The sequence below is a fragment of the Pantoea sp. UBA7232 genome, from assembly GCF_002473195.1.
GTDB classification, from domain to species: Bacteria; Pseudomonadota; Gammaproteobacteria; order Enterobacterales; family Enterobacteriaceae; genus Pantoea; species Pantoea eucrina.
In genome coordinates this window covers 401157-458827 of the sequence record NZ_DKTK01000006.1, presented here as the reverse complement: position 1 = coordinate 458827, position 57671 = coordinate 401157, and the positions used below count along the sequence as shown (strand labels likewise).

The 57671-nt window shown below is 56.9% G+C and carries 45 protein-coding genes (1 of these 45 only partly in view); 16 read left to right on the top strand and 29 right to left on the bottom strand.

What is annotated here, in order from left to right; translation table 11 throughout:
* A protein-coding gene (rlmKL, locus tag B4056_RS05470; RefSeq protein WP_094111463.1) for a bifunctional 23S rRNA (guanine(2069)-N(7))-methyltransferase RlmK/23S rRNA (guanine(2445)-N(2))-methyltransferase RlmL crosses the window boundary here: on the bottom strand, positions 1-1597 show its 5' portion. 521 nt of this gene lie to the left of the window's left edge; only the first 1597 of its 2118 coding nucleotides appear in the window; the start codon lies at positions 1595-1597; its stop codon lies beyond the left edge, outside the window.
* 96 nt (positions 1598-1693) lie between these two features.
* Between rlmKL and B4056_RS05465 the strand changes: the two genes are divergently transcribed.
* Complete coding sequence (locus tag B4056_RS05465) at positions 1694-2803, top strand: YcbX family protein (RefSeq protein WP_094111464.1); 1110 nt, start codon at positions 1694-1696, stop codon at positions 2801-2803.
* Between the two features lie 3 nt (positions 2804-2806).
* Here the strand turns inward: B4056_RS05465 and B4056_RS05460 are convergent, their stop codons facing one another.
* The 4 genes from B4056_RS05460 to B4056_RS05445 form a co-directional block, all read right to left on the bottom strand.
* Positions 2807-3343, bottom strand: coding sequence for a cell division protein ZapC (locus B4056_RS05460; RefSeq protein WP_039383627.1), 537 nt, complete (start codon positions 3341-3343; stop codon positions 2807-2809).
* 151 nt (positions 3344-3494) lie between these two features.
* A complete protein-coding gene (gene pyrD, locus B4056_RS05455) occupies positions 3495-4505 on the bottom strand; it encodes a quinone-dependent dihydroorotate dehydrogenase (protein WP_108569213.1) in 1011 nt (336 codons plus the stop codon).
* Between the two features lie 120 nt (positions 4506-4625).
* Positions 4626-5624, bottom strand: a complete 999-nt coding sequence (locus tag B4056_RS05450) for a glycosyltransferase family 2 protein (protein WP_039383623.1) — start codon at positions 5622-5624, stop codon at positions 4626-4628.
* A 2-nt stretch (positions 5625-5626) separates the two neighbouring features.
* Positions 5627-7147, bottom strand: a complete 1521-nt coding sequence (locus tag B4056_RS05445; RefSeq protein WP_150017267.1) for a lipopolysaccharide biosynthesis protein — start codon at positions 7145-7147, stop codon at positions 5627-5629.
* 357 nt (positions 7148-7504) lie between these two features.
* Here B4056_RS05445 and ssuE point away from each other — a divergent pair, with 357 nt between their 5' ends.
* From ssuE to ssuB, 5 genes are read left to right on the top strand one after another with little or no spacing between them, the layout of a single operon-like run.
* On the top strand, positions 7505-8056 hold the full coding sequence (ssuE, locus tag B4056_RS05440) for an NADPH-dependent FMN reductase (RefSeq protein ID WP_150034549.1): 552 nt from the start codon (positions 7505-7507) through the stop codon (positions 8054-8056).
* Between the two features lie 12 nt (positions 8057-8068).
* On the top strand, positions 8069-9019 hold the full coding sequence (locus tag B4056_RS05435) for a sulfonate ABC transporter substrate-binding protein (protein WP_113655661.1): 951 nt from the start codon (positions 8069-8071) through the stop codon (positions 9017-9019).
* 14 nt (positions 9020-9033) lie between these two features.
* Entirely contained in the window at positions 9034-10179 is a 1146-nt protein-coding gene (gene ssuD, locus B4056_RS05430) for an FMNH2-dependent alkanesulfonate monooxygenase (protein WP_288654055.1), read from the top strand.
* Between the two features lie 9 nt (positions 10180-10188).
* Entirely contained in the window at positions 10189-10980 is a 792-nt protein-coding gene (ssuC, locus tag B4056_RS05425; protein WP_094111471.1) for an aliphatic sulfonate ABC transporter permease SsuC, read from the top strand.
* Complete coding sequence (gene ssuB, locus B4056_RS05420; RefSeq protein WP_150034547.1) at positions 10977-11768, top strand: aliphatic sulfonates ABC transporter ATP-binding protein; 792 nt, start codon at positions 10977-10979, stop codon at positions 11766-11768. Before ssuC ends, ssuB begins: the two co-directional genes overlap by 4 nt.
* Positions 11769-11811: 43 nt before the next feature.
* Here ssuB and zinT read toward each other — a convergent pair whose 3' ends face one another.
* Positions 11812-12453, bottom strand: coding sequence for a metal-binding protein ZinT (gene zinT, locus B4056_RS05415; protein WP_288654053.1), 642 nt, complete (start codon positions 12451-12453; stop codon positions 11812-11814).
* Positions 12454-12634: 181 nt separating this feature from the next.
* Positions 12635-15250 carry an aminopeptidase N gene (gene pepN / locus B4056_RS05410; RefSeq protein WP_113655663.1) on the bottom strand — a complete coding sequence of 872 codons (2616 nt, stop codon included), beginning with the start codon at positions 15248-15250 and terminating at the stop codon, positions 12635-12637.
* Positions 15251-15520: 270 nt separating this feature from the next.
* Between pepN and pncB the strand changes: the two genes are divergently transcribed.
* The 4 genes from pncB to B4056_RS05390 all read left to right on the top strand — a co-directional run bounded on the left by pncB (position 15521) and on the right by B4056_RS05390 (position 21137).
* Complete coding sequence (gene pncB / locus B4056_RS05405) at positions 15521-16726, top strand: nicotinate phosphoribosyltransferase (protein ID WP_039385774.1); 1206 nt, start codon at positions 15521-15523, stop codon at positions 16724-16726.
* 212 nt (positions 16727-16938) lie between these two features.
* Positions 16939-18339, top strand: a complete 1401-nt coding sequence (asnS, locus tag B4056_RS05400) for an asparagine--tRNA ligase (protein WP_104084732.1) — start codon at positions 16939-16941, stop codon at positions 18337-18339.
* Between the two features lie 300 nt (positions 18340-18639).
* Positions 18640-19746 carry a porin OmpC gene (gene ompC / locus B4056_RS05395; RefSeq protein WP_113655664.1) on the top strand — a complete coding sequence of 369 codons (1107 nt, stop codon included), beginning with the start codon at positions 18640-18642 and terminating at the stop codon, positions 19744-19746.
* Positions 19747-19946: 200 nt separating this feature from the next.
* Positions 19947-21137 (top strand): amino acid aminotransferase, encoded by a 1191-nt coding sequence (locus B4056_RS05390; protein WP_094111475.1) that lies wholly within the window; start codon positions 19947-19949, stop codon positions 21135-21137.
* Positions 21138-21192: 55 nt separating this feature from the next.
* Here the strand turns inward: B4056_RS05390 and B4056_RS05385 are convergent, their stop codons facing one another.
* From B4056_RS05385 to cmoM, 7 genes are all read right to left on the bottom strand, one after another.
* Entirely contained in the window at positions 21193-21822 is a 630-nt protein-coding gene (locus B4056_RS05385) for an MBL fold metallo-hydrolase (protein WP_039383592.1), read from the bottom strand.
* Between the two features lie 36 nt (positions 21823-21858).
* A complete protein-coding gene (locus B4056_RS05380; protein ID WP_039383591.1) occupies positions 21859-22410 on the bottom strand; it encodes a YcbK family protein in 552 nt (183 codons plus the stop codon).
* Between the two features lie 187 nt (positions 22411-22597).
* Entirely contained in the window at positions 22598-24376 is a 1779-nt protein-coding gene (gene ldtD, locus B4056_RS05375; RefSeq protein WP_376780638.1) for a L,D-transpeptidase, read from the bottom strand.
* A 187-nt stretch (positions 24377-24563) separates the two neighbouring features.
* Entirely contained in the window at positions 24564-29030 is a 4467-nt protein-coding gene (gene mukB, locus B4056_RS05370) for a chromosome partition protein MukB (RefSeq protein ID WP_288654049.1), read from the bottom strand.
* The gene (gene mukE / locus B4056_RS05365; protein WP_039383583.1) at positions 29027-29767 is read right to left on the bottom strand and encodes a chromosome partition protein MukE; all 741 of its coding nucleotides are present in this window, start codon (positions 29765-29767) and stop codon (positions 29027-29029) included. The genes mukB and mukE overlap by 4 nt, the downstream gene beginning before the upstream one ends.
* Positions 29748-31070: a chromosome partition protein MukF gene (mukF, locus tag B4056_RS05360; RefSeq protein WP_113655667.1), complete on the bottom strand. Its 1323-nt coding sequence runs from the start codon at positions 31068-31070 to the stop codon at positions 29748-29750. The genes mukE and mukF overlap by 20 nt, the downstream gene beginning before the upstream one ends.
* Before the next feature lie 11 nt (positions 31071-31081).
* Positions 31082-31852, bottom strand: coding sequence for a tRNA uridine 5-oxyacetic acid(34) methyltransferase CmoM (cmoM, locus tag B4056_RS05355; protein ID WP_039383578.1), 771 nt, complete (start codon positions 31850-31852; stop codon positions 31082-31084).
* A 124-nt stretch (positions 31853-31976) separates the two neighbouring features.
* On the opposite strand from cmoM, the gene elyC reads away from it, so the two are divergent.
* Complete coding sequence (gene elyC / locus B4056_RS05350) at positions 31977-32762, top strand: envelope biogenesis factor ElyC (protein ID WP_094111478.1); 786 nt, start codon at positions 31977-31979, stop codon at positions 32760-32762.
* A 64-nt stretch (positions 32763-32826) separates the two neighbouring features.
* Here the strand turns inward: elyC and kdsB are convergent, their stop codons facing one another.
* The 10 genes from kdsB to serC all read right to left on the bottom strand — a co-directional run bounded on the left by kdsB (position 32827) and on the right by serC (position 44548).
* Entirely contained in the window at positions 32827-33576 is a 750-nt protein-coding gene (gene kdsB, locus B4056_RS05345; RefSeq protein WP_094111479.1) for a 3-deoxy-manno-octulosonate cytidylyltransferase, read from the bottom strand.
* Positions 33573-33755, bottom strand: a complete 183-nt coding sequence (locus B4056_RS05340; protein ID WP_039383570.1) for a Trm112 family protein — start codon at positions 33753-33755, stop codon at positions 33573-33575. The genes kdsB and B4056_RS05340 overlap by 4 nt, the downstream gene beginning before the upstream one ends.
* A 62-nt stretch (positions 33756-33817) precedes the next feature.
* Positions 33818-34801, bottom strand: coding sequence for a tetraacyldisaccharide 4'-kinase (gene lpxK / locus B4056_RS05335; protein ID WP_039383567.1), 984 nt, complete (start codon positions 34799-34801; stop codon positions 33818-33820).
* A complete protein-coding gene (msbA, locus tag B4056_RS05330) occupies positions 34798-36546 on the bottom strand; it encodes a lipid A ABC transporter ATP-binding protein/permease MsbA (RefSeq protein ID WP_039383565.1) in 1749 nt (582 codons plus the stop codon). The genes lpxK and msbA overlap by 4 nt, the downstream gene beginning before the upstream one ends.
* 34 nt (positions 36547-36580) lie before the next feature.
* Complete coding sequence (locus tag B4056_RS05325; protein ID WP_199560444.1) at positions 36581-38839, bottom strand: DNA internalization-related competence protein ComEC/Rec2; 2259 nt, start codon at positions 38837-38839, stop codon at positions 36581-36583.
* A gap of 202 nt (positions 38840-39041) precedes the next feature.
* The gene (gene ihfB, locus B4056_RS05320) at positions 39042-39326 is read right to left on the bottom strand and encodes an integration host factor subunit beta (protein WP_010618275.1); all 285 of its coding nucleotides are present in this window, start codon (positions 39324-39326) and stop codon (positions 39042-39044) included.
* A gap of 88 nt (positions 39327-39414) precedes the next feature.
* Positions 39415-41088 (bottom strand): 30S ribosomal protein S1, encoded by a 1674-nt coding sequence (gene rpsA / locus B4056_RS05315; protein WP_052246478.1) that lies wholly within the window; start codon positions 41086-41088, stop codon positions 39415-39417.
* Between the two features lie 129 nt (positions 41089-41217).
* The gene (gene cmk, locus B4056_RS05310) at positions 41218-41898 is read right to left on the bottom strand and encodes a (d)CMP kinase (RefSeq protein ID WP_071668700.1); all 681 of its coding nucleotides are present in this window, start codon (positions 41896-41898) and stop codon (positions 41218-41220) included.
* 198 nt (positions 41899-42096) lie between these two features.
* Positions 42097-43383: a 3-phosphoshikimate 1-carboxyvinyltransferase gene (gene aroA, locus B4056_RS05305; protein ID WP_113655670.1), complete on the bottom strand. Its 1287-nt coding sequence runs from the start codon at positions 43381-43383 to the stop codon at positions 42097-42099.
* A gap of 79 nt (positions 43384-43462) precedes the next feature.
* Complete coding sequence (gene serC / locus B4056_RS05300; protein ID WP_039383552.1) at positions 43463-44548, bottom strand: 3-phosphoserine/phosphohydroxythreonine transaminase; 1086 nt, start codon at positions 44546-44548, stop codon at positions 43463-43465.
* 313 nt (positions 44549-44861) lie between these two features.
* Between serC and ycaO the strand changes: the two genes are divergently transcribed.
* The 4 genes from ycaO to pflA all read left to right on the top strand — a co-directional run bounded on the left by ycaO (position 44862) and on the right by pflA (position 50975).
* Positions 44862-46625 carry a 30S ribosomal protein S12 methylthiotransferase accessory factor YcaO gene (gene ycaO / locus B4056_RS05295; RefSeq protein ID WP_094111483.1) on the top strand — a complete coding sequence of 588 codons (1764 nt, stop codon included), beginning with the start codon at positions 44862-44864 and terminating at the stop codon, positions 46623-46625.
* Between the two features lie 257 nt (positions 46626-46882).
* A complete protein-coding gene (gene focA / locus B4056_RS05290; RefSeq protein ID WP_094111484.1) occupies positions 46883-47743 on the top strand; it encodes a formate transporter FocA in 861 nt (286 codons plus the stop codon).
* Positions 47744-47804: 61 nt separating this feature from the next.
* Entirely contained in the window at positions 47805-50087 is a 2283-nt protein-coding gene (pflB, locus tag B4056_RS05285; RefSeq protein WP_150034543.1) for a formate C-acetyltransferase, read from the top strand.
* Positions 50088-50234: 147 nt separating this feature from the next.
* Positions 50235-50975, top strand: coding sequence for a pyruvate formate lyase 1-activating protein (gene pflA, locus B4056_RS05280; RefSeq protein ID WP_039383546.1), 741 nt, complete (start codon positions 50235-50237; stop codon positions 50973-50975).
* 39 nt (positions 50976-51014) lie between these two features.
* Here pflA and B4056_RS05275 read toward each other — a convergent pair whose 3' ends face one another.
* Positions 51015-52166 carry an MFS transporter gene (locus B4056_RS05275; protein ID WP_039383545.1) on the bottom strand — a complete coding sequence of 384 codons (1152 nt, stop codon included), beginning with the start codon at positions 52164-52166 and terminating at the stop codon, positions 51015-51017.
* 13 nt (positions 52167-52179) lie between these two features.
* On the opposite strand from B4056_RS05275, the gene B4056_RS05270 reads away from it, so the two are divergent.
* Entirely contained in the window at positions 52180-52326 is a 147-nt protein-coding gene (locus B4056_RS05270; RefSeq protein WP_158530719.1) for a hypothetical protein, read from the top strand.
* A gap of 158 nt (positions 52327-52484) precedes the next feature.
* Here B4056_RS05270 and serS read toward each other — a convergent pair whose 3' ends face one another.
* The 4 genes from serS to B4056_RS05250 all read right to left on the bottom strand — a co-directional run.
* Entirely contained in the window at positions 52485-53777 is a 1293-nt protein-coding gene (gene serS / locus B4056_RS05265) for a serine--tRNA ligase (protein ID WP_094111486.1), read from the bottom strand.
* 96 nt (positions 53778-53873) lie between these two features.
* Positions 53874-55220: a replication-associated recombination protein A gene (locus B4056_RS05260; protein WP_113655673.1), complete on the bottom strand. Its 1347-nt coding sequence runs from the start codon at positions 55218-55220 to the stop codon at positions 53874-53876.
* Positions 55221-55227: 7 nt separating this feature from the next.
* Entirely contained in the window at positions 55228-55839 is a 612-nt protein-coding gene (lolA, locus tag B4056_RS05255) for an outer membrane lipoprotein chaperone LolA (RefSeq protein ID WP_039383538.1), read from the bottom strand.
* A gap of 178 nt (positions 55840-56017) precedes the next feature.
* Positions 56018-57671, bottom strand: a 1654-nt coding sequence (locus tag B4056_RS05250) for a DNA translocase FtsK (protein ID WP_288654035.1), incomplete at its 5' end; no start/stop codon positions are given.

Sequence of the window (57671 nt, the reverse complement as noted above, 5' to 3'; positions counted from 1 at the left end):
GCATCTGCCGCGCGATACGGTGATCGAGGAACAGGCCGGTATCAAGGTAGTCAGTAAGATTAACCAGCAGCCGGGCATTGAACTCCTGTACTTCAAAGAATTCGCCCTTTTCTCCCAGTTTTTGATACTGATTTTTGCCCTTTTGCCGCTCGCGGGTTTTCAACACCAGCCTGTTAGCCGGGATCTCCAGCACGCTGAGCGTGGCGCTGATGACATCAAACAGCCGCTGGCGCGCTTTGGCCGCGTCGATGGTTTTTGGTGGCGCGTACTCCTGCACCACCACCCAGTCGGCGTAGCGATCCACTGCAACATTGTATTCCGGCAGATCGGCATCATAAAGGCGGTAGCACTCAATGCCCGACTGACGCGCCCATTTCTCCAGCTTCTTCAGGTTCTTGCGCAGGCGGTTTGCGAAATCTTCCGCAATCTGCGCGCTGCCAGCCGCACCGGACGCCGCCAGCTGATAATTTTTCTGCACGCACTCCAGCGGGCCATTTTTCGCTTTAAACTGGCGCTCCGCGCGCAGCTGCAGGCAGCTCAGCAGATCGGGTGAGGCGCTGAACAGCGACAGATTCCAGCCGCCAAACTGCTGCTTCATAATGCGGCCCAGCTGGCTGTGCAGCGCAATCAGCGCCGGCTCGCTCTCCAGACGCTCACCATAAGGCGGGTTACTCAGTACCGTTCCGGTCACGCTTTTATCGTCAAGCGGATTACTCAGCTTCAGCACATCCTGCTGCGCAAAGGTGAAAAGCTCGAAGACGCCGGCACGACGCGCGTTAGCGCGCGCCCACTCCAGCACGCGGCCATCGTTATCATAACCAAAGAAGCGTGCCTGGGCGGCTGCGGTGCCAGCCCGCGCGCGCTGCAGCGCTTCGCTGCGCAGCTCCTGCCACAGCGCTGCGTTATGCTGCTTCCAGCGGCTAAAGCCCCAGTGGCTGCGCAGCAGACCCGGCGCGCGATCGCAGGCAATTAAGGCCGCCTCAATCAGCAGCGTGCCGGAACCGCACATGGGATCCAGCAGCGGCGTTTCCGGCTGCCAGCCGGAACGCATAACAATGGCAGCCGCCAGATTCTCTTTCAGCGGCGCCTGACCGGTCTGCTGACGATAGCCGCGCTGATGCAGCGCGGTGCCGCTGAGATCCAGTGCGATGCTGACGCGATCTTTATTCAGCCAGGCGTTAATGCGAATACCGGGCTGCTCGCGATCCACGCTGGGGCGCGGCAGATCCTGACGGGTAAAGCAGTCAACGATCGCATCTTTAATTCGCAGCGCGCCAAACTGGCTGTTGCGGATAACGTCGTTGGTGCCGCTGAAATGGATGGCAAAGGTGGTTTCGCTGTCAAACAGCTCAGCCCAGGGGATACTCTGCGCGCCGACATAGAGATCGAGGTCACTCCAGACACCGAATTCTCCCAGCGGCAGCAAAATACGTGAAGCCAGACGGCTCCACAGCAGGCTTTGATACATTACGCGATCGTCGGCACGGAAGTGGACGCCGCCCTGCACCACCTGCAAATCCTGCGCGCCCAGCGCGTCCAGCTCAGTTTTCAACAGCTCTTCGAGCCCACGCGCCGTACTGGCAAACAGAGAATTCATATCGTCACTTATACTCTTGCTAAAATTGCTGCGCATTATAGCGAATCAGCGTCCTATGTCATAAAGTTAGCTTCTTTTTGTCTGCATGGAGCGATGATGATTACCTTATCCCGTCTTTATATTCACCCGGTCAAATCGATGCGCGGCCTGCAGCAGTCGCATGCACAGGTGCTGCAGAGCGGTCTGGCGTTTGATCGCATCTTTATGATCACCGAGCCTGACGGGACGTTCATCACCGCCCGGCAGTTTCCGCAGCTGGTGCGTTTTACGCCGGTTGTGCTGCCGGATGGCCTGCTGATTAACGCGCCGGACGGTCAGCAGGCGCTGATCCGCTATGCCGACTTTGCAGCAGAAGAGAGCGAAACCGTTGTCTGGGGCAACACCTTTACTGCCCGCATCGCGCCGGAAGCGATTAACCGCTGGCTGAGCGACTATTTTCCGCGCCCGGTACAGCTGCGCTGGACAGGTGAGACGCCGACGCGGCGCGTAAAGCGCTTTGACGCCGTGCCGCTCGGCTTTGCCGACGGCTATCCGTTTCTGCTGGTCAATATGGCGTCGATGCAGGATCTGCAGCAGCGCTGCCCGGCTGGCGTACGCGTGGAGCAGTTTCGCCCTAACCTGGTGGTCAGCGGTGCCCCCGCCTGGGATGAAGATAGCTGGAAGCGGCTGCAAATCGGTGACGTTGAGTTTGTCGTGCCGAAACCGTGCAGCCGCTGCATATTTACCACTATCGGGACGGAGAACGGAGAGAAACATCCGGCGGGTGAGCCGCTGACTACGCTGCAGGGCTTTCGCAGCGCGCAGGATGGCAGCGGTGATATCGATTTTGGCCTCAATCTGATAGCCCTGAACAGCGGGCTGATCCGCAGCGGCGACAGCGTGACGATTCTGGAACGCCATACCCCGCGCGTCTATGGTGCCGGCAAAACAGAAGCTTCGCTGACAGCAGAGCCAGGTGCGCCTGCCAGCGTCACCATTACCTGTCAGGGCCGGCGTTTTGAGGGAGATAATCAGCAGGTATTACTGGAGCAGCTGGAGATGGCCGGGTTTCGTATTCCCTACTCCTGCCGGGCCGGGCTGTGCGGCAGCTGTAAAGTCACGCTGGTCGCCGGCACCGTCAGGCCGTTAAAGCAGAGCGCCGTACGTGCTGACGGCACTATTCTGAGCTGCAGCTGTATTCCGGACAGTGATATTGAGCTGGGATAAAATCTAAACCGCGCGCGCGTACCAGGTCGCCAGCTGCAGCGGCTGCAGGCGATCGTTCATGATTTTGATCGCATCGCCAAGCTGCATGCTTTTTCCCGCCATGCTCAGTGCCGGCTGCGCCACCAGACAGAGCGCCGCGTTTTCACTGCTTTCTACTACCAGCAGCTGTGCCTGCTCACCGCTCTCAGCCAGCGTAGCCGTGACCATATCGCCCGCGACCGGCTGCCAGCTATGTTTGTGGCTGATGAAGTGCCAGCTTTTTGGCATCAGCGGCTTGAGGAAGCGGCTTGCCACCAGCGCATTCAGGATCAGCTCGGCACGCTGATGAGCGGATAATTCACTCTCACGACAGCGGTCATCGAAACTAAAATAGAGTGCGGCATCATCGACGCAAAATCCGCTGCTGTTAAAAGCGTCGGGCGTCAGCATTTTGCGGGAGAAGCGGGAGCGGAAGAGTGTGCCATCAGCCAAATCAAGCATCATACGGTCATGCTCGGCGTCATAATACCAGCGCCAGTTGTCATCGGGTTTGATTTTCATGATGTGCCTTGTGGGATTCTGCTGCGCTAAATGGCGCCTAAAAAATAAAATATCGCTTTAAGCAAAAAGCTGAAAAATAGAACAACAGGGGAAAATATAAACGAGCCAGAGGGAGAAATAAACCCCCTGGCCGGGGAAAGTGAGATATGTCTTAGAGGTGGGTCACGATATCTTTAATTAAAGCCGGTCCCTGATAAATAAATCCGGAGTATATCTGCACCAGGGTGGCGCCCGCGGCAATTTTTTCCCGTGCGGCGATGAGTGAATCTATTCCACCGGCACCAATAACAGGTAAGCGCCCCTGCAGCTCCTGCGCCAGCCGGCGGATTACCTCTGTGCTGCGCGTCTGTACCGGGCGTCCGCTCAGGCCGCCCGCTTCATCTGCATGTTTAAGTCCGCTGACCAGCGTACGATCCAGCGTGGTATTGGTTGCAATCACACCATCAATCTGGTGACGCACCAGGCTGTCAGCAACCTGGATTAATTCCTCCTCAGACAGATCCGGCGCAATCTTTACGGCCACCGGAACATATTTAAGGTGTCGCTGCTGTAGTTCCTGCTGTTTTAATTTAATCGCCGCCAGCAAATCGTCCAGCGCATCGCCATATTGCAGCGTACGCAGACCCGGCGTGTTAGGTGAAGAGATATTTATCGCAATATAACCCGCATGGGCGTAGACCTTCTCCATGCAGATCAGGTAATCCTCTTTCCCCTGCTCAACCGGGGTATCTTTATTCTTGCCAATATTGATCCCCAGTACGCCTTTAAATCGCGCTTTTTTGACGTTCTCTACCAGATGATCAACCCCGTGGTTATTAAATCCCATGCGGTTAATGATGCCGCCCGCCTCAACCAGACGGAACATACGCGGTTTATCATTTCCGGGCTGCGCACGCGGCGTTACCGTACCGACTTCAATAAAACCAAACCCCATCGCGCCAAACGCATCAATGCACTCCGCGTTTTTATCCAGCCCGGCCGCCAGACCCAGCGGGTTGGGAAACGTCAGGCCCATACAGCTTACCGGACGCGCCGGCAGCGACTGCCGAATCAGCCCCTCCAGCGGCGTACCGCTGATAAAACGCAGCTGCTGGAAAGTGAGTTCATGCGCGCGCTCGGGATCGAGTTTAAACAGGGCGGGCCGGACGATGGGATATAACATGCACTCTCCTGAATGGCAGTAAAGGAAGAAACAGCGGGTGCACGGGAAGACGTGCGCCAGAATGGTAAGGTGCTCTGGCGCAAAAGTAAATTAGTGACGAACCTCAGAACAGGATCGCGATCAACGGCGGGATGAATAACGACTCAGGCGATTACGGCACGCCTGCAGACCGTGATAGAGCGGCGGACAATACCAGAGCAGTTTCAGCCGGGTATTATGCCGTAATACGCGCCGCACCAGACTGTTTACCCGCGGCTGCCACTCGGCAGGTACTTTAATGCGGTGTTTACGGATCTGTGCCAGGCAGCCATGCATAATGGTCTGATAGTAGTCATCCAGTAATGCCTCATCCTGCGGCAGCTGATGCTCTCGCAAAAACGCTTCGCTGCTGTCGCGGGCGATAAAGTAGTTTTTTATCCAGGAGAAGTCGCGGGTGCTTTGCGACAGCGAACTCTGCATAAAGCGCTTGTAGTAGTAGCTCTCGCCGGTGCAGTAGAAACTGTGCGCCTGCATATAGAGCGCGAACATAAAAGGCGCATCTTCATGATTCTGAATCGGCAGGAAACTCAGCCCCAGCCGCTCAATCAGCTGCCGGGAAATGATGCTGCTCCAGATCACCCGGTGCGCCGACTGATGCTGGATCAGCGTGCGCAGACTTTCGCTGCCGCCGGAGAAAAGGCCGCTGACGTGACGCTGATGAATCGTCTGATAGTGGCGCTGCGGTTCCGGGACGTCGAAAAACATTTTTGCGCCGAAGCAGAACAGCTCAAGTCCGGTATGCTGCGCCTGCGCGCGCCGGAAATCGGCAAACAGAGTGGCGGAGATAAAGTCATCGGCATCCATAAAATAGAGGAAATCGCCGGTGGCGACCGCCAGCCCTTTCATCCGCGCTGCGCTGACGCCGCCGCGGTTGCCGCTCAGCAAAGTGACCTGCGGATGCGCCTCAGCGAACGCCGTAAGCCAGCTCACGCTCTCATCCGTTGAGCCGTCGTCAATGATAATAATCTCATCTGCCGGCGACGTCTGCTGCAGCAGCGACTGCATCGTCTCCGGCAGCCACGGGGCGCAGTTCCAGTTCGGAATAATGACCGATATAGTCGGGACGGAGCGCGACGTCATACTTATCCTCTTTCTTCAGCATTAACAACGGGTGTACGGCGCAGGCGCTTCAGCACCAGGCTATGCAGCAGACAGCAGACGCCGAGATTCACGGCACCAATCAATGCCAGCCAGAGCAGATTAATCCAGCGATTCTGATTCCACTCAATAGGCAGCAACGTGCTCAGGCCGGCAATCAGGCCCGATACCGCCCAGATCAGCGCCACGTCGCGCGTTAGCCAGCTGAAGTGGATACCCGGCGCAAAACGACGGTGTACCAGCCATGCCCAGCCAACCAGGTAGAAAATGTTCTGCGCCAGCCACAGCCAGCCGGTTCCCAGCGCGCCGTAGTGAATCGCACACCAGATGTTAAGCGGCACCAGCAGAATGGCAAACAGGGTAAAGCCCTGCATATGGAGTTTTAGGTTGCCATTCACGTACTGCAGGTGATAGAGCAAGCCACAGATCGCCTGAATTCCGCTGCCTAAGGCGTAAAGCGTCAGGACAAAAGCCATCTCATCGACAATCTGCGTTTTTTGCGTCCACGCCCAGAGCAGCGGACCAGAATAGCAGGCGATAGTGATACTGAGCGGGGCCATAAAAATGGCGACTGCCTGCGTGGTGTAACGGTAGAGACGCAGAGATTCCGCATCGCCCTGCTGCCGGGTTTTCATGCCGGTCATGCGCGGCACAATCGCCTGCATAATCGGGCTGCTGAGCAGCAGAATACCGGTCGCCGCCGTTGCCACGACGGTAAAGGATCCGTACTCGCTCAGCGGCAGGGTTTTAGACAGCACCAGACGGTCAATCTGCGAGATAAACGTCCAGATTGCGCTGGAGAACGCGGCGCTCAGCGCAAAGCGAATAAAAGGCCTCAGCACCTCTTTCAGGTCGCTTCTCTTCTCTTTGCGCGCGGCGCGCGGGATAAGCTGATACGCCTTCCAGATGCAGCAGCCCGCCTCAGCGATGGAGACCAGCAGCTGCCAGATAAAGAATGTCAGCACGGCGTTGGCGAAGAGCTGGATCACCAGCACCGCACCAAAGGTGCGCAGCGTGGTAATAGTCAGGTTAACGCCATTCAGCCAGACCTGATGTTCAAAGCCGATGATCACGCTGCGATAGGGACTGGTGCGCCAGCGAATGGCCGCGGTGATCACCATAATCGCCACGGCGATAACCACATCGCCGGCCGGCAGATGACGCGCATCCAGCCAGTGTGTCGCTATCCAGGGCGTTGCCAGCCAGCCCAGCACCACCAGCACCAGCGTTGAAAAAAGGAAAAAGCGCGTCAGGGTAGTAAACAGCGCCGGAAACCAGACAAATTCTGCCTGATTAGCGCGGTAGCGCGCCGCTTCACGCATCAGCGTGGTGGAGACGCCCGCATCCAGCAGCTGCAGCCAGGTCAGTAATATAGAAAAGAAGCCGACCAGGCCATACGCTTCCATCCCCAGATTCTGAATATAGAGCGGCACCACTAAAATACCTGACAGCGTCAGGTAGATCTGCCCGACATAGTTGGCAATCGCATTACGTTTGATAGACATAAAAGTATGGGGGTCTGGGTATTTTTCTCAATGTCTTCAAGCGTGACACAAAAATGTGACAGCGCCCACAGGAGTAATTCTTAAAAACCACCTGGCATTCACGCCGCAGCTTTTTCTTAAATTCATCAATAAAAAACAGAGATTGGGCCGTTTTATCCGCCGCCGCTCTGTGGGCCCGGCTGGCAGCGCAGGCAGTAGCGTTGCGCAGGCAGCAGATCGGCAGCGGGATCCGTTTGCCGTTTTAAAGCTTTTGATTGCCGGATAAATCATTTACCCCTTTTCCGGCGCTCTGGCAGGATTAAGACAATCAGTTCTCAATTAAACGTTATCGATAACTTTTTGTTATAAGGAGCAGGTATGCGGATCCTAACGCTGGCGGGCAGCCCCCGTTTCCCTTCACGTTCGACGGCGCTGCTGACGCTTTGCCAGCGTCAGCTGGAAGCCCGGGGCGCCGAAGTTATTGCGTGGAATATTCACAATTTTCCGCCGGAAGATTTGATCCATGCCCGTTTCGACTCCCCTGCCCTGAATGCGTTTAAAGCTGACATCGCCAGCGCGACCGGCGTCATCATTTCTACTCCTGTCTATAAAGCGTCATTTGCAGGTGCGCTAAAAACTGTCCTGGATCTGCTGCCGGAGCGGGCGCTGGAAGAAAAAGTCGTACTGCCGCTGGCAAGTGGCGGCAGCGTGGCACATATGCTGGCGCTTGATTACGGGCTTAAACCGGTACTGAGCACGCTGAAAGCGCAGGAGGTGTTACAGGGAGTATTTGCGCAGGATCTGCAGATTACGCATTACGACCGCCAGCCGGAATTTGCCAGCGATCTCACTTCCCGTATTGATGATGCGCTGGAGAACTTCTGGCTTGCGCTGCAGCGCCGTCATCTGCCTTTTGCCCGGGCTGTCTGAGGAGAGACTATCGTGAAACGACTTATAACGGCTCTGCTGCTCCCGGCGCTGGCTGCCCTGTTTACCCTGACGGCCAGCGCAGCGGACGCGCCTTCTCAGATCCGTATCGGCTACCAGAAAGGCTCGGTCAGCATGGTGCTGGCAAAATCGCACCGGCTGCTGGAGCAGCGTTTTCCGGCGATGGCAATTAAGTGGATTGAGTTTCCTGCCGGCCCGCAGATGCTGGAAGCGCTTAACATCGGCAGTATCGATTTAGGCAGCACCGGGGATATTCCTCCGCTCTTTGCGCAGGCCGCCGGGGCCGATCTGCTTTATGTCGGATCGGAACCCGCGAAACCTAAAGCAGAAGTGATCCTGGTACCGCAGAACAGCCCCATCCACAGCGTGGCCGATCTGAAAGGCCGCAAAGTTGCCTTTCAGAAAGGCTCCAGCTCGCACAATCTGCTGCTGCGCGCGCTGCAGCAGGCGGGTCTGAGCTTCAATGATATTCAGCCGGTCTATCTGACGCCAGCCGATGCCCGCGCGGCGTTTCAGCAGGGTAACGTTGACGCCTGGGCGATCTGGGATCCTTATTACTCAGCCGCTCTGCAGCAGGGCAATGTGCGCGTCCTCACTGACGGCAGCACGCTGAACCTGACCGGCTCTTTCTATCTGGCGACCCGACAGTTTGCTGAAGCCAGTCCCGACACCCTCAGCCAGGTGCTGTCCACCTTCAGCGAGGCGGATGCGCTGACGCAGAGCCAGCGAACGCAGAGTATCGACCTGCTGGCGCAGGCGATGGGCCTGCCAAAACCGGTCCTGGCGAGCTATCTCGACCATCGTCCGCCCACCACGATTACCCCCGTCAGTGCACGCACCGCCGCCGCGCAGCAGCACACTGCCGATCTGTTTTACGCCAGCCATCTGTTGCCGGTAAAACTCACCATCGCTGACCGCATCTGGCAACCCCGGACGGCCCATTAATAAGGAACAACACAATGAGCATATCTGTTTTCTGGTTTCTTCCCACGCACGGCGATGGTCACTATCTGGGAACCGCCGAAGGCGCCCGTCCGGTGGATCACGGTTATCTGCAGCAGATAGCACAGGCCGCTGACCGGCTGGGCTTTGGCGGCGTGCTGATCCCGACCGGCCGCTCCTGCGAAGATGCCTGGCTGGTCGCTGCCTCACTGATCCCGGTAACGCAGCGCCTGCGCTTTCTGGTGGCACTGCGTCCCGGCGTGATCTCGCCGACCCAGGCAGCGCGTCAGGCGGCAACGCTGGATCGCCTCTCTAACGGTCGTGCGCTGTTTAACCTGGTGACCGGTGGCGATCCGGAAGAGCTGGCGGGCGATGGCGTTTTTCTCGACCATCGCGAGCGCTATGCAGAATCGGCGGAATTTACCCGCATCTGGCGACGTGTTTCTGAAGGCGAAACGGTGGACTATGAGGGCAAACACGTCAAAGTGCGCGGTGCGCGCCTGATGTTCCGTTCGGTACAGCAGCCGCGTCCGCCACTCTGGTTCGGCGGCTCTTCTGATGCTGCGCAGGATCTGGCTGCTGAACAGGTTGACGTCTATCTCACCTGGGGAGAGCCGCCCGCGCTGGTTAAAGAAAAGATTGAGCAGGTACGCGCCAAAGCCGCAGCGCAGGGGCGCACGGTGCGCTTCGGTATTCGTCTGCACGTGATTGTGCGCGAAACGAACGAAGAGGCGTGGCAGGCCGCGGATCGGCTTATTTCACATCTGGATGACGCCACGATTGCCAAAGCACAGGCGGCGTTTGCGCGCACGGATTCGGTCGGACAGCAGCGGATGGTTGCCCTGCACGGCGGCCAGCGCGATAAGCTGGAGATCAGTCCGAACCTCTGGGCTGGGGTTGGCCTGGTACGCGGCGGAGCCGGTACTGCGCTGGTCGGCGACGGGCCAACTGTCGCAGAACGCATGCGCGAATATCAGGCTCTGGGGATTGAGACCTTTATCCTTTCTGGCTATCCGCATCTGGAAGAAGCGTACCGCGTTGGCGAGCTGCTGTTTCCCCATCTTGACCTGGCCGTGCCGGAAGTGCCTGCACCGCGCATCGTGCAGGCGCATGGCGAAGCCGTGGCCAATGATTTCACGCCACAGAAAGTTGCGCAAAGCTAAGGAGTTTGGATGTCTGAGCAGATAAAAACGCTGCGCAATGCGCTGCTGCCCTGGCTGCTGCCGGTGGGAATAGTGGCGATATGGCAGCTCGCTTCGTCGCAGGGCTGGCTCTCCACGCGTATTTTACCGGCGCCGGAGAAAATTGTGACCGCCTTCTGGCAGCTGACCGCCAGCGGTGAACTGTGGCAGCACCTGGCCATCAGCAGCTGGCGCGCACTAATCGGTTTTGCTATCGGCGGCACGATCGGGCTGGCGCTCGGACTCATCACCGGTACATCGCGCACCGGTGAGCGTCTGCTGGATACCTCGCTACAGATGCTGCGCAACGTGCCGCATCTGGCGCTGATCCCGCTGGTGATCCTCTGGTTTGGCATTGATGAATCGGCCAAAATTTTCCTGGTCGCACTCGGTACGCTGTTTCCGATCTACCTCAATACCTATCACGGGATCCGCAATATCGATCGCGGGCTGATAGAGATGGCGCGCAGCTATGGCCTCTCCGGCTGGTCGCTGTTTGCGCAGGTTATCCTGCCTGGCGCCCTGCCCGGCATCATGGTCGGGGTGCGCTTTGCGCTGGGTCTGATGTGGCTGACGCTGATTGTGGCTGAAACCATCTCGGCCAACTCCGGTATCGGCTATCTGGCGATGAACGCGCGCGAATTTTTGCAAACTGACGTGGTGGTGGTGGCCATTATTCTTTATGCCCTGCTGGGCAAACTGGCAGACGTGGCGGCACAGCTGCTGGAGCGTATCTGGCTGCGCTGGCACCCGGCCTGGCAACTGAAGGAGAGCAACGCATGAGTAATGCCGTACAGAATCCGGCGCGCCTGATCAGCGGCACCCCGGTCGCCATCAGTAACCTCTCTAAGCACTATGGCAATCGTACTATTCTTGACCAGGTCAGCCTGCATATTCCGGCCGGGCAGTTTGTTGCCGTGGTCGGGCGCAGCGGCTGCGGTAAAAGCACCCTGCTGCGGCTGCTGGCCGGACTGGAAGTCGCCAGTCAGGGTGAGCTGCTGGCAGGTAACGCGCCGCTGGCCGCGGCGCGCGACGATACGCGACTGATGTTCCAGGATGCGCGTCTGCTGCCGTGGAAAAAAGTGATCGATAACGTCGGACTCGGCTTACGCGGCCGCGAATGGCGCAGCGCCGCGCTGGAGGCACTGGAGGCCGTAGGGCTTGCCGATCGCGCAAATGAGTGGCCTGCTGCCCTCTCAGGTGGACAGAAGCAGCGCGTGGCGCTGGCGCGGGCGCTGATCCACCGTCCTGGCTTACTGCTGCTGGATGAACCGCTGGGCGCGCTGGATGCCTTAACCCGCATTGAGATGCAGAGGCTGATCGAATCACTCTGGCAGCAGCACAATTTTACGGTACTGCTGGTGACGCATGATGTCAGCGAGGCGGTGGCGCTGGCCGATCGGGTGTTACTGATTGAAGAGGGTAAAATCGGGCTCGACCTGTCAATCGATTTGCCGCGTCCGCGCCGCAAAGGCTCGGCTCGGCTGGCGGAGCTGGAAGCGAGCGTACTGGATCGGGTGATGACGCGCAGCGCCGCTGAGCAACCGCTGCGCTTTGCCCGGCAGCGTTAACTGCCCTGCCCGCTGGCGGGTCTGTCCGCCAGCGGGCTGTGCATCAGTGATGCAGCAGGTCATCCACCACCTGCGCTTTACTCAGCTGGTAAGGGAAGAACGTGGGCCAGTTTTCCAGTTCATCAAACAGCGCAGCCTGCGAGACATTACCCGTAAAGATATGAAAGTGGGATGACTTACGCGGGCTGATAATGTGATCGCTGAACTGTACAAAGTGCGGCGCTTTACTGGCTTTATCAGTGCATTCAAACAGATAACGCACCCCTCTTTTACCGGAAACGTAGTTGAGCACCTTGTAACCTTTATAGGCATATTTACAGCTGCTGACCGCGCCTTTTTCGGTAAATTCCATCACGTCGTTTTCAATGCCGATGTCAGTAATATCGCTGGCATAGCCGATGAGATAGTACTGTTTAATGTCGCTGAACGAGCGCGTTTTATCGGCTGCCGCTTTTTTTTGAAATACCGGATCCAGTGAGCCATCTCTGGCATAGGAATAAACGGACTGCCATACCCCTTCCCAGTCGGAAAGCGGCCGATCTTTCACATCGCCATCGGCAAAGATGCCGCTGGCCGCGCGCACCTCTTTTTCACTCAGTGGAGCACCGTGCGAATGACCGCCGTGTGCAAATACCGTTGAACTGCAGGCCAGCCCCAGAAATAGTGTCCAGTACGCTACTTTCATCCTAATATACTCACGCTTTGTTTTATTGATGTTATAACATAACATATAAGTCAGCGTAACGCACCCTGCCGGATTAGCGGCCAAAGTAGTGATTTATGAGAAGGTTTGGCGCGCCATACTGTAGTGCCCGCATGGCCGCAAAAGAGCAGCCGCAACCGGTGACGGTTGCGGCTGCGGAGGATTACGCGTTCAGCGCTTTGGTGATTTTCTCATAGAGATCGCCGGAAAGATTATCCAGCCCCTTTAGCTGCTGCAGTGCCTGACGCATTAACGCCTGACGTCCTGCATCATAGCGCTTCAGGCGGATCAGGGGTTCAATCATGCGCGCGGCCACCTGCGGGTTACGCGTGTTGAGATCGGTCAGCATTTCAACCAGGAACTGATAACCGCTGCCATCCTGCGCGTGAAACGCCGCCGGGTTGCCCGCCGCGAATGCGCCAATCAGCGCCCGGATGCGGTTGGGGTTACCCATGGTGAAGGAGCGATGGTTCAGCAGCGCACGCACGTTGCGTAACACTTCTGGTGCCGGGCTGGTCGCCTGCAGCATAAACCATTTATCCATGACCAGACCGTCCTGATGCCAGCGCTCATCCCAGGCGGCCAGCAGCGCGTCGCGGCACGGCAGCTGTGCCATCACCGCTGCCGAGAGCGCCGCCAGCGCATCAGTCATATTCGTGGCGTGCGCATACTGCGCCTGAACCAGACGATCGGCCTGCGTCGTATCCCCCAGAGCCAGATAGCTCAGACAGACATTCTTCAGCGCGCGCCGGCCAATTTCCGCATGATCAACGCGATATTCGCTGCTCTGGCTGGCCAGATAGAGCGCATAGCACTCGTCGTTCAGCTCGTTTGCCAGCGTGCGCATCAGCGCATGGCGTACGGCGGCAATCGCCTGTGGATCGATGATGTCGAACAGCTCTGCTATCTCATTTTCTGATGGCAGGGTCAGGATCAGCGCCATCAGCGCCGGATCGCCCTGCTCATCCAGCAGCACCGCCCGGAAAGCGTCAGCAACGTGCAGAGGCAGCGACAGCGGCTGGCCCTGCTGGTAGCGCGCGACGTTGAGACGAATATAGGTTGCGAGCAGACTCTGCGCCGCATCCCAGCGGGAAAACTCATTGCTCGCGTGACGCATCAGGAAGGTGAGCTGTGCGTCGCTCCACTTATAATCGAGTTTTACCGGTGCAGAGAATTCACGCAACAGTGACGGCACCGGCTGAAAATAGACGTTATCAAAGACAAACGTCTGGAACGCCTGCGTCACGTTCAGCACGTGATGTACCGGCTGGCCGTTATGCTGCAGCGGGATCACTTTGCCTTCGTTATCGTAGAGTTCGATATCCAGCGGAATGTGCAGCGGCAGCTTCTCCTGACCATCTGCGGTTGGCGGCGTATGCTGGGTCACGTGCAGGGTATACTGCTCCAGCTCCGGATTATAGTCATCGCGCACGCTCAAGACCGGCGTGCCTGACTGGCTGTACCAGCGACGGAACTGGGTTAAATCGACGCCAGAGGCATCTTCCATCGCCTGGACAAAATCGTCGCAGGTTGCCGCACTGCCGTCGTGACGTTCGAAGTAGCACTGCATGCCCTGCTGAAACTTCTCTTCACCCAGCAGCGTGTGCATCATGCGGATCACTTCCGATCCCTTCTCATACACCGTCAGGGTATAGAAGTTATTCATCTCTATAACCTGATCCGGCCGGATCGGGTGCGCCATCGGGCTGGCATCTTCGGCAAACTGCGCACCGCGCATCACCCGCACGTTATCAATACGATTCACCGCGCGGGAGCCGAGATCGGAGCTGAATTCCTGATCGCGGAATACCGTCAGACCCTCTTTCAGGCTGAGCTGGAACCAGTCGCGACAGGTGACGCGGTTACCGGTCCAGTTATGGAAATACTCATGGCCGATCACCGCCTCGATGCCGAGATAATCTTTATCCGTCGCGGTTTCCGCTTTTGCCAGCACATATTTGGAGTTAAAGACGTTGAGGCCTTTGTTCTCCATCGCGCCCATATTGAAGAAATCCACGGCGACAATCATAAAGATATCGAGGTCATATTCGAGACCAAAACGCTCTTCATCCCACTTCATGCTGGCTTTCAGCGAGGTCATTGCCCAGTCGGCACGATCGAGATTACCGCGGTCAACAAAGATCTCCAGCGCGACGTCGCGCCCTGAACGGGTGGTAAAACTGTCGCGCAGCACATCAAAATCACCTGCCACCAGCGCAAACAGATAGCAGGGTTTCGGGAACGGATCCTGCCACGTCACCCAGTGACGCCCGTCGTCCAGCTCGCCGCTCTTTAGCTTGTTACCGTTGGAGAGCAGATACGGGTAGCGCACCGGGTCGGCCCGGAGCGTGGTGGTAAAGCGCGCCAGAACGTCAGGACGATCCAGGTACCAGGTGATGTGCCGGAAACCCTCCGCCTCACACTGGGTGCAGAGCGCCTCGCCCGACTGATACAGCCCTTCCAGCGCGCTGTTTTTAGCCGGATGGATCAGGTTTACAATGCGCAGCGTGAAGTTGTCAGGCAGCTGACTGAGGATCAGCGCCCCCGCCTCTTCGCGATAGTGCGGCCAGGGCGCGCCATCTACCGTCAGCTCAACCAGCGTTAACGCTTCACCATCAAGATGCAGATCGGCGTCTGCTGCGCCGAGACGTTTGACCTGACTGATGGCTGTTACGCGTGTTTCTGTTGCATCCAGATCAAACGTCAGGTCGATATCCGTAATGGTGTAATCAGGCGCCCGGTAGTCGTGGCGATATTTAATGTGCGGCTGTTGCGTCATATATCCTTCTCGCATCGTTGTTATGTTGAGGCCATCCTGTTGCGGTGGCGCAAATATCTCAAAGTCTAAGCGGCCTGACGGCGAGTTGCCATGCGCAATGCGCGCTGGCGCAGAAAAGGCTACAATTCAGTAACAATGGCACAATTGACCCTCGACCCGCCACCTGCAAATGTGGTGTGATCGAAGAGATTACTGTTTTATACTCCTGCGTCTTTAGGATTTTGTTAAACACCGGGCTCTGCTCCGCGGAAGAGGATGCTGAAACGCACCATGACTGGACACGCTTCCCCGATTTTGACCACGCTGCTTGATACCGATGCGTACAAGCTTCATATGCAGCAGGCCGTATATCATCGTTACTACGATGTCCCGGTTACCGCAGAATTTCGCTGTCGCAGCGATGAACAGCTTGGCCGGTATGCCAGCGAGATTCGCGCGCAAATTGATACTCTGCAAGATCTGACCCTGAGCGACGATGAGTTTGCCTGGCTCAGTAACCTGCCTTTTTTCCAGCACGACTATCTGACCTGGCTACGCGCCTTTCGCTTCAATCCGGCGCAGGTTGAGGTACGGGACGAGCGGGGCCAGCTGCGCATCCAGATCCGCGGCCCGTGGCGTGAGGTCATTCTGTGGGAAGTGCCGCTGCTGGCGCTGATCAGTGAAGTGGTACATCGCCACCGCACGCCGCAGATCGCCGCAGAGCAGGCGGTCGCGCATCTGCAGCAAAAACTTTCAGCCTTTCAGACGCAGGTTGCCGATCTCGATATGTCGCGCTTTCAGCTGATGGATTTCGGCACGCGCCGCCGCTATTCACAGGAGGTGCAGGAAGCGATTGTCAGTACGCTGAAAGCGGAGTTTCCGTGGCTGGTGGGCACCAGTAATTACGATCTGGCGCGTCGTCTGCAGCTGACGCCGGTCGGCACCCAGGCCCATGAGTGGTTTCAGGCGCATCAGCAGATCAGCCCGGTGCTGGCCAACAGCCAGCGCGCGGCGCTGCAGTCGTGGCTGGATGAGTATGATAACCAGCTGGGCATTGCGCTCACGGACTGCATCACCATGGACGCCTTTTTGCGCGATTTTGGTCCCGGCTTTGCCCATCGTTATCAGGGACTGCGCCACGACTCCGGCGATCCGGTTGAGTGGGGCGAGAAAGCCGTTGCGCACTATGAGCGGCTCGGTATCGATCCGCGCAGCAAAACGCTGGTGTTCTCTGACAATCTCAACCTGGATAAAGCGCTGGCGCTCTATCGTCACTTTGGTCAGCGTGCCAACGTGGTGTTTGGTATTGGCACGCGCCTGACCTGCGACATTCCGGGCGTAACGCCGCTTAACATCGTGATCAAACTGGTCAGCTGCAATGGCAAACCGGTCGCCAAACTCTCTGACAGCCCGGGTAAAACGATTTGTCAGGATAAAGCCTTTGTGCGTGCGCTGCGCAAAGCATTTGACCTGCCGCTGGTTAAACGCGCCAGCTGACCTGCCACGGGCAGGGTTCACTCCCCTGCCCGCCGCCATTAAAATCACTCACTTCCCGCAATTTTGCTTGTTTCCTGATGGCTCGCAAGTAACATAGCAACACCCCTGAACGTGGGAGAATTGGCTGTTTCTGTCAGCACCGTACGTCACCTGTGACGATAGCCGGGTGCGGCGGGACACCCGTTATTTCATCTATATATAGAGAGATTTTTATGAGCGTAGTGCCTGTAGCGGATGTACTGCACGGCCGGGTCGCGGTTGACAGTGAAGTCACCGTACGCGGCTGGGTGCGTACCCGAAGAGATTCCAAAGCCGGTCTTTCCTTTATCGCCGTTTATGACGGCTCCTGCTTTAATCCCGTTCAGGCTGTCGTCAATAATTCTCTGAATAATTATCAGGATGAAGTGCTGCGTCTGACCACCGGCTGCTCGGTCATTGTTACCGGCACCGTAGTGGAATCACCGGGCCAGGGCCAGGCATTTGAGCTGCAGGCCACCCGTGTTGAAGTGACCGGCTGGGTTGACGATCCTGACACTTACCCGATGGCTGCCAAACGTCACAGCATCGAGTATCTGCGCGAAGTGGCTCATCTGCGCCCGCGTACTAACCTGGTTGGCGCCGTCGCGCGCGTGCGTCATACCCTGGCGCAGGCGCTGCATCGCTTTTTCCATGAGAACGGCTATTTCTGGGTTTCCACGCCGCTGATCACCGCATCAGATACGGAAGGCGCAGGCGAAATGTTCCGCGTATCGACGCTGGATATGGAAAACCTGCCGCGCGATCCGCAGGGTAAAGTGGATTATGACAAAGATTTCTTCGGTAAAGAGGCGTTCCTGACCGTATCAGGCCAGCTGAATGCTGAAACGTATGCCTGTGCGTTGTCAAAAGTCTACACCTTTGGCCCAACGTTCCGTGCGGAAAACTCCAACACCAGCCGTCACCTGGCGGAATTCTGGATGCTGGAGCCGGAAGTGGCGTTTGCCACGCTGGATGACGCCGCAGCGCTGGCTGAAGCGATGCTGAAATATGTCTTCAAAGCTGTACTGAATGAACGTGCTGATGACATGGCGTTCTTCGCCGAGCGCGTGGATAAAGATGCCGTTGCGCGCCTTGAGCGTTTTGTTACCACCGATTTTGCACAGGTAGACTATACCGACGCAGTTGACATATTGCTGAAGAGCGGCCAGAGCTTTGAAAACCCGGTTGCATGGGGTGTGGATCTCTCTTCTGAACATGAGCGCTATCTGGCCGAAAAACACTTCAAGGCGCCGGTGGTGGTGAAGAACTACCCGAAAGATATTAAAGCGTTCTACATGCGTATGAATGATGACGGTAAAACCGTAGCGGCAATGGACGTGCTGGCACCGGGCATTGGTGAAATCATTGGTGGATCGCAGCGTGAAGAGCGGCTGGATGTGCTGGATGCCCGTCTGGCAGAGATGGGGCTGAATAAAGAGGATTACTGGTGGTATCGCGACCTGCGTCGTTACGGCACCGTACCGCACGCCGGCTTTGGTTTAGGGTTTGAACGTTTGATCGCCTATGTCACCGGCGTACAAAATGTAAGGGACGTTATCCCCTTCCCGCGTACCCCGCGCAACGCGAATTTCTGATTTCTGCAATTAAATATAAGAAATTCATATATATACCGAGGTCGGCACTGCCGGCCTTTTTTTATTTTTGTAAATCTTGAGATATCTCACAAAGTTCCGTAATTATTACAAATTGTCACACAATTTTTCTTTTTGATACTCAATTAGGAGATTTGAATCATTTTCGGGCTAGAAATAGCAACTGCGGAGTGAAAAGATGCGTGCAGACATATGAGACACCAAACTTCTTTCAGGGTTCCTGTAAAGTTTTCCTGACGGCAGTGGCAGGTGTCCAGATAACTCCAATGAGGGTAATAAATAATGATGAAGCGCAACATTCTTGCAGTGGTTATCCCTGCTCTGTTAGCTGCCGGTGCAGCAAATGCAGCAGAAATCTATAACAAAGATGGCAACAAACTGGACCTCTACGGAAAAGTTGACGCACGCCACACATTCTCTGACGACGCTGGCAACGATGGCGACGCCTCTTATGTGCGCTTTGGTTTCAAGGGTGAAACGCAGATTACCGACCAGCTGACCGGTTACGGCCAGTGGGAATACAACATCCAGGCAAACGTTGCTGAATCTCAGGGTACTGAAGGTTCCAAAACCCGTCTGGGCTTTGCCGGTCTGAAATTTGGCGACTACGGCTCATTCGACTACGGTCGTAACTACGGCGTAGGCTACGATCCACTGGCGTGGACCGACGTTCTGCCAGTATTCGGCGGCGACTCTGGCCGTTCTGACAACTTTATGCTGGGTCGTTCTAACGGTCTGGCGACCTACCGCAACAGCAACTTCTTTGGTCTGGTTGATGGCCTGGCGTTCGCTGCTCAGTATCAGGGCAAAAACGAAGAGTCCGCCAATGGCCGTAGCGCAGATCGCGCAAACGGCGACGGCTGGGGTACTTCTTTAACCTATACCTCTGAGATCGGCGTAGGTGTTTCTGCGGCATACTCCTCTTCTGACCGTACCAACGGCCAGCAGGGCGCTTTCTATGGCAACGGCAGCGAGAAAGCTGACGCCTGGTCAACCGCGCTGAAATATGATGCGAACAACGTATACCTGGCTGCGATGTACGGTGAGAGCCGTAACTCAACCTGGATTACAACTAACGCTGATACTCCTGCAGAACTCAACGGTGCAGTAAACAAAGAGCAGAAGTTTGAAGTTGTAGCTCAGTACCAGTTCGACTTCGGTCTGCGCCCATCCCTGGCTTACGTCCAGTCTAAAGGCAAGGATATCGAGACCTGGGGCGATCAGGACCTGTATAAGTACGTTTCAGTGGGTACTTACTACTACTTCAACAAAAACATGTCTACCTATGTTGACTACCAGATCAACCTGATGGATGACAACGACTTTACCCGCGCAGCTGGCATCACTACTGATGACACCGTTGGCGTAGGCCTGGTTTACCAGTTCTGATTCTGCGAATCAGCACGGTTTAACCACGTAAAACGGAGCCTGATGGCTCCGTTTTTCTTTTCAGTGATCTACCTCGCAATTAGCAGTGCTTATATCCGCCACCGGCACAATTCTTTTTGAGATGGCCGGTTGGCAAGCCTCGCGTCTGACGTTAACCTGATAGCTCATTTCGCTAAAGTTCACCCAAACGGAACTGACTCATGTTTGAATCTATCTCTGCCGCACCTGCCGACCCTATTCTGGGGCTGGCCGATCTGTTTCGCGCTGATGACCGTCCGCATAAAATTAATCTGGGCATTGGCGTATACAAAGATGAAACCGGAAAAACGCCGGTGCTGACCAGCGTGAAAAAAGCTGAGCAGTACCTGCTGGAAAATGAGACGACCAAAAACTATCTGAGCATTGACGGCCTGCCCGATTTTGCCCGCTGCACTCAGGCGCTGCTGTTTGGCAACGACAGCCCGCTTATCGCCGCAGGCCGCGCCTGCACGGCGCAGACGCCAGGCGGCACCGGCGCCCTGCGCGTGGCGGCGGATTTTCTCGCCACGCAGACCAGCGTTAAACGCGTCTGGGTAAGCAATCCAAGCTGGCCAAACCATAAAAACGTGTTTAACGCTGCCGGCCTCGAGGTGTGTGAATATCAGTACTACGACGCCGCAAACCACACGCTCGATTTCGACGGCATGCTGGCAGCGCTGCAGCAGGCGCAGGCGGGCGACGTGGTGCTGTTCCACGGCTGCTGCCATAACCCGACCGGCATCGACCCGACGCGCGAGCAGTGGCAACAGCTCGCAACGCTGTCACAGGAAAAGGGCTGGCTGCCGCTGTTTGACTTCGCCTATCAGGGTTTTGCACGCGGTCTGGACGAAGATGCTGAAGGCCTGCGCATTTTTGCCGCAGCCCACCAGGAGCTGCTGGTTGCCAGCTCCTACTCTAAGAACTTTGGTCTCTATAACGAGCGCGTCGGCGCCCTGACGCTGGTAGCGGCCAGCAGCGACGCGGCTAAAACCGCGTTCAGCCAGGTGAAATACAGCATCCGTGCCAACTACTCCAATCCGCCGTCGCACGGCGCTGCCGTTGTCGCCACTATCCTCAGCAATGAGGCGCTGCGGACTATCTGGGTACAGGAGCTGACTGATATGCGTCAGCGTATTCAGCGTATGCGTCAGCTGTTTGTGAACACGCTGGCAGAAAAAGGCGCGCGCCAGGATTTCAGCTTCATCATCAAACAGAACGGCATGTTCTCATTCAGCGGCCTGACCAAAGATCAGGTCGTGCGTCTGCGTGATGAATTCGGCGTGTACGCGGTAAACTCAGGTCGCGTTAACGTGGCAGGCATGACGCCGGATAATATGTCGGCGCTGTGTGAAGCGATAGTCGCAGTACTCTAAGCGAAATGCGTGAACAGGCGGCGGGTGAGGCTCTCACCCGCCGCTTTTTTTATGGCTACTGCAGGAAAGGATTGGTCAGACGCTCACGTCCCAGCGTGGATACCGGCCCATGCCCGGGTACAAACGCAATGTCGTCGCCCAGCGGCAGCAGTTTGGTTTTGATGGCGTTGATCAGATCGCTGTGGCTGCCCTGCGGGAAGTCGGTGCGCCCGACGCCGCCGCTAAAGATCACGTCTCCTGAGATAAGCAGCTTTCCGGCGCGATCGAAAAAGACAATGTGCCCCGGGGTATGACCCGGACAGTGCAGCACCTCCAGCGCCACGTTGCCCAGCTCTACCACATCACCCTCTTCCAGCCAGCGATCCGGCGTCAGCGGTGCACACTCCGGCAGCCCAAACATCCGGCTCTGCGTGGGCAGATTATCGAGCCAGACTTTGTCCAGCTGATGCGGGCCGGTCACCGGTATCTGGAAATGGGCCGCCAGCTCAGCCGCCGCGCCGGCATGGTCGAGGTGACCGTGCGTCAGCAAAATCTGCGACGGCTTCAGGCCGCGCTCCGCCAGCGCCGCTTTGATGGTTTCCGCATCGCCGCCAGGATCGACCAGGGCTGCAATGCCCGTCTCTTCATCCCAGATAGCTGAACAGTTTTGCGAAAAGGCGGTAACCGGAATAATGTGATAATTCATAACGCTCCATGACCGGCACACGCAGCGCTGCCGGCATCAGGACCAGTGCCTTGCAGGCCCGGTATCTATGTGTACGAAGTTGCTGCGTGGATAATATCCTACACCACCCGCGCGCATAGATAACGCCGCTTTACGCACGTTACTCAGGGCAATGCCCTCAATATGGAAATCCATCGCCTGGCCTTTGGTGTGATAGCTATGCTTCGCCACGCCAGGGCCCGATTCGCGCAGCATGTTGTTGGTCGACAGCGTACGATAACCTGAGATGAGCTGTACCGGTTTACGGGTATCCAGCAGCGCCTGCAGGCGGTAGAGCTGATCAAACAGATGGGGATCGATGCTTTTCACTTTATTTGCGCGGTAGTCGCGGAAAAAGTGATTAAGACGCGCCAGTTCGTCGCGATCGTAGCTTTTACCGTTGAAAAACTCAGTTTTGAGGGTTTCACCGGTATGCATGTTGCTGAGCGTCAGAATACGCGGACGTGAGGTCGACACAGAGGCCAGCGCTGAGCCGGGGAGCAGGGAGAGGCCTGCTGCTGCGCCGCCAAGCAGCAGTAAGCGGCGGCGCTGAGAATCGATATTAGCCATGAAACGAGGTTACCTGAATAAAACACATTGAATGTGTAAAAAGTACACAAGGCCGCACAGTAACGGCAGCATGGATATCAGTCAACCCGGAATCTGTCTCAGAATGTGCAAAACCCGACCAGAAGCAAATTTCTGGCCGGGTTTCAGGGGCGTTTCGCTTATCAACAATCTGGCGAAAATCAGCACGCTACAGCAGGAGCTGTCCTGCCCGGGCCAGCACCTGGCTGCCGGAGCGCGCCGTATTATCATAATTGTAAATATCTGTACGATATTGCGCCTGCCCGTCATCGCTGACCCAGGCGGTCAGATAGTACAGATTGACCGGGATACGATGCCGAATCGGCACATAGCGCGTGTCACCCTGCTTCAGCGTGCTGGAAATACGGCTGTCGTTCCAGCCAGCATCCTGCAGCAGCAGGTTAGCCAGATCGGAGGCTTTATTTACGCGTACGCAGCCGGAGCTGAGTGCGCGAATATCGCGCTGAAACAGGCCGTGGTTTGGCGTATCGTGCAGATAGATGGCGTCTGAACTGGGCATATTAAACTTATAACGTCCCAGTGAATTGGTGGCGCCCGGTGCCTGACGGATGCGATACGGGAAGCTGGCAGCAGAAACCATCTGCCAGTTGATCATCGTCGGGTCGATCACTTCAGCGTCAGCGCTCCAGCCTGACAGCAGCGTATAGCCGTGCCGGTAGAGATAACCAGGATCCTGTTTCACCTTCGGCACAATATCCTGACGCACCAGCGTGGTTGGCACGTTCCACGGCGGATTGAGCACCACGTTGTTCAGCGCACTGCGCATAAGCGGCGTTTTGCGATCGGGCCGTCCGACAATAACCCGCGATGAGAGCACCGTGCTGCCGTTGTTATAGTAGGTCAGCGAATAGTTGGGAATATTCACCATTATCCCGTTATGCATATCATCCGGCAGCAGCCGCAGACGCTGAATGTTCAGCGCCAGCAGTGAGGCGCGCATCTGCGGTGAGACATTGAGCCACTCGCGGGTGCGCGGGCCAATTGCGCCGTCATCCGCCAGCCCCTGCCAGTGCTGAAAGCGCTTCACGCCCTCAACCAGCGCAGTGTCATAGATATTGCCGGCTGCAGAAGGCGATCCGGCCAGTATATTTCCTGCCGGCTGCGGCGTCGGGGCCGGAAGATCGGTGACGTTGGTGGCGGAAGGACTTACTGCCACCGGCTGGCTTTCAGCAACCGGCACGGCGCCCGCCGGCTCTGCATCTTCATCAGGTGCAGGCGTAGTGGCGTGGTCAGATGCGGTCAGCATACCGGTGCGCTGAAGAATTTCCCGCAGCGCCGGCACATCATCGCTGACCTGCCCCGGACGCAGCGTTGCTTTGTCACGCAGCTGCGGCCAGGGACGATTATCCGTCAGCAGCGTCTTCAGCGCCGCATGCATCGGCTGATACTGCGGATGCTGCGGCTGCAGTGAGGCCACAAACGCGCGGCTGCCGCCAGCGTTGACCGCGTTCTGCCACTGATTGATCGCTGACAGCGACGGCATGGTAAGCCTGTAAGGCACATTGCTGTAAAGCCAGGTTTCACCCTGCGCCGGTACGCCCGCCACAAACTGCAGGTAACCCAGCATGGCATCGCTCAGCACCACGTCGCGCGCAAAGCCTTTAATGTCCGGATCGGTCAGCCGCTCAACCCAGCGGCTGAACTGTGGCTGCACGCCTGAAAGCGCGACCTCAGCCAGCTGCTGCTGAAACGCCTGCACCGTATCGCGGTCCTGCCAGAGCGGCGCCATTCCGCGCGCGGCATAAAGACCCGCCAGACCCGGCAGGTAAAAAGGGCGATCGCTGGCGCTGAATGCCTGCAGGATCTGCTGCTGGCTGGCCGCCACTGACGTGGTGCCGTGCCCGCCGGCTGTCATGCTGGCGGTTTGTGCAGCCTGCCCCGCGGCCAGTGGCAAGCCTGCCAGCACGACACTAAACACCAGCGCCATGCGATTAAATCTGAACGTTTTACTCAGCAACATCCCTGCCCCCTGTTACCTGAGACGCAGCCTGCCCTGTGCGCTGCGTATAACCTGACTTTCATGATGAGTATATAAAGAAAAAACGGCATTCGCCTCTCAGGGCCAATGCCGTTTACAGATTAACGCTGGTTGCGCGGTTTAACCAGTCAGGCGCTTAGCTATTTTGCGTTTCCAGCCCCTGCTCGCTTTGCGCCGTTTTTACCGGTGCCGGATCGGCGGAAAAACCACGCAGGCCCACTACGTGCACATGCTCCGTATTGTTAAATACTTTACGAACCAGTTTATAAGTGGTGCCTTTTTCCGGACTGATATTTTCCGGCGCGGCGATCACCAGCTGCATCTCCAGACGCTCGCAGAGTTCAAACAGCGTCGCGATTGAACGGGCATCCAGACGCGCCGCTTCATCAAGGAACAGCAGACGGCACGGTGAGATATCTTTGCCGCGCAGACGACGCGACTCCTCTTCCCAGCTCTGCACCACCATCACCAGAATTGACATCCCGGTACCAATCGCCTCGCCGGTTGAGAGCGCCCCGCTTTCCGCGCGCAGCCAGCCGTCGGAGCCGCGATTTACTTCAACTTCCATTTCCAGATAGTTGCGATAATCCAGCAGCTCCTCACCGATGGTCTGCGGCGTACGCTGGCCCATATCAATCTGCGGGTTAAGACGCTGATAAAGTTTGGCCAGCGCTTCCGAGAATGTCAGCCGGTTACTGGTAAAGAGATCCTGATGCTGTTCGTGCTCTTCGGAGAGCGTATCCAGCAGCGTGGCGTGTGTCTCACGCACGTTGACGTTAAGCCGTACGCTCTTCACCTGACCAAAACTCACCGTCTGCAGCCCCTGGTTCAGCTGCCGGATGCGGTTCTGTTCGCGCTGAATAGTCTTGCGAATAATATTGGCCGCACTGCGTGAGCTGATCGCCAGCGTCTGCTCACGCGCCGTCAGCTCTTCAGTCAGACGGTTCAGCTCAATCTCCATCTGCTCAATCGCCTCGACCGGATCGTCAGTGCGGATAATATCCTGACGGATACGCTCGCGCAGATGCTGATAAACGGCGATAAAGAACTGAATTTTACGCTCCGGACGCTTGGGATCTTCCGACATGCGCAGAACATCACGCAGATGTTCATTATCCGCCACCGCAAGACGCAGCGCGCCCAGGGCTTTATCGGACATTGAGCGCAGCTCGTCACCGCTCATATAGGCCAGCTCGCGCCGGTGCAGCCGTCGTTCCACGCCGTTGTCTTTCACCAGACGCAGTACGGAGCACCAGCCCGCCTTGGCACTGACCACCTGCTCACGCAGGATGCGATAATCGCGCTCCAGCTTACGCAGCTTTTTCTGCAGGCTGTCCATTTCTGCTTCGCAGAACGTCAGCTGTTTCTCCAGCTGGTTACGCCGCGCCCGGTTATGGCTGAGCGCGGTATAGAGTTCATCGCGCCGGATACGCGCCCGCTCTTCCGCGCTGGCATCGGCGTGAACGCCGATATCCTGCATCTCCTGCTGCAGCTCTTTCAGCATGTCGCGTTTGGCATCGTGCGAACTGCGCAGCGAGGCCAGCACCTGCGAGTACTGCGTCAGCTGCGCCTGATGTTCACGCAGGCGTTCACGGGCGCGGCTGCGCTCGCCTTCAGCCTGCTCCAGGCGCTGCCGTAGCTTATCAGAGAGATCGCTGTTACCGGTCAGCATCCCGGCTGAATCGCCATAGCTGAAGTGGGCGCGGCGCTGTACCACCTCCGTCAGCGCAAATGCCTGCTGGCGCGCGCTGAGCTGCTGCGCCTGCGCCTGCTGGTAGTCGCGCTGCAGCTGATCGTGCTGCTGCGGATCGTTCTGCAGCACCGCCACCAGCGACTCCAGCTTGCTGAGTTTGCTGCCGTGCTGGTGCAGGAAGCGCGCCGCCTCCTGCGCCTCTTCCACCCGCTCACGGATCTCTTCGCAGCGATCCGGCAGGGTGTCATCCAGCAGCAGGTTAACGCGAGGCAGCAGGCGGTTAAGCTGGGCGACGCCGTCGCGCGCCTGTTCAAACTGTGCACGCTGCTGCTGATTATTACTCTCATGCTGCGCCAGACCGCGCTCCAGCTCACTGCGCCGGCCGTTAAGCTGGCGGATTTGCGCTTCCGGATCCTCATCAAACGCTACCGCCAGATGACTGCCGATAAAGCGGCTGAAAGACTGATGCAGACGCTGCGTTTTCTGTACGTCAAATGAGAGCGTCGCATAACGTTCTGCCAGCCTGTCACGTTCAATACCCAGCAATTCAAGCTGATTTTCACGTGCGGCGCGGCCAAACAGCGGCACCTTAGGAAAACGCGAATAGCGCCACTGACGCTCTGCGACTTTGACCACGACAGCTTTATCCAGCTCATCTACGCTGAAGACGCTGTCATCAAAGGATTGCGGATCGCCCTCAATCAGATAGAGATCTTCTGGGCACTCTTCCAGCCCTTCGAGCTGTTCGCGTATCAGCGCCAGATCCGGCACCACGATGGCGTGGCGCGAAGGTCCATAGAGCGCAGAAAAATAGGGGGCATCGTCCAGCGTGACATCATCATAAATTTCGGAGAGCAGCACGCCGCCAAAGCGCTCTGCCAGCTGCGTGAGGCGCGCATCTTCTGCGCCGCCTGGCTGGCTGAGGCGTTCAATCTGCTGCTCAACGTCGCGTTTACGCGCCGCAATTTCATCTCGCTCTACGGTGGTTTCACGCTCGCGCTCCAGCAGCTGCTGCATAAAGGCGGTCACCTGCTGACTGCTGCTCAGCTGCTCACCTGTCTGTTCGCTAAGCTGCGTCAGAATCTCCTGAGCGGCCAGCCAGTGCGGGGCGCGTGCCGTCAGCGTTGCGATACGTTCGCGCAGCTGTTCCAGCTCCTGACGCATCTGCATGCGCTGTTCACCGGCATCGGCAACGCTGGCGCTGAGCTGCTCAATCTGCGCTTCCAGCTCGCGCTGCAGCCCTTCCAGCGCGTCTGCTTCATAGTGCTGGCCCTGACGTTTGCAGAACTCTGCCAGCAGGCGTTCAGCCTCATGCTGCTCGCGCAGGCGACCTTCTGATTCGTTAAGACGCAGCCGCAGTGACGCCAGCTGATCGGCATAATGACGCTGATTCGCGGCGTCGCGCAGCAGCTGACGACCCACCTGCCAGGCGTCCTGACGGCTGACCTCACCGGCAATGCTGGTTACCAGCGCCAGCGCCTGCTCAAACTGGCTGTGTGCGGCTTCCGCCATACTCAGTTTCTGCTCCAGCCGCAGCAGCTGGCTGGTCGCCTCTTCGTCGCGTGCCTGGAACGTCTCCAGCCAGTCAGCGGCGTTATCAATCGTCAGGTCCGGCAGCTGGCAGCGCGTACGGGCTTTCTCCAGTGCCTGCAGCGCCTGCTGATACTGAATAGAGCGCGTCTGCTGAACATCCAGCGCCTGCTGGAAATCGGCCAGCTGACTTTTCAGCTCATCCACTTCAATTTCAGCGGCTTCGGCGCGCGCCTCATTCTCTTCCTGGATCTCACGCGCTTCAGCTACAAACTCATTCTGCTCTTCCAGCCGGTAGCTCAGCTCTTCAAGATCGGCATCATAACGCGCGATTTTCTCCTGCTGGCGCATTGCGGTCTGCACCAGATTAAGATGATCGCTGGCCGCCTGATAATCGATCTCCAGATCGCTTTCAGCGGCGCTATGCTCAGCCAGCTCACGCGCCATTTCCACGTGACGATACTGCTCCGACACCAGCTGGTTGCGGCTGCTGAACAGCTCATTGCGCAGCTGAAGCGCCCCGTCCAGATGTACCCGCCGTTCGTTCGCATGACGCATATAGTCAGCTGAGACGTAGCTGGTCGCCTCAGAGATCAGATGCTTGAACAGATCGCGATCGGACTGCGTCACGCGAATCGCTTCCAGCGTCATGCGGTTCTCACGCAGTGCCGCTTCCATATCCTGAAACGCTTTACGCACGCCGCCGTTTTCCGGCAGCAGATAGTCGCGCAGCGAACGGGTGATGGCGCTGGAGATACCGCCGTAGAGCGACGCCTCAATCAGCCGGTAGAATTTACTGCGATCGCTGGCTGAACGCAGGCGACGCGGCACCACGCCGAGTTCAAACAGCATGGCGTGATAGTCAGTAATGGAGCTGTACTGGCGGAACTGCACGCCTTCCTGTGCTTCAACGCGATCTTTAACCTCTGTCAGCGGCAGTACACGCGCCTGACGGCTGTTAAGGATCTCGGTCAGCAAGTCAGTGGGCAGCGCATCCGCGGGCAGGCCATGAATACTGAACGGTTTAATATCCACTTTCTTATCGCGCCCGGCCACCTGCTGCAGACGCACCCCGACCACAACGCGCTGATGGCGTGAGTTGACGACATCCAGCACTGAATAGCAGACGCCAGCGCGCAGTTTACCGTGCAGACCCTTATCGCGGGAGCCTGACGTGGCGCCTGCTTCCGTGGTATTACGGAAGTGCAGCAGGGTTAAATCGGGGATCATCGCCGTAACAAACGCGGCCATGGTGGTGGATTTGCCGGCACCGTTACCGCCTGAAAGCGTGGTAACCAGTTCATCGAGATCAAAGGTGCGGGCAAAAAAGCCATTCCAGTTGATCAGTGTCAGCGAACGAAACTTACCGCGTTCAATCATACCTGCTTCTCCTCCGCGTTATCAGTCGCATCACTGCTCTCCGCATGTTCACTCTCCTGCTCCGCCTCATCGGCTGTTGCAGAAACGGCAGCCTCTTCGGGTGTCATCGCTTCACCCACGCGGATCAGACGCAGCTGCGCCTCACGCGGATCGTCGCCGCTGCGCACGTCAGCACCAAAGCGAAAGACTGATTCCATAATGCGAAATTTGCTGCTGTCATTACCCATAAACCACACCATTCCCAGGCGGCGCAGACGGCTCAGTGAGGCGCGCATCTTCTCCTGCAGGCGGGTGCGATCGAGATCGGAACCGGTTGAGCGCTGATTGACCAGCTTAAGCAGCTTGTGTTCATCCGCCAGCGACAGCAGCTCATCATAGAGCTCCTGCTGGGTAAAAATACCCTCGTTTGCCAGACGCTCCGGGCTCAGATAGAGGTAGCAGAGAATTTTGCCTACCATCATATCCAGCTCAGAGAGCACCGAGCGTGGGATCAGCGTGGTTGAGCGCGGCCGCAGGTAGAAAAAGCCTTCTGGCGCGCGGATCAGCTCCACGTTATAGCGGGCATAAAACTCTTCAAGATAGGTTTGGTAGTCCATCAGAAAAGCGTGATTGTCCAGCTCTTCGATACCGATATGCCGGCCCGCGCGCAGCTGACTGTCGAGCGCCGGAAAAAGGGGATTGGCCAGCGCCAGTGCCAGTTTAACCGGCATCACTTGTTCAATATTTGTCGATGACATGCGCCTGCACCTTGGCTCCGTAATCATTAATGGTCTGCCATTCTGCTGGCAAACCGGCTAAATCTGCTTCAGCAACGCCCAGCCGCACCGCCTGATCGATCACGATACGCGCCAGATCGAAATGGCGCGCGCGCGGATATTGCGCCAGGTATTCGCGCATGACGGTGGCAAGGTGCAGCGGTTTTTGCTCGCGAAGATACACAGCCAGCGCCTCTTCAATCATGGCGGCCAGCTGCTCGCGGATCTCGTTAAACTCTTCATACTCCATTTCCGGCGGAAGCTCGCCCATGACCTCATCGTTACGCAGCGTCATCTCTTCATCGCGCATATCGAGCAGGCGGTCAGCGCTGGCGTAAGTCAGCATCCACGGCTGATCAAAATAGTTCTGTACCGACTGACGCAGCCGCTGTGCAAAGACCCGGTTCTTATCCATATCAATCGCGGTACGGATAAACTTATGTACGTGACGGTCATAGCCGATCCACAGATCAATCGCCTGCTGGCCCCAGCTGATAATACGATCGAGTTTGTTCTGCAGGTCATAAACCAGTTTGTCGACGAAACCGAGATCGGGACTGCTTAGCGTGGCATCCTGGATGCGCAACAGGTTTGCCTGCAGCTTATCGCCCGCCGCTTCCAGCGTATCCTGCAGTTCACGCAGCGTGCCGGAGGTCTCAGAGAGCAGCAGTTCACAGCTGGAGATCGCGGCGCGCCAGTCTTTGTTGAGCAGCGCGGCGATATCATTTTTTACCGTCTGCTGCTGCTCATCCATCAGGCGCTGCGTCATATCGATGCTGTCAAAAATCTCAGCAACCGAATATTTCAGCGGAGCAAATACGTTGCGGTGCCAGTGAAACTCATCGCCATCTTCTTCAGCGGCGTCAGCAGCGCGCTTCAGCTCCTGACCCACAATTGAGAGCTGCATTGAGAGGCGCAGCGTGGAGAATTCGCGCTGGCGGATATAGTAGTCGGTGATGCCAATTCCCAGCGGCGTCAGGCGATAGATAGCGTGCCCTTCAGACACCTCGCTGGTAAACCGGTTAAGCAGTCGCTGCCGTACCAGGTCGTTAATCGCATTGTTCGCACGCACCTGTACGGTTTCATGCGTCTGTTCAAACGCTTTGCTGACGTGACGAAAGGCGTCGGTCAGCTCACCTTCACTCATTTCACCGTCCATGCGCTCACCGTTAAGGGTGGCGATGGCCAGCAAAAAGGCCAGACGTTCTACCGGCAGCGCAAGCGAGAAATCGTTTTTGCGTGCCCAGGCCACCAGTTCTGGCACCGTCTGGGAAAAATCGCTCATAGTTGATCCTTTTACCTGGGTTTGCGCGCCGTCACATGGATATAACGCCCTAAGCTTAAAAAGGGCTCCTGACGACAGTAGCGCCGCTCCATTTCAATAATCTCTTCCACGCTCTTACCTGCACCGGGCTGCGGTTTCATGTAATCACTGAACACGCGAACACCGGTGCGCTGCTCAATCACAAAACCGCACTGCGTGAGCCATTGATAGACGTCCTGCGGCTCGCGCGGAAAATCGGGCGACAGGGTACGCTTTTTGCGTTTGGTCATATTGGCGCGCAGGTAGCCGAAATTACCCAGCGTAAGCGTGCGAAACGTCAGCCCGTGTGCGTTGTAAAACATCAGCGACAGCACACCGCCTGGTTTCAGCGTCTGCCACAGCGCCTGCAGCACGGCCAGCGGATCGGCCACCCACTCCAGCACCGCGTGAAACAATACCAGATCGACTGGCGTATCCAAATGCTCGCCTACCTGCTGAGCGCTGACTTGCCGGAACTGCATATTGTGGCTGACGCCGGTTTCCCGTGCGTGGTCCGCCGCCAGTTTCAGCATTTCACCGGAGAGATCGCAGAGCGTGACCTGATGCCCGCGGGCAGCGAGTCCGCTGGAGATTTGCCCCACGCCGCCGCCAGCATCCAGCACAGATAGCGGTCCGGCAGGCAGTGACGGCAGCAGCGCCTCCAGCTCATCCCACAGAATGGCCTGACGCACCAGCCCTTTGCGGGTGCCGTAAATGTTTTGCGAGAATTTATCCGCCAGATCGTCGAAATTACGATCCTGCATGGTGTGCGCTCCGGTTTGCGGCAGTTAACTTGTGCTATTTTGTCACAGGCTCACCAGGAATGAACCTTTCACGCTGCAGTAACTGTCTGGCTGCTGTTTTTTCAGACAAAAGGAGTAAAAAAGGATGTTATTTGCCTTAAAAAAAGTCATTGGCGGCTTGCTTCTGCCTTTGCCGCTGCTGTTACTGCTGATGGCAGCCGGACTTTTGCTGCTCTGGCTGACGCGCTGGCAAAAAAGCGCCAAAGTTTTACTCTCCGTCAGCTGGCTGCTGCTGCTGCTGCTGAGCCTGCAGCCGGTGGCCGACCGCCTGCTGCTGCCGCTGGAAAACCGCTACCCGACGTGGAACGGTACAACGCCGGTGGCCTGGATTGTGGTGCTGGGCGGCGGTTATACCTGGAACCCGGACTGGGCGCCCGGCTCTAACCTGATTGGTAACAGCCTGCCGCGCGTGACGGAGGGCGTAAGGCAGTGGCGACGCAACCCGCAGGCCAAAATGATTTTTACCGGTGCGGCGGCAGGCCAGAATCCGCGCAGCAACGCAGCGGTTGCCGCCGACGTCGCGATGAGCCTTGGCGTACCGCCTAGCGCCATCATTACGCTTGATTCGCCGAAAGATACCGCTGAAGAGGCGCAGGCGGTAAAACAGATGACGGGCAATAGCGCATTTCTGCTGGTCACCTCCGCCAATCATCTGCCGCGTGCGATGGCTTTTTTTCACCACGCCGGACTGGCACCGATCCCCGCGCCCGCCAATCAGATGGCGATCGTCTCGCCGCTTAACGGCTGGGAGCGTGCGCTGCCCTCGCCACTCTGGCTGAGCCACAGTGAACGGGCTATCTATGAGACGCTGGGACAGATCTGGCAGCATTTGCGCGGTCAGTCGGGCAGCCGTGACGACGCTGCGCCCTGATGTCAGAAAGAGAAAGTGTCAGACAGAGCCAGCGGCGTTGCGCCTGCTGGCCTGACAGAGAGAGTTAACGCTGCATCGCCGCGCGTACGCGCGCCAGATCTTCTGGTGTATCCACGCCCACGCTCGGGATAGTTGTGGCAACCGCCACATGAATTTTTTCGCCATACCAGAGCACGCGCAGCTGCTCCAGTAGCTCAATCTGCTCCAGCGCGCAGGGTTGCCAGGCGACATAGCGGCGAATAAAGCCGGCGCGGTAGGCATAAATACCGATATGCCTCAGCAGCGTATCTCCCGCCTGCTCGCGCGACTGCGCATAGCGCTCGCGATCCCAGGGAATGGTGGCCCGCGAGAAATAGAGCGCGTAGCCCTGCCGGTCGGTTACCACTTTAACCGCGTTCGGATTAAACGCCTCATCGGCATCTGCGATCGGCACCGCCAGCGTGGCCATGCCAGCCTCTGCCGCGGCGAGATTCTCCGCCACCTGACGCACGATACCGGCCGGGATCATCGGCTCATCGCCCTGCACGTTGACAATGATAGTGTCATCGTCAAAGTTGCAGGCTTCAATGACTTCAGCCAGCCGCTCGGTGCCGGACTGATGATCGGCCCGCGTCATACAGACTTCACCGCCGGCCGCAGTTACTGCTGCAGCGACTTCGGGGTGATCGGTTGCGACGATTACGCGATCGGCTCCCGACTCCCGCGCACGCTCCATGACGTGCACGACCATGGGCTTACCGTGGATATCGACCAGCGGTTTACCCGGCAGACGCGTCGAAGCGTAGCGCGCCGGAATGATAGCAACAAAACTCATGGATGGATCTCTTCAGCCGTCAGCGTTCGCGCCTCGGTTTCCAGCAGCACCGGAATGCCATCCCGGACCGGGAATGCCAGTCCGTCAGGCTTGCAGATAAGCTCCTGCTGCGCCTTGTTGAAGTAGAGTTTTCCGTTACAAACCGGACAGGCCACAATCTCAAGTAAACGGTGATCCATACTTTTCTCCTTTCAGGATCGGGGTCAGTTAGTCAGCATACCATAGCGGTTGCCAGACTCTATTACGCGCCGCGGGCCAGCCGGGTGATATCGTCGAGCAGCGGTGCCACTGCCGCACCGGAAAGCTGCGCCTCTACCGGCAGATACCACCAGTTGTCGCGCGCAAACTTACGGCACTTCACCGCATCTTTCTCCGTCATCAGCAGACATTGTCCGCTCAGCGTCAGGCCGGCAAGCTCCGGCTCGCTGTAAGCGTGATGATCGGCAAACGCGATTTCCGCTACCGTTTTAATGCCCTGCTGCTGCAGCGTGGTGAAAAAGCGCGGCGGATGGCCAATACCGGCCATCGCCACAATATCTGGCAGCGCACTGAGCGCAGCGGTTTCGCCCGATAGCAGGTTAACCGCCCGACCCGGCTGCAGCGTCATGGCAATTTCCGGACTGGTGGCATTGCCACCATTAACGATCACTGCATCCACCTGCTGCAGCCGGTGCGCACGCTCCCGCATAGGCCCGGCGGGTAACCACCAGCCGTTGCCAAAGCGGCGCACGCCATCCACCACCACAATTTCGCGATCGCGCTGCAGCGCATAATGCTGCAGGCCATCATCCGTGATGATGATGTCCAGCGAATGCGCCGCCAGCAGCGCTTCGATAGCCTGACGGCGCCGGGGCGCCACGGCAACCGGTACGCCGGTGCGTTGTGCAATCAGCACGGGTTCATCCCCTGCCTCGGCCGTTGAGGTTTCCCCGGTTACCAGCAGCGGATAGTGTGCCGCTTTCCCCCCGTAGCCGCGTGACACCACGCCCGGACGCAGCCCGCGCGCCTGCAGCGCTTCTGTCAGCCAGATTACTACCGGCGTCTTACCGTTACCGCCTGCCGTCAGGTTACCGACCACCACCACCGGACACGGTGCCCGCCAGCTCTGCTGCCAGCCACGCTGATAGCTCAGGCGAATCAGCCAGGTGATAGCACCATACAGCAGGCTAAGCGGCCACAGCAGCAGCCACAGCGGCGAGCGCCCGCTCCAGATGCGTTCAATCATTGACCGAACTGTAACTTATGCAGCTGTGCATAAGCCCCTTTCTCCGCCAGCAGCAGTTCATGCGTACCGCGTTCAACAATACGGCCATCCTCGACCACCACGATCTCATCTGCTTTTTCAATGGTAGAGAGACGGTGTGCGATCACCAGCGAGGTCCGGTTTTTCTGCAGCTCATCCAGCGCCGACTGAATGGCGCGTTCTGACTCCGTATCCAGCGCAGATGTCGCCTCATCCAGAATCAGAATCGGGCAGTCGCGCAGCAGCGCGCGCGCAATCGCAATACGCTGGCGCTGGCCACCGGAGAGCAGTACGCCGTTTTCACCGATAACCGTATCCAGGCCTTTATCCATTTTGTTAATGAAATCCATAGCGTGCGCCATGGTGGCGGCCTGTTCAATCTGTGCCCGGCTATAGTCACCGTTACGCGCATAAGCGATGTTATTGGCGATGGTGTCATTAAACAGATGCACATTCTGCGATACCAGCGCTACCTGATTACGCAATGAGCGCAGGGTATATTCACGCAGATCGTGCCCATCCAGCAGAATTTCGCCGGAATCGATATCATAAAAGCGCGTCAGCAGGCTGGCCATGGTCGATTTGCCCGAGCCGGAGCGGCCGACCAGTGCAACCGTTTTACCCGCCGGCAGCGTCAGGTTAATATCGCGCAGCGCCGGGATCTCACGCCCCGGATAGGTAAAGGTCACGTTGCGAAACTCAACGTCGCCTTTAGCGCGTTCAACTGTGCGCGTGCCGTTATCCACTTCCTGCTCACTGTCGAGGATGGAGAACAGCGTCTGGCAGGCTGCCATACCGCGCTGAAACTGGGCGTTAACGTTAGTCAGCGATTTCAGCGGACGCATCAGGGCAATCATGGAAGAGAAGACCACGGTAATGGTACCGGCGGTCAGCGTTTCCATCACGCTGGGGAAGCTGGCGGCATAGAGTACAAACGCCAGCGCCAGCGAGGCGATAAGCTGAATCACCGGATCGGAGATGGAAGAGGCAGAAACCAGCTTCATCCCCTGCTGACGCATTTTATTGCTGACCTGAGAGAAACGTTCCGCTTCCACTTCCTGACCGCCAAAAATCAGCACTTCTTTGTGCCCTTTCAGCATCTGTTCTGCGCTGGTGGTGACCTGTCCCATGGTGTTCTGCATGTTTCGGCTGATGTTGCGGAAGCGCTTTGAAACGGTGCGGATAGCGAACGAGACCAGCGGTGCCAGCAGGATCAAAATCAGTGAGAGCTGCCAGCTGTAGTAGAACATCATGATAAACAGGCCGATGATCGAGGCGCCCTCGCGCACCACGGTTACCAGAGCACTGGATGAGGAGGAGGCCACCTGTTCTGAGTCATAGGTAATACGCGACAGTAGCGTGCCGGTAGACTGCTGATCAAAGAACGCCACCGGCATTCCCATCATGTGTCCGAACAGACGACGACGCATATTCATCACCACATTACCTGACACCCAGGAGATGCAGTAGCTGGAGATATAGCTGGTGACGCCACGTATCAGCATCAGGCCCATGACAGCCAGCGGCATCCACAGCAGAACAGATTTGTCCGCTTTACCGAAACCATCATCCAGTAAAGGTTTCAACAGGGAGAGCATTAGGGTGTCGCCTGCCGCATTCAGCACCAGTGCCACGGCGGAGACGATAAGGCCAGCCTTATGCGGCGCAATCATTGGCCAGAGCCGGCGGAATGTCTGCCAGGTTGAGAGATCTTTGTCTTGATGCATTATTTATTCACGCTGTTTGAAATAGCCGCTCATTCTACCTGGAATCATCTTTTACGCCAAACCACTGATGATACCAGCGCGGCTTTATTTGCTCGCGCAGTCCCTGCATCTGCCAGCGGCCCTGGCTGATACGAATGCGAACCTGCCCCGAGCGTGCGGTATCTGCCCAGCGATAGCCCTGCTCGCGGTAACGCTTTACCACTGCGCGGGCGGGCATACGCCAGGCGTTATAGCGCGCCACAGAAGCCACCGCCGCTTCGCCCGCTATATGCCGGAGAAACAGAGGCGTAGAGGAGGTCCGGCTGCCGTGGTGCGGCACCTGAAGCAGTGTAGCCTGCAACTGACCCTTTTCCAGCGCTGCCAGTTTGCGTTCCCCCGCCTGCTCCAGATCGCCAGTCAGCAGCAAACTGACCTGGCCATCATCCACCCGCACCACGCACGAATCATTATTGTGCCCCGCTACCGGCAGTGCTGGCGGCCACAGGGCGGTAAAACGCAGCCGCCCCCACTGCCACTGCTGGCCACGCACACAAGGCAGATGGCCGGGTTCTCCCAGCGCGCTGCGGATCGCCAGCGCCGGGCGGGCACGTAGCAGCGCGTTCAGCCCGCCACGGTGATCGAGATGCCGGTGACTCAGTATGACGCCCTGCAGCGTGCGTCCGGTGTAGTTCAGCCAGGGCAAAATAGTGCGCTCGCCGGCATCGCCCTGCTGCCACGCCGGCCCGGTGTCATACAGTACCACCTCCCTTCCCTGCGTGATCGCAACCGCCAGACCATGACCAATATCGAGAAAATCGATTTGCCAGTCGCTCTGCTGCGCGTCAGTGCGTCCCAGCAGCAGTGCCAGCAGCAGGCTGGCGAAGCGGGCCGACGTACGGGCAATCAGCCCGCTGCGCCACAACAGCAATCCGCCCCAGATTACTATGACAGCGGGCAGCGTCTGATGCAGGCTCAGCCAGCCGGCGGGCAGCCACTGGAGCGCCTGCACCAGATAGTCCACTGAACGATCGGCTAACCACCACAGCGGCTGTGCCGCCTGTTGCAGTGGCACCAGTAGCGCCAGCAGCAGCAGCGGCACCGTAATAAATGAGATAACCGGCACCGCCAGCAGGTTGGCCAGCAGCGCAGTCAGGCTGATGCCCTGAAACAGAAAGATCTGCAGCGGCGCCATCAGAATCATCATGCCGAGCTGCAGGTGCAGTAGCTGCAGCGGCAGCCAGCGACGTTGCGTACGATAAAGATATGGCAGGGCAAACCAGCTGAACCAGATAATCAGCATCGCTACCGCCAGGGCAGAGAGCCAGAAGCTCTCCGACAGGACCGCCAGCGGATCAAACAGAAGCAGTGTGCCCACGCACAGCAGCCAGATTTGCCAGGCGCTGAGCTGCCAGCCCGCTGCGCGTATAGCGCTCCAGAGCGTCAGCGCGAGCATGGCCCGCTGCGCGGGCGCATGGCTGCCGGCGATCCAGCAGTAGAGAGCAGCGGTCAGCCAGCTGACGATCAGCGGAAATCGCCAGCTGATATAGCGGGCAGGTAACGCAAACTGTATCGCACGCGCCAGCAGCCAGCCACCAGTGGCCGCCAGCGCAATATGCATTCCGGAAATGGCCATCAGGTGCGCGGTGCCGGTATCGCGCAGAAGCTGTCGCAGCGGCGCCAGCATCTGCGATCGATCGCCAAAAGCCAGCGCCTGCAGAATTGCCGGCTGCTTAAGCTCCGCGAGCGCGGCCTGATAGCGAGCCACCAGGGTTGCCCGCAGGCTGCAGCGTTCTGACATCTGCTGCTGATGCATGATACGCCCCTGCAGCGGCATATGATTTGCAACCCGCACGCGCTGCAGATCGTATCCGCCTTCATTCAGGCGACCATGTACTGCCCGCAGCCGCAGCCGCATGTGCCAGCGCTGCCCTGCGCACCAGTTTTCTGTGTTACTCACATTACTGATTTGTACAAACAGCGGCGGAAACTGCAGCCGCCCGTCAACGCGGATCAGCCTGACCAGCAGCAGGTTTTGCCGGGTGTCGACCGCGCTGACGCTGACCGTGGCGTCAACCGGCCGTCGGGTGAGCAGCTCCATCGCATTCAGCAGGCTGCGCGCTTCACCCTGTGCCCAGCACGCCACCAGCAGCGTTATCCCTGCCAGCACGGCAGCTTTGTGTGACCGATGCAGTAAAAAAATAGCGATGAGAGTCAGTACGGCCAGCGTGGTGCCGGATGGGATCTGCGGCAGCAGCAGCAGAGGCAGGGTGGCAAGAATGGCGATCCCTGCGCCGGTGGTCCATGTAATGTGCATATTTCTCTCCATCAGACAGCGCCATTGTGCGGCAGTCAGTGAGAGAAAAAAGCTTATGTCAGATAGATTTGCGTCAGCGCGCCGGTACTTTTTCAGGTGCAGTGATAGGCATTACAGCGCGGCGGGATCGCGCTCGCAAATCACAGAGTGGCAGCAAAAAAAAACGACACCCGGAGGTGTCGCTTTATGGTTCGGTAACGGCTTAGCCGTAGATATTTGCACGGTCACGCAGTTCTTTGCCTGGTTTAAAGTGGGGAACGTATTTACCTTCCAGTTCCACTTTGTCACCCGTTTTCGGGTTACGACCAGTGCGCGGTGCGCGGTAGTGCAAAGAAAAGCTGCCGAATCCCCGGATTTCGATGCGCTCACCCTGTGCCAGCGTAGTGGCCATGTGCTCGAGCATCTCTTTGACCGCATCCTCAACGACTTTCGCCGGAATATGAGTATGCTGGCCAGCAAGTCTTTCAATCAGTTCTGACTTGGTCATGAATCCTCCGGTTAATCCCTGTTTGGAAAGGTATGACAGCTTTTACCGAAACCGGACGATATGACTATCGTCCGGTGCTTCGGGTCGATTACTCGCCTTTAGCCGCTTTGAACGCTTCAGCCATTGCGTTAGAGAAGTTGCTCTCATCCTGTTTAGTGTTAACAGTGTTGATAGCTTCTTTCTCGTCAGCCTGGTCTTTTGCACGTACAGACAGGCTCACAACGCGGTTCTTACGGTCAACGCCGGTGAATTTAGCTTCAACGTCGTCGCCTACGCTCAGAACCTGAGTCGCGTCTTCGATGCGATCCAGTGAAGCTTCAGAAGCGCGCAGGTAACCCTCTACGCCATCAGCTAATTCTACTGTAGCACCTTTCGCGTCAACTGCAGTGACTTTACCCGTCACGATAGCGCCTTTCTTGTTCAGGGTGATGTAGTTGTTGAATGGATCTTCAGCCAACTGCTTCACGCCCAGAGAGATGCGCTCGCGCTCTGCATCAACCTGCAGTACAACGGCAGCGATTTCGTCGCCTTTCTTGTACTCGCGTACGGCTTCTTCGCCGGTTGCGTTCCAGGAGATGTCAGACAGGTGAACCAGACCGTCGATGCCACCGTCCAGGCCGATGAAGATACCGAAGTCAGTGATTGACTTGATTTTACCTTCAACGCGATCGCCTTTGTTGTGGGTCTCTGCGAACTGCTGCCATGGGTTAGATTTGCACTGCTTCAGACCCAGGGAGATACGACGACGCTCTTCGTCGATGTCCAGAACCATAACTTCAACAACATCGCCCACGTTAACAACTTTAGATGGGTGAATGTTCTTGTTGGTCCAGTCCATTTCAGAAACGTGTACCAGACCTTCAACGCCCTCTTCGATTTCTACGAAGCAGCCGTAATCAGTCAGGTTGGTTACACGACCGGTCAGGCGGGTGCCTTCCGGATAGCGCTTAGCGATAGCAACCCATGGATCTTCGCCCAGCTGTTTCAGGCCCAGAGATACGCGGGTACGCTCGCGGTCGAACTTCAGCACTTTAACAGTGATTTCGTCGCCCACGTTGACAATTTCGCTTGGATGCTTAACGCGTTTCCATGCCATGTCGGTGATGTGCAGCAGGCCGTCAACGCCGCCCAGGTCAACGAATGCGCCGTAGTCAGTGAGGTTCTTAACGATACCTTTGACTTCCATGCCTTCCTGCAGGTTTTCCAGCAGCTGATCGCGCTCAGCGCTGTTTTCAGATTCGATAACGGCACGACGTGAAACCACGACGTTGTTACGTTTCTGATCAAGCTTGATTACTTTGAATTCAAGCTCTTTGCCTTCCAGATGCAGAGTATCGCGAACCGGACGCACGTCAACCAGTGAACCTGGCAGGAACGCACGAATACCGTTCAGCTCAACTGTGAAGCCACCTTTAACTTTGCCGTTGATAACACCGGTAACAGTTTCAGCGTCTTCGTAAGCTTTTTCCAGCGTGATCCAAGCTTCATGACGTTTAGCTTTCTCACGGGACAGCAGGGTTTCACCGAAGCCGTCTTCTACTGCGTCCAGAGCAACGTCAACTTCGTCGCCCACCTGGATTTCCAGTTCGCCAGCTGCGTTCTTGAACTGCTCTGCAGGAATTGCAGATTCAGATTTCAGACCCGCATCAACCAGCACGACGTCTTTGTCGATAGAGACAACAACGCCACGAACAATGGAACCCGGACGGGTTTCGATTTCTTTCAGGGACTCTTCAAAGAGTTGAGCAAAAGATTCAGTCATATTGATAATCTTAGGATTCTTCAATTTAACGTCCACCTGACGTCACTGTCGGATGGGGTTGTTTCACATGCCCTGCACCGGTTCCGTGGTACAGGGTTACAGGGTTACAGCAATTCTGTCACCGAAAGATTATACACCCAGTTTCTGCCGGGCGTAATCAAGCGCCTGCTCAATCACCTGCTCAATCGACATGCTGGTTGAATCCAGCACCAGAGCATCAGCGGCAGGCACTAAAGGGGCGATAGCGCGATTACGATCGCGGTCGTCGCGTTCCTTTATCTCGGATAAAAGGCGCTCAAAGTTAACATCAATGCCGCTTTTCTGCAACTGCAGCATACGTCGCTGAGCACGTTCTTCCGGGCTGGCATCAAGGAAAATCTTCACTGGCGCATCGGGGAATACCACCGTGCCCATATCACGCCCGTCGGCAATCAGGCCAGGTTCTTCACGGAAAGCGCGCTGGCGACGCAGCAGCGCTTCGCGCACGCGCGGAAAGGCTGCAACGCGTGAGGCGGTGTTGCTTACCTCCTGCGTGCGGATCGCGCTGGTCACATCCTCACCTTCCAGCACCACCTGCATCTCGCCGTCAGCCGAAAGAAAACGCACGTCAAGATGAGCGGCAATAGGTACCAGCGCCTCTTCAGATTCAATATCTACCTGGTGATGCAGCGCGGCGAGCGCCAGCACGCGGTAGATCGCGCCAGAATCGAGCAGGTGCCACTGCAATGACTCCGCCATCGCTTTGCATAATGTCCCTTTGCCTGCGCCGCTTGGGCCATCGATAGTAATTACCGGGGCGATTACCGTCATTGTTCTCTCCTGTTACAGCCTGCTTATTAACAGTCTCTTAGACTATCTGAATTGCGCAGTAGTATACGCTGCCTGCGGCCGGTTAGTTACCCCCGCACACCGACAGCGGTGACAGTTTGCGCTTTTTCAGATGAATTTCTGTGCAGAAAGACCAGCGGAGTACAAAGCGATCCGGCGCCAGCGCGCCGGATCGGGCTATCAGGAGGCGTGGCTGACTTTTGCCAGCTGCTGGAAATAGTCCGGAAACGTTTTGGCCGTGCAGCCGGGATCGAGAATTGTTACCGGCGTATCGGACAGCGCGACCAGCGAAAAGCACATCGCCATACGGTGATCGTTATAGGTGCCGATATCCGCATGCCGGAGCTGCGCAGGTGGTGTAATCCGGATAAAATCGTGGCCCTCTTCGACTTCTGCACCCACTTTACGCAGCTCAGTTGCCATCGCCGCCAGCCGATCGGTTTCTTTCACGCGCCAGTTGTAAATATTACGCATCAGCGTTGTGCCCCGCGCAAACAGCGCCGTCGTCGCGATAGTCATCGCAGCATCCGGAATGTGGTTCATATCCATGTCGATGGCGTTCAGTTCGCCACGCGTACAGGCGATATAGTCATCCCCCCACTCGATAACCGCACCCATGCTTTCCAGCACGTCAGCAAAGCGAATATCGCCCTGTACGCTGTTGCGGCCAATGCCGGTAACCCGAACGGTGCCGCCACGAATGGCTGCTGCGGCGAGAAAATAGGAGGCTGAAGAGGCGTCACCCTCCACCAGATAATCGCCCGGTGACTGGTACTGCTGCTGGCCTTTCACAATAAAGCGCTGATAATTCTGGTTTTCAACCTCTACGCCAAAGCAGCGCATCAGATGCAGCGTGATATCAATATACGGTTTAGAGACCAGCTCGCCTTTGATCGTGATACAGGTATCCTGCTGCGCCAGCGGTGCCGTCATCAGCAGCGCAGTCAGGAACTGGCTGGAGACGCTGCCGTCTACGCTGACGTCGCCGCCACTGAATCCACCGTTCAGGCGCAGCGGTGGGTAATCACTCTGTTCCAGATAATCAATTCTGGCACCGCCCTGACGTAGCGCATCGACCAGGTGACCGATAGGACGCTCTTTCATGCGCGGCTCACCGGTTAATACCACGTCGTGATCGCCCAGGCAGAGTGCAGCAGCCAGTGGACGCATAGCGGTACCCGCGTTGCCGAGAAACAGCTCCAGCGGCTGTTGCGCATGAAGGGCGCCACCGTTGCCTGTGACTTCGCATACGGTGCGGTCAGGAGAAAGCGTGTAGCTGACGCCCAGCGCCTGCAGCGCAGTAAGCATGTGCTTTACATCATCGCTATCCAGCAGGTTAGTCAGACGCGTTGTGCCGTTAGCCAGCGCGGCCAGCAGCAGTGCACGGTTTGAAACGCTTTTTGAACCCGGCAGGTTGACCGTGCCGTCGATGCGGGCAATCGGTTGAAGAGTGAGGGAGTCCTGCATGTGAAACGAAATCTCCAAAAATACGAAACCCCGTCTGGTGACGGGGCCTGATACCAGACAAGCTGGCGTGAAACACAGATTAGCCGTGGCGACGCTCGAACTCTGTCATAAATTCAGTCAGCGCCTTAACGCCTTCCAGCGGCATGGCATTGTAGATAGACGCGCGCATACCGCCTACGACACGATGGCCCTTCAGCGCATGCAGGCCTGCTTTCAGCGACTCTTCCAGGAACAGTGCATCAAGTGAGGCATCCGCCAGCTGGAACGGCACATTCATACGCGAGCGGTTTGCGCTGGCAACCTCATTACGATAAAAACTGCTGTTATCAATGGTGCCATAGAGCAGTTCAGCCTTTGCCTGATTCAGCTTATCCATCTCACCAATACCGCCCTGCTCCTTCAGCCATTTAAAGACCAGACCAGAAAGATACCAGGCGAAGGTGGGCGGCGTGTTAAACATTGAGTCGTTTTCTGCCAGCACGCTGTAGTCAAGAATGGAAGGAACATGGCGCTGTGCTTTGCCCAGTAGATCCTCACGTACCACCACCAGCGTCAGTCCTGCCGGACCAATATTTTTCTGCGCACCGGCATAAATTACGCCATAGCGGCTGACATCGATCGGCCGGGAAAGAATGGTAGAAGAGAGATCGGCAACCACAATTTTGTCGCCAAAATCGGGCTCTTCATCAATCGCCAGACCATCAATGGTTTCGTTAGGGCAGAAATGCACGTAAGCAGCACTGTCGCTCAGCTGCCAGTCGCGCATCGGCAGCAGCGCGCGCTTGCCGTCCAGCGTGGTTTTGATGTCGATCGCGTTTGGCGTGCAATATTTTTCTGCTTCTTTAATTGCACTGTGTGCCCAGTAGCCGCCATCGATATAATCAGCAGTGGTCGCTTCACCCAGCAGGTTACCCGGGACAGCCGCAAACTGCGCGCGGGCGCCACCGTGACAGAATAAAACTTTGTAGTTGGCCGGGATTTTAAGCAGATCGCGAAAATCCTGTTCCGCCGCTTCCGCCACGGCCATAAACTCTTTACTGCGGTGGCTAATCTCCATCACTGACGTACCTAAACCATGCCAGTTGGTCAGCTCCTGCTCTGCGCGACGAAGTACTTCCACCGGCAGCATTGCCGGGCCGGAGCTAAAATTGTAAACCTGCGTCATGTCCCCTCACCACTCTCAGCTTGAACGGTTATGAATCTCTCCCCCGGTTTTATCATTGCCTCCGGGCGGCTGCAATCATTTATCCGGCCGCGATCACATTTCTGGCGCCCGCTCCGCCGCAGCTTATATTACAAATGTAACGCACTGCGGGATATTGTGAGGCGGGCTGCACCAGGCCTGCGCGGCAGCGGCCCGCTGCTGTCCGTACCGGCGTCATGCAGAGAGAAAATGCCGGCGATGATAGCGCCACTGCGGTAAAACCCGTATTATTGCGCGCTTTACGCCCACCTTATCGACTTGAGAGAGCGCCACTATGACGCAAACGTTTATTCCAGGAAAAGATGCTGCGCTGGAAGACTCCATCGCCCGTTTCCAGCAGAAGCTGCAGGATCTGGGTTTTAATATTGAAGAGGCTTCATGGCTGAATCCGGTTCCGCACGTCTGGTCCGTACATATTCGCGATCGCGATTGCCCGCTCTGCTTTACCAATGGCAAGGGCGCGAGTAAAAAAGCGGCGCTGGCTTCCGCGCTGGGTGAATATTTTGAGCGTCTCTCAACCAACTACTTTTTCGCAGACTTCTGGCTGGGCAAATCCATCGCGAATGGCGATTTTGTTCACTATCCCAATGAGAAGTGGTTTCCTCTGCCGGCTGATGAAAGCCTGCCTGAAGGCATTCTTGATGCGCGCCTGCGTAAGTTCTACGATCCGGACGACAGCCTGAGCGCCGCTGATTTAATCGATCTGCAGTCCGGTAATACAGAGCGCGGCATTTGCGGCCTGCCGTTTACGCGCCAGTCCGATCAGCAGACTGTTTATATCCCGATGAACATTATCGGCAACCTCTATGTCTCCAACGGCATGTCCGCAGGCAATACCGCTAATGAAGCGCGCGTACAGGGGCTGTCTGAGGTTTTTGAGCGTCATATTAAAAACCGTATTATCGCTGAATCTATCAGCCTGCCGGAAATTCCGGCTGAGGTGATGCAGCGTTATCCTGATGTCATTGAAGCTATCGGACGCCTGGAAGCAGAAGGCTTTCCTATCTTCGCTTATGACGCCTCTCTGGGTGGCAACTATCCGGTTATCTGCGTGGTGCTGTTCAATCCGGCCAATGGCACCTGCTTCGCCTCATTTGGTGCCCATCCTGACTTTGGCGTGGCGCTGGAGCGTACCGTTACCGAACTTCTGCAGGGTCGGGGTCTCAAGGATCTCGATGTCTTCACGCCACCGACTTTTGACGATGAAGAAGTGGCTGAACATGCCAACCTGGAGACGCACTTTATCGATTCCAGCGGCCTGATCTCCTGGGATATGTTTAAAGATGAGGCAGACTATCCGTTTGTGGACTGGAGCTTTGCCGGTACCACTCAGGAGGAGTTCGCTACGCTGATGGCGATCTTCGCTGCGGAAGATAAAGAAGTCTATATCGCAGATTACGAACATCTGGACGTGTATGCCTGCCGCATTATCGTACCGGGCATGTCTGATATCTATCCGGCTGAAGATCTGCTGCTGGCGAATAACAACATGGGCGCTTCACTGCGCGAAACCCTGCTGGCGCTGCCGGCCAGTGAGTGGCAGCCTGAGGAGTATCTGGCACTCATTGAACAGCTGGATGAAGAGGGTCATGACGACTTTACCCGCGTGCGTGAGCTGCTGGGCCTTGCCACCGGTAAAGATAATGGCTGGTACACGCTGCGTATTGGCGAGCTAAAAGCGATGCTGGCGCTGGCGGGAGGCGATCTCGATCAGGCGCTGATCTGGACGGAGTGGACCATGGAGTTCAACCAGTCTATTTTCAGCGCGGAGCGTGCTAATTACTACCGCTGCCTGCAGACGCTGCTGCTGCTGGCCATGGAAGACGAGCGTGAACCGGTGCAGTATCATCGTGCGTTTGTCCGGATGTATGGTCAGGCGGCAGTTGATGCCGCATCCGCTGCGCTGAGCGGTGAAGCGCCGTTTTATGGTCTGCAGGCCATTGATGAAGATCTCCATGCGCTGCCTGCCCATCAGGCGCTGCTGGCCGCCTATGAAAAACTGCAGGCGGCAAAACGTCGCTACTGGTCCGCTGCATAACCGCCGCGCCAGCGTGGTTTGCTGACTCATCTGAAACCGGTATGGCCAAACGGACATACCGGTTTTTTTAACCGTATGAAATGCTGATTAAAATAATAATGTAAAGTTTAAAATTATTTTTTTATAATATATTCATTAGCTTAAGTGATTTTAACGCTGCATTCCTTCTCCTCTTCCGCTCAAAGATGATCCATATCAATTCCGCTGCTCACCCGCTTTGTTAGCATCTCCTCAGACCTGTTACGGAGAGCGTAAGCGTGAAAGCTGACAACCCCTTTAATGCTTTACTGCCTGCGGCAATGGCTAAAGTTGCTGAAGAAGCGGGTGTCTATAAAGCGACTAAACATCCCCTGACAACCTTTTTCCTGGCCATTACCGCCGGCGTCTTTATCTCAATCGCATTTGTGTTCTATATCACTGCAACCACCGGCAGCGCGCCGCTGCCCTGGGGCATAGCCAGGCTGATCGGGGGCATCTGCTTTTCACTGGGTCTGATGCTGGTAGTGGTATGCGGGGCCGATCTTTTTACCTCAACGGTGCTCATCGTCGTGGCTAAAGCCAGCGGGCGTATCAGCTGGCTGCAGCTGGCCCGTCACTGGCTCAATGTCTACATCGGTAATCTGTGCGGCGCGCTCTTTTTCGTCATGCTGATCTGGCTGGCGGGTGAGCATATGGTTGCCGGGGGTGCCTGGGGTCTTAATCTGCTGCAAACCGCCGATCACAAGATGCATCACAGTTTTATACAGGCCGTTGCGCTGGGTACGCTGGCCAATCTGCTGGTCTGCCTGGCCGTCTGGATGAGCTATTCCGGCCGCAGCCTGACTGACAAGATGATTGCCATGATTCTGCCGGTGGCGATGTTTGTTGGCAGCGGCTTCGAGCACAGCATCGCCAACATGTTTCTGATCCCGATGGCCATCCTGATCCGCGATTTTGCCGCACCGGAATTCTGGCAGATCACCGGCGCCAATGCCGCTCAGTTTCCGGCACTCAATCTCAGCGACTTCGTTTTCAACAATCTGATCCCGGTTACGCTCGGCAATATTCTTGGCGGTGGTGTGCTGGTTGGATTGACTTACTGGGTTATTTATCTGCGCGGCTCCGCGCCGGCAGCGTGATTGCGGCCGGGGGCAGCGATGCGTCCGGCAAGAAAGTCTCCTTACATAAGGCAGGTATATCATGTCCGAACTGAATGAAAAAATGGCAGCAGCCTGGAAAGGATTTAAGGCCGGCGAGTGGAAAACCCGCGTCAACGTACGCGACTTTATCCAGCTGAACTATACGCCGTATGAAGGCGATGAAGCATTTCTCGCGGGTGCCACCCCCGCCACAACGGCACTGTGGAACCGCGTGCTGGAAGGGATCAAAATTGAAAACCGCACGCATGCACCGGTGGACTTTGATACCGATCTGGCTTCAACCATTACCTCGCACGACGCAGGTTATATCGATAAATCTCTGGAAACCATCGTTGGGCTGCAGACTGAAGCACCGCTGAAACGCGCCATTATTCCCTTTGGCGGCATCAAAATGGTGGAAGGCTCTTGTAAGGTCTACGGTCGCGAACTCGATCCGGCGCTGAAAAAAATCTTTACGGATTACCGTAAAACCCATAACCAGGGGGTATTTGATGTCTATACACCCGATATTCTGCGCTGCCGTAAATCAGGCGTCCTGACCGGCCTGCCTGACGCCTACGGCCGTGGTCGTATCATCGGCGATTACCGTCGCGTTGCGCTCTACGGCATTGACTATCTGATGCAGGACAAAGTGGCGCAGTTCACATCGCTGCAGCACGATATGGAAAACGGCGTGGATCTGGAAGCCACTATTCGCCTGCGCGAGGAGATCGCTGAACAGCATCGCGCGCTGGGCCAGATCAAAGCGATGGCGGCAAAATATGGTTGTGATATCTCGCTGCCGGCTACCACCGCACAGGAAGCGGTACAGTGGACCTACTTTGGTTATCTGGCGGCAGTAAAATCGCAAAACGGTGCCGCCATGTCGTTTGGCCGCGTGTCTACTTTCCTCGATATCTATATTGAACGTGATATGCAGGCTGGCAGGCTCACCGAAGAGCAGGCGCAGGAGCTGATTGACCATCTGGTCATGAAGCTGCGCATGGTGCGTTTCCTGCGCACGCCGGAATATGATGAGCTCTTCTCAGGCGACCCTATCTGGGCGACCGAATCACTCGCCGGTATGGGCGTTGACGGACGCACCCTGGTGACCAAAAATACGTTCCGCTTCCTGAATACGCTGTACACCATGGGTCCCTCCCCTGAACCCAACATGACCATTCTCTGGTCCGAGAAGCTGCCGCTCAACTTTAAGAAATATGCGGCTAAAGTCTCCATCGATACCTCGTCGCTGCAGTATGAAAATGACGATCTGATGCGTCCTGACTTTGATAATGACGACTACGCTATCGCCTGCTGCGTCAGCCCAATGATTGTCGGCAAGCAGATGCAGTTCTTTGGCGCACGCGCCAACCTGGCTAAAACGCTGCTGTACGCTATCAATGGCGGGGTTGATGAAAAACTCAAAATGCAGGTCGGACCGAAAGAAGCGCCGATTACTGATGAAGTACTCGACTTTGACACGGTCATGGCGCGTATGGATCACTTTATGGACTGGCTGGCGAAGCAGTATGTCACTGCGCTGAACATTATCCACTTCATGCATGATAAATACAGCTATGAAGCTGCGCTGATGGCGCTGCACGATCGCGACGTTTATCGCACCATGGCGTGTGGTATTGCCGGGTTATCGGTGGCAGCAGACTCCCTCTCCGCCATCAAATATGCACGGGTAAAACCGGTGCGTGATGCGGATGGGCTGGCCACGGACTTTAAGATTGAGGGCGACTATCCGCAATTTGGCAATAACGACCCGCGCGTAGACGATCTGGCCTGCGACCTGGTAGAGCGGTTTATGAAGAAAATTCAGCGGCTGCAGACCTATCGCAATGCCGCGCCGACCCAGTCCGTGCTGACCATTACCTCAAATGTGGTATACGGTAAAAAAACCGGTAATACCCCGGATGGCCGCCGCGCCGGTGCGCCGTTTGGTCCGGGGGCTAACCCGATGCACGGACGCGATCAAAAAGGTGCCGTGGCCTCGCTGACCTCGGTGGCTAAACTGCCGTTTGCCTATGCAAAAGATGGTATCTCCTACACCTTCTCTATCGTGCCCAACGCGCTCGGCAAAAATGATGAGGTACGAAAATCAAACCTGGCGGGCCTGATGGATGGCTATTTCCATCATGAAGCGGCGCTGGAAGGCGGTCAGCATCTGAATGTTAACGTCATGAATCGCGATATGCTGCTGGACGCAATGGCGCATCCGGAAAATTATCCGCAGCTCACCATACGCGTTTCAGGTTATGCGGTACGGTTTAACTCGCTGACCCGGGAGCAGCAGCAGGATGTGATCACCCGGACCTTCACTGCCTCACTCTGATGATAAACAGGGCTCCCTGACAGGAGCCCTGCTTCAGAGTCCGTTTTGCCAGCGTGCTGACGCGGGAACGCTGGCAAAACGGACTTCCCTGCTGAGCACAACAGAGATTGTGCTGCCTGAAACAGGCCAAACCGGAGAACCATCGCTATGTCTGCTGTCGGTCGCATTCACTCTATTGAATCCTGCGGGACCGTTGACGGTCCTGGCATCCGTTTTATCACCTTTTTTCAGGGCTGCCTGATGCGCTGCCTCTACTGCCATAATCGCGATACCTGGGATACTCACGCGGGTAAAACAGCGACGGTTGAAGAGCTGATGCGGGATGTGATCGCCTGTCGCCATTATATGAACGCGTCAGGCGGTGGTGTGACCGCCTCCGGCGGAGAAGCGATCCTGCAGGCTGAATTTGTGCGCGACTGGTTCCGCGCCTGTAAGCAGGCGGGCATTCACACCTGCCTTGATACCAACGGCTTTGTGCGGCGCTACGATCCGGTAATCGATGAGCTGCTGGAGGTCACCGACTTAGTGATGCTCGATCTGAAACAGATTAACGATGAGATCCATGAAATTCTGGTCGGCGTTTCCAATCACCGCACGCTCGATTTTGCCCGCTACCTGCAGAAGAAAAACAAACGCACCTGGATCCGCTACGTGGTTGTGCCGGGCTATTCAGATGATGACGACTCTGCACACCGCCTCGGCAGGTTTACCGCTGACATGCAGAATGTGGAAAAAATAGAGCTGCTTCCCTATCACGAGCTGGGCAAGCATAAATGGGAAGCTATGGGGGAAACGTACCAGCTGGCTGGCGTCAGGCCACCAGCCAGAGAGACGATGGAGCGGATTAAAGCGATTCTGGCAGGCTACGGGCACAGCGTGATGTACTAAAACCCGCGCGCGCGACCTGCTCTCTGATATTTACACCTGTCAGGCGTGCGCCACCGGCGTCGCATGATGATCGGCTTTGCGCAGCAGCATGACCAGATAGACCAGTGCCACCGCAGCAATCATCACAAACAGCAGCTGGTCAGAGTAACGCTGCATCAGCATTGAAGTCATTGCCGGCCCCACCAGGCTGCCCACGGTATAGCTGAACAGCAGCGCCTGATTCATCGCCACCAGCTCATGGTGCGCAACGGTTTCACAGGCCCATGACATGGCAACCGGATAGAGCGTAAAGCCTGCCAGCCCCAGCACAAACAGCGCCGGCGCCATCGCCGTATCGCCCAGCATCGCCACGGCGCCGAGGATCACGACAAACACCTGCACGCGCAGGACCATCAGGCGGCCAAAGCGATCGGCCAGACGCCCGACGGGCCACTGTCCGATAATACCGGAACTCACCAGCAGCGCCATCCAGTAGCCTACTGAGGCGTCACTCATACCGCGATGCGACAGATAGAGCGGCATCAGTCCATAGAGCGAGCCCAGCACAATGCCGGATATGATGCAGCCATTGATGCCCAGACGTGAACTGCGGCGGCGCAGCATGCTCCAGATACGCGTAGTGGACGCCTCTTCGCTCTCTCCGGCCGTGCTCACCTGCACAAAAAGCAATGGCAGCATAGCGCAGACAATCAGTGCCGTGACCCAGGGGATCACGTGCAGCAGTTCAGTGGACACGCTGCTGACCAGCAGCTGCCCGGCTACCGTACCGAGATAATAGACAATCATATAGGCAGCCAGCAGCTGACCGCGGTTACGCACCGTACCGCTGCAGAGCAGAGCGCTTTCAACCACTACCCAGATCAGCGCGCAGCCCACGCCGGCGCTGAAGCGCAGCAGCGTCCAGCTGGAGAAGCCTTCCAGCAGCACCATTCCCATTGTCGCCAGGGCAAACAGCACGCTGGCGAAATAGAAGCAGCGATTAAAGCCGTAGCGCGCAATCAGCCAGCCAGCCAGCAGCGTGCCTGCCAGATTACCGGTGTAATAGGCGGAACTCGCCATCCCTACCTGCCAGGTAGGCAGCTGCTCATGGGCAAGCCAGAGCGGCACCAGCGTATTAAGCACAGCGATAGAAACCGTCATCAGCATTAAGCCGCAGAGCAGCAGCAGGACGGGGCGCGACCAGGTAAGCATAAGGATAAAACCAATGGAAAGAAGCGAGAATTGCGCGCAGTTTGCCACTGGAAAATGGAAAGTCAACGAACAGAAAAACAGCACCGCACAATTTGCTGCTGAACAATTTATTTTTTTTATCTTCAGGAGGTTAGAAGCATCATCGCCAGAGCGGAATTAAAATCTATCGCTATGAATTTACAGATTTTTAGCGCTTAACCGCTGCTTCTCTTCGATAACGTTTATTTGTGATAGCTTTGCCGCAAAATCGGATTGCTGCGCACGGCATCGCCCATAAAAAAACCCGGCCAGAGCCGGGTTCTTTTAATTAGCGGACAATCAGCCGATATACTCCAGACCGCCCATATAAGGACGCAGTACGTCCGGTACGGCAATGCGGCCATCTGCCTGCTGATAGTTTTCCAGAACCGCGACCAGCGTACGCCCCACCGCCAGACCCGATCCGTTCAGCGTGTGCAGCAGACGCGGCTTTTTATCGCTCTTGCTGCGGCAGCGTGCCTGCATACGACGCGCCTGGAAATCCCACATGTTGGAGCAGGAAGAGATTTCACGATAGGTATCCTGCGCCGGCAGCCAGACTTCGAGATCGTAGGTTTTAACCGCGCCAAAGCCCATATCGCCGGTGCAGAGCAGCACTTTACGGTATGGCAGATTAAGCAGCTGCAGCACTTTCTCCGCATGACCGGTCAGCGCTTCCAGCGCATCCATAGAGGTTTCTGGCGCCACGATCTGCACCATTTCCACTTTATCAAACTGGTGCATACGGATCAGCCCGCGCGTGTCGCGGCCGTATGAACCCGCTTCAGAGCGGAAACAGGGCGTGTGCGCGGTCAGCCTGATCGGCAAACTCTCTTCTTCAACGATTTCATCACGCACCAGGTTGGTCAGCGGCACTTCCGCGGTAGGGATCAGCGCATAGTTGCTGCTGCCCGCTTCTTCACCCAGCGGTTTGGTGTGAAACAGATCTTCGCCAAATTTTGGCAGCTGCCCGGTGCCATACAGCGTATCGTGGTTAACCAGATACGGCACATAGGTTTCCAGGTAGCCATGTTCCTGCGTGTGCAGATCGATCATAAACTGGCTCAGAGCGCGATGCAGACGCGCAATCTGGCCCTGCATGACGATAAAGCGAGAGCCGGTCAGTTTAACAGCGGCGGCAAAATCCAGCCCTTTAACAGATTCACCCAGCTCTACGTGATCTTTTACCGGGAAATCAAACTGGCGCGGCTCACCCCAGCGGCTGATTTCCAGATTCTCACTGTCATCTTTACCCAGAGGAACGTCATCAGCTGGCAGATTGGGCAGCGCCAGCGCAAAATCGCGGATCTCATTTTGCAGCACATCCAGTTCCGCTTTTGCCGCATCCAGACGTTCACCCAGCGTATTCACTTCCTGACGCAGCGGCTCGATATCTTCCCCACGGGCTTTTGCCTGGCCGATGGATTTGGATCGGGCATTACGCTCAGCCTGCAGATTTTCGGTTTCGACCTGCAGTACTTTGCGGCGCTCTTCTAAGGAGCGCAGCGTATCCACATCCAGTTTAAATCCCCGGCGTGCCAGTTTTTCTGCGACTGCGTCTGGCTCGTTACGCAGCAGATTGGGATCGAGCATGCTTATCCTGTGTAATAAAAGGTTGATTGAAAAATGAGGGGTTGCATCCCACTGGAATGCAATGAATTCCTTACTCACCTTACCGTAACGCGTTTATCAGCGGTAGCGTTTTATCGGGCTATTTTCATCCTGCTCAGCCAGCCAGGCGAGTTTTTCACCGATCTTTCCTTCCAGTCCGCGCGGCACAGGATGGTAATAGCGGACATCGCGCATTTCCGGCGGGAAAAAGACTTCGCCGGCCGCATAGGCGTTGGGTTCATCATGCGCGTAGCGATAGCTTTTACCCAGCCCCATCTCTTTCATCAGCTTTGTCGGCGCATTACGCAGATGATCCGGCACATCGTAATCAGGATGCTCGCGCGCATCGCGCAGCGCCGCTTTGAAAGCCGTGTACACTGCGTTGCTTTTCGGCGCACATGCCAGATAGACAATCGCCTGTGCAATCGCACGCTCGCCTTCTGCCGGCCCGACGCGCGTAAAGCAGTCCCAGGCTGAAATGGCTACCTGCATGGCGCGCGGATCGGCATTTCCGACATCTTCCGAGGCGATAGCCAGCAGACGCCGTGCGACATAGAGCGGATCCCCGCCGGCGGTAATAATCCGGGCGTACCAGTAGAGCGCCGCGTCGGGCGCAGAGCCGCGCACCGATTTGTGCAGCGCCGAGATGAGATCGTAAAAGCGATCGCCCTGGTTATCAAAGCGCGCCGCACGCTCGCCAGCCACTTCGGTCAGCAGCTGCGGCGTCAGCTCCCGCTTGCCCTGCGCGCTGACATCTGCCATATCTGCCATCATTTCCAGCGTATTCAGCGCACGGCGCGCGTCACCGCTTACCAGTTCGGCAATCATCCGGCGCGTGGCGTCAGGCAGCACGATATCACTGTCACCATAGCCGCGAGTGCTGTCTTCCATCGCCTGCGCCAGCACCTGCTCAATCTCCTCTGTCGTCAGTGATTTGAGCAGATAGACGCGCGCACGCGACAGCAGCGCAGAGTTGAGTTCAAACGAAGGGTTTTCCGTGGTAGCACCGATAAATGTGATGGTGCCATCTTCGATATGTGGCAGAAAGGCATCCTGCTGGCTTTTATTGAAGCGATGGACCTCATCCACAAACAGGATAGTGCGGCGGCCGGCGTGGCGGTTTTGCCGGGCGCGCTCAATCGCCTCACGAATATCTTTTACGCCTGACGTGACCGCTGAGATGCGTTCCACATCAGCATTACCGTAGTGCGCGATGATCTCTGCCAGCGTGGTCTTGCCGGTGCCCGGCGGTCCCCACAGAATCATCGAGTGCAGCTGCCCGGCTTCAATCGCCCGCGGCAGCGGTTTACCAGGGGCCAGCAGATGCTGCTGGCCGATATACTCCTGAAGCGTCGTAGGCCGCATTCTGGCGGCCAGCGGTTTAAACGCATTTGAAGGGGCAAAATCCAGAGAGAGATTACTCAACTCAACCTCACTGACGCTGGTCGTCTACCGTTACCCCTTTTGGTGGCGTAAAGGTAAATTTATCCGGACTGATAGCACCATTTTTCTGGCTCTTCAGCTGGTAGCTGCTGCGCTGGCCATCCTGCTCAACCGCGCTGAACTGATTGATAGTGCCCGATGACGATACGTTGATGGTGAACTGTTTCAGGTTGCCGTCGCTATTTTTTGGCGTCAGCTCAAAGCTGTCACCCTGCTGTTTGATGTTGTACTGCTTCCAGTCGCTGGGCTGATTGCGGGCAATAAGCATAAATGGCGTATTGCTGGTGGCATTCTGCAGCAGGCTCACGCTGGCCTGTTCAACAAACGGATTGTAGAACCACAGGTTTTTACCGTCGGAGACAATAACGCTCTCATCCGGCGCCGTCATGTGCCAGTTAAACAGGCTGGGACGCTTAACCCACAGCTCGCCTTCACCATCCTGCACATTGGCACCGCTGCCGTCGGTGACTTTCTGGCTAAAGCTGGCATGGAAACTGTTTACTTTGTTCAGGCGCTGCTGCAGGTCGCCGGAGGCATCCGCCAGCGCTGATGCTGAAACAAAACCGGCCAGCAGGCCACAGGCAATAACGCGTAATTTCATCTGATTCGATTCCTTATTCACTGTTCCTGATACTCACTGCTATTAAACGTAGTTGCCGTATTGTCTCTTCGACAGAAGAAAAAGCCGAAAGGTCCCAAAGATATGGGGATTGCGCAACAGATAAACAATGGGCCAGTTGTTAACTGGCCCATCAGGAAAGTTGTGCTGTCAGCCGGCGTTACATTTCATGTGGTGGCGGCGAAAGCACCTCGCGGTTACCGTTATGGCCCGGCTCAGAAACAATCCCCTGCGCTTCCATCTGCTCAATGATACGTGCCGCACGGTTATAGCCGATACGGAACTGACGCTGTACACCAGAGATAGAGGCGCGACGTTTCTCAACCACAAAGGAGACGGCCTGATCGAATAGCGGATCGAGCTCTTCATCACCATCCATCCCGCCTGCGCCGCCTTCGCTCTCCTCGCCCGCGGTGATGCTGTCGATATACTGCGGGCGTCCGCGCGCTTTCCAGTCCTGCACGACAGCATGAACTTCCTGATCGCGCACGAATGCGCCATGGACGCGTACCGGCATTGAGGAGTTAGGTGGCATATAGAGCATATCACCCATTCCCAGCAGCGATTCTGCGCCGCCCTGATCGAGGATGGTACGCGAGTCAATCTTACTTGATACCGTAAAAGCGATACGCGTAGGAATGTTGGCTTTAATCAGACCGGTAATCACGTCAACCGACGGACGCTGGGTTGCCAGCACCAGGTGAATACCGGCAGCACGCGCTTTCTGCGCCAGACGCGCTATCAGCTCTTCTACCTTTTTACCCACCGCCATCATCAGGTCGGCAAACTCATCCACCAGCACAACGATATAGGGCAGCTTCTCGAGTACGGGCGGCGTCATGTCCATGCTGTCACCCGGCTTCCAGAACGGATCGGGAATCGGACGGCCCATCGCCGCAGCCTGCTCAATTTTTTCGTTATAACCGGCGAGGTTACGTACGCCCAGCGCAGACATCAGTTTGTAGCGACGCTCCATCTCCACCACGCTCCAGCGCAGTGCGTTAGCAGCGTCTTTCATGTCGGTGACCACCTCGGTAAGCAGGTGCGGGATCCCTTCATAAACTGACAGCTCAAGCATTTTCGGGTCGATCATGATAAAGCGCACCTCTTCCGGGGTCGCTTTATAGAGCATACTGATGATCATGGTGTTAACGCCAACCGACTTACCGGAACCGGTAGTACCGGCAACCAGCAGGTGTGGCATTTTTGCCAGATCGGCGACAACAGGCTGTCCGGAGATATCTTTACCCAGCACCACTGACAAAGGAGAAGGATTATCGCGGAACTTATCGCAATCCAGCACTTCACGCAGATAGACCGTCTGACGATGTTTGTTCGGCAGCTCAAGTCCAACGTAAGGTTTACCGGGGATCACCTCTACCACACGCACTGCCACGGCTGACAGTGAACGCGCCAGATCGCGGGAAAGGTTTGAGATCCTCGCCGCTTTAACGCCCGGCGCCAGATCGAGCTCAAAGCGGGTGATCACCGGACCCGGAGAGATCCCTACCACTTCCGCTTTTACCCGGTAGTCAGCCAGACGCGCTTCTACCAGGCGCGCCGTCTGTTCCAGAGCAAACATATCCACCGGCTCTTCTTCTTCCGGAGGAGCCGTCAGCAGCTCAAGTACCGGAAGCGGCGTGGAAGGTTTTTCCAGCGGTCGTTCATGACGCACCAGGAAAGGGTGAAACAGACTATCCTGCGCCGGTACGGCCGGTGCTGCGGCAGGCTCTGCTGCCGGTGCAGCTGGCTGCTGCCACTCTACGGCTAGTTCGGCTGCCTGCTGCCACTGCGCGGCTGGTGCTGCTGCCGGT

What these genes read in the sequence shown, in the direction of transcription:
- B4056_RS05390 (WP_094111475.1), top strand. Translation starts at nt 19,947, where the DNA reads ATGTTTGAATCTATCTCTGCCGCACCTGCCGACCCTATTCTGGGGCTG.
- ldtD (WP_376780638.1), bottom strand. Translation starts at nt 24,376, where the DNA reads ATGGCGCTGGTGTTTAGTGTCGTGCTGGCAGGCTTGCCACTGGCCGCG.
- zinT (WP_288654053.1), bottom strand. Translation starts at nt 12,453, where the DNA reads ATGAAAGTAGCGTACTGGACACTATTTCTGGGGCTGGCCTGCAGTTCA.
- pncB (WP_039385774.1), top strand. Translation starts at nt 15,521, where the DNA reads ATGACTGGACACGCTTCCCCGATTTTGACCACGCTGCTTGATACCGAT.
- rpsA (WP_052246478.1), bottom strand. Translation starts at nt 41,088, where the DNA reads ATGACTGAATCTTTTGCTCAACTCTTTGAAGAGTCCCTGAAAGAAATC.
- B4056_RS05465 (WP_094111464.1), top strand. Translation starts at nt 1,694, where the DNA reads ATGATTACCTTATCCCGTCTTTATATTCACCCGGTCAAATCGATGCGC.
- serC (WP_039383552.1), bottom strand. Translation starts at nt 44,548, where the DNA reads ATGACGCAGGTTTACAATTTTAGCTCCGGCCCGGCAATGCTGCCGGTG.
- pflA (WP_039383546.1), top strand. Translation starts at nt 50,235, where the DNA reads ATGTCTGCTGTCGGTCGCATTCACTCTATTGAATCCTGCGGGACCGTT.
- ssuB (WP_150034547.1), top strand. Translation starts at nt 10,977, where the DNA reads ATGAGTAATGCCGTACAGAATCCGGCGCGCCTGATCAGCGGCACCCCG.
- asnS (WP_104084732.1), top strand. Translation starts at nt 16,939, where the DNA reads ATGAGCGTAGTGCCTGTAGCGGATGTACTGCACGGCCGGGTCGCGGTT.
- pepN (WP_113655663.1), bottom strand. Translation starts at nt 15,250, where the DNA reads ATGACGCAACAGCCGCACATTAAATATCGCCACGACTACCGGGCGCCT.
- B4056_RS05445 (WP_150017267.1), bottom strand. Translation starts at nt 7,147, where the DNA reads ATGTCTATCAAACGTAATGCGATTGCCAACTATGTCGGGCAGATCTAC.
- cmk (WP_071668700.1), bottom strand. Translation starts at nt 41,898, where the DNA reads ATGACGGTAATCGCCCCGGTAATTACTATCGATGGCCCAAGCGGCGCA.
- msbA (WP_039383565.1), bottom strand. Translation starts at nt 36,546, where the DNA reads ATGCATCAAGACAAAGATCTCTCAACCTGGCAGACATTCCGCCGGCTC.
- B4056_RS05450 (WP_039383623.1), bottom strand. Translation starts at nt 5,624, where the DNA reads ATGACGTCGCGCTCCGTCCCGACTATATCGGTCATTATTCCGAACTGG.
- B4056_RS05270 (WP_158530719.1), top strand. Translation starts at nt 52,180, where the DNA reads ATGGAAAGAAGCGAGAATTGCGCGCAGTTTGCCACTGGAAAATGGAAA.
- ssuE (WP_150034549.1), top strand. Translation starts at nt 7,505, where the DNA reads ATGCGGATCCTAACGCTGGCGGGCAGCCCCCGTTTCCCTTCACGTTCG.
- ihfB (WP_010618275.1), bottom strand. Translation starts at nt 39,326, where the DNA reads ATGACCAAGTCAGAACTGATTGAAAGACTTGCTGGCCAGCATACTCAT.
- B4056_RS05385 (WP_039383592.1), bottom strand. Translation starts at nt 21,822, where the DNA reads ATGAATTATCACATTATTCCGGTTACCGCCTTTTCGCAAAACTGTTCA.
- ycaO (WP_094111483.1), top strand. Translation starts at nt 44,862, where the DNA reads ATGACGCAAACGTTTATTCCAGGAAAAGATGCTGCGCTGGAAGACTCC.
- aroA (WP_113655670.1), bottom strand. Translation starts at nt 43,383, where the DNA reads ATGCAGGACTCCCTCACTCTTCAACCGATTGCCCGCATCGACGGCACG.
- ssuC (WP_094111471.1), top strand. Translation starts at nt 10,189, where the DNA reads ATGTCTGAGCAGATAAAAACGCTGCGCAATGCGCTGCTGCCCTGGCTG.
- mukB (WP_288654049.1), bottom strand. Translation starts at nt 29,030, where the DNA reads ATGATTGAACGCGGTAAGTTTCGTTCGCTGACACTGATCAACTGGAAT.
- pyrD (WP_108569213.1), bottom strand. Translation starts at nt 4,505, where the DNA reads ATGTTATATCCCATCGTCCGGCCCGCCCTGTTTAAACTCGATCCCGAG.
- pflB (WP_150034543.1), top strand. Translation starts at nt 47,805, where the DNA reads ATGTCCGAACTGAATGAAAAAATGGCAGCAGCCTGGAAAGGATTTAAG.
- ssuD (WP_288654055.1), top strand. Translation starts at nt 9,034, where the DNA reads ATGAGCATATCTGTTTTCTGGTTTCTTCCCACGCACGGCGATGGTCAC.
- kdsB (WP_094111479.1), bottom strand. Translation starts at nt 33,576, where the DNA reads ATGAGTTTTGTTGCTATCATTCCGGCGCGCTACGCTTCGACGCGTCTG.
- lpxK (WP_039383567.1), bottom strand. Translation starts at nt 34,801, where the DNA reads ATGATTGAACGCATCTGGAGCGGGCGCTCGCCGCTGTGGCTGCTGCTG.
- lolA (WP_039383538.1), bottom strand. Translation starts at nt 55,839, where the DNA reads ATGAAATTACGCGTTATTGCCTGTGGCCTGCTGGCCGGTTTTGTTTCA.
- elyC (WP_094111478.1), top strand. Translation starts at nt 31,977, where the DNA reads ATGTTATTTGCCTTAAAAAAAGTCATTGGCGGCTTGCTTCTGCCTTTG.
- B4056_RS05380 (WP_039383591.1), bottom strand. Translation starts at nt 22,410, where the DNA reads ATGGCTAATATCGATTCTCAGCGCCGCCGCTTACTGCTGCTTGGCGGC.
- B4056_RS05325 (WP_199560444.1), bottom strand. Translation starts at nt 38,839, where the DNA reads ATGCACATTACATGGACCACCGGCGCAGGGATCGCCATTCTTGCCACC.
- mukE (WP_039383583.1), bottom strand. Translation starts at nt 29,767, where the DNA reads ATGTCATCGACAAATATTGAACAAGTGATGCCGGTTAAACTGGCACTG.
- serS (WP_094111486.1), bottom strand. Translation starts at nt 53,777, where the DNA reads ATGCTCGATCCCAATCTGCTGCGTAACGAGCCAGACGCAGTCGCAGAA.
- B4056_RS05340 (WP_039383570.1), bottom strand. Translation starts at nt 33,755, where the DNA reads ATGGATCACCGTTTACTTGAGATTGTGGCCTGTCCGGTTTGTAACGGA.
- cmoM (WP_039383578.1), bottom strand. Translation starts at nt 31,852, where the DNA reads ATGCAGGATCGTAATTTCGACGATCTGGCGGATAAATTCTCGCAAAAC.
- B4056_RS05275 (WP_039383545.1), bottom strand. Translation starts at nt 52,166, where the DNA reads ATGCTTACCTGGTCGCGCCCCGTCCTGCTGCTGCTCTGCGGCTTAATG.
- ompC (WP_113655664.1), top strand. Translation starts at nt 18,640, where the DNA reads ATGATGAAGCGCAACATTCTTGCAGTGGTTATCCCTGCTCTGTTAGCT.
- B4056_RS05460 (WP_039383627.1), bottom strand. Translation starts at nt 3,343, where the DNA reads ATGAAAATCAAACCCGATGACAACTGGCGCTGGTATTATGACGCCGAG.
- mukF (WP_113655667.1), bottom strand. Translation starts at nt 31,070, where the DNA reads ATGAGCGATTTTTCCCAGACGGTGCCAGAACTGGTGGCCTGGGCACGC.